The sequence below is a fragment of the Deinococcus deserti VCD115 genome, from assembly GCF_000020685.1.
Lineage (GTDB): Bacteria > Deinococcota > Deinococci > Deinococcales > Deinococcaceae > Deinococcus > Deinococcus deserti.
In genome coordinates, this window is the sequence record NC_012526.1 from 394915 (window position 1) to 451992 (window position 57078).

General features: G+C 63.9%; 48 protein-coding genes (1 of these 48 only partly in view). 21 read left to right on the plus strand and 27 right to left on the minus strand.

The genetic code is table 11. The features are described 5' to 3' along the window. Positions 1-235 precede the first annotated feature (235 nt). The 3 genes from DEIDE_RS02005 to DEIDE_RS02015 all read left to right on the plus strand — a co-directional run bounded on the left by DEIDE_RS02005 (position 236) and on the right by DEIDE_RS02015 (position 1361). The gene (locus DEIDE_RS02005) at positions 236-430 is read left to right on the plus strand and encodes a hypothetical protein (RefSeq protein ID WP_041226992.1); all 195 of its coding nucleotides are present in this window, start codon (positions 236-238) and stop codon (positions 428-430) included. Positions 431-533: 103 nt separating this feature from the next. Further along, positions 534-857 (plus strand): hypothetical protein, encoded by a 324-nt coding sequence (locus tag DEIDE_RS02010; RefSeq protein WP_242402939.1) that lies wholly within the window; start codon positions 534-536, stop codon positions 855-857. Positions 858-980: 123 nt separating this feature from the next. Beyond that, positions 981-1361, plus strand: coding sequence for a hypothetical protein (locus DEIDE_RS02015; protein ID WP_162485375.1), 381 nt, complete (start codon positions 981-983; stop codon positions 1359-1361). A gap of 375 nt (positions 1362-1736) precedes the next feature. On the opposite strand, the gene DEIDE_RS02020 is transcribed toward DEIDE_RS02015, so the two are convergent. Continuing rightward, entirely contained in the window at positions 1737-2459 is a 723-nt protein-coding gene (locus tag DEIDE_RS02020) for a phosphatase PAP2 family protein (protein WP_041227337.1), read from the minus strand. 148 nt (positions 2460-2607) lie between these two features. Here DEIDE_RS02020 and DEIDE_RS02025 point away from each other — a divergent pair, with 148 nt between their 5' ends. Genes DEIDE_RS02025 through DEIDE_RS02035 form a run of 3 tightly spaced genes read left to right on the plus strand, consistent with a single transcriptional unit; the run spans position 2608 to position 5004 of the window. Then, complete coding sequence (locus DEIDE_RS02025) at positions 2608-3633, plus strand: ATP-grasp domain-containing protein (RefSeq protein WP_012692299.1); 1026 nt, start codon at positions 2608-2610, stop codon at positions 3631-3633. A gap of 22 nt (positions 3634-3655) precedes the next feature. Further along, positions 3656-3916, plus strand: coding sequence for a hypothetical protein (locus tag DEIDE_RS02030; protein ID WP_162485376.1), 261 nt, complete (start codon positions 3656-3658; stop codon positions 3914-3916). 44 nt (positions 3917-3960) lie between these two features. Beyond that, positions 3961-5004, plus strand: coding sequence for a zinc-dependent alcohol dehydrogenase family protein (locus tag DEIDE_RS02035; RefSeq protein ID WP_012692300.1), 1044 nt, complete (start codon positions 3961-3963; stop codon positions 5002-5004). A 106-nt stretch (positions 5005-5110) separates the two neighbouring features. On the opposite strand, the gene DEIDE_RS02040 is transcribed toward DEIDE_RS02035, so the two are convergent. From DEIDE_RS02040 to DEIDE_RS02060, 5 genes are all read right to left on the minus strand, one after another. After that, positions 5111-6286 carry an acetyl-CoA C-acyltransferase gene (locus DEIDE_RS02040; protein WP_012692301.1) on the minus strand — a complete coding sequence of 392 codons (1176 nt, stop codon included), beginning with the start codon at positions 6284-6286 and terminating at the stop codon, positions 5111-5113. 145 nt (positions 6287-6431) lie between these two features. Then, positions 6432-6731, minus strand: a complete 300-nt coding sequence (locus tag DEIDE_RS02045; protein WP_012692302.1) for a hypothetical protein — start codon at positions 6729-6731, stop codon at positions 6432-6434. Between the two features lie 756 nt (positions 6732-7487). Then, positions 7488-8288, minus strand: a complete 801-nt coding sequence (locus tag DEIDE_RS02050) for a hypothetical protein (RefSeq protein ID WP_012692303.1) — start codon at positions 8286-8288, stop codon at positions 7488-7490. Continuing rightward, positions 8285-9184: an ABC transporter ATP-binding protein gene (locus tag DEIDE_RS02055; RefSeq protein WP_012692304.1), complete on the minus strand. Its 900-nt coding sequence runs from the start codon at positions 9182-9184 to the stop codon at positions 8285-8287. The genes DEIDE_RS02050 and DEIDE_RS02055 overlap by 4 nt, the downstream gene beginning before the upstream one ends. After that, positions 9181-9588: a GntR family transcriptional regulator gene (locus tag DEIDE_RS02060; protein WP_012692305.1), complete on the minus strand. Its 408-nt coding sequence runs from the start codon at positions 9586-9588 to the stop codon at positions 9181-9183. Before DEIDE_RS02060 ends, DEIDE_RS02055 begins: the two co-directional genes overlap by 4 nt. Before the next feature lie 555 nt (positions 9589-10143). Between DEIDE_RS02060 and rsgA the strand changes: the two genes are divergently transcribed. Beyond that, complete coding sequence (gene rsgA, locus DEIDE_RS02065; protein WP_012692306.1) at positions 10144-11136, plus strand: ribosome small subunit-dependent GTPase A; 993 nt, start codon at positions 10144-10146, stop codon at positions 11134-11136. Positions 11137-11265: 129 nt separating this feature from the next. On the opposite strand, the gene DEIDE_RS02070 is transcribed toward rsgA, so the two are convergent. Together DEIDE_RS02070 and DEIDE_RS02075 are read right to left on the minus strand one after the other, a co-directional pair. Next, a complete protein-coding gene (locus DEIDE_RS02070; protein ID WP_012692307.1) occupies positions 11266-12285 on the minus strand; it encodes an aldo/keto reductase in 1020 nt (339 codons plus the stop codon). 177 nt (positions 12286-12462) lie between these two features. Next, complete coding sequence (locus DEIDE_RS02075; protein ID WP_162485377.1) at positions 12463-13590, minus strand: M42 family metallopeptidase; 1128 nt, start codon at positions 13588-13590, stop codon at positions 12463-12465. 393 nt (positions 13591-13983) lie between these two features. Between DEIDE_RS02075 and DEIDE_RS02080 the strand changes: the two genes are divergently transcribed. Further along, positions 13984-15864, plus strand: coding sequence for a tetratricopeptide repeat protein (locus tag DEIDE_RS02080; RefSeq protein WP_012692309.1), 1881 nt, complete (start codon positions 13984-13986; stop codon positions 15862-15864). Positions 15865-15899: 35 nt separating this feature from the next. On the opposite strand, the gene DEIDE_RS02085 is transcribed toward DEIDE_RS02080, so the two are convergent. The 7 genes from DEIDE_RS02085 to DEIDE_RS02115 all read right to left on the minus strand — a co-directional run bounded on the left by DEIDE_RS02085 (position 15900) and on the right by DEIDE_RS02115 (position 27188). Continuing rightward, complete coding sequence (locus DEIDE_RS02085) at positions 15900-17039, minus strand: MFS transporter (protein WP_012692310.1); 1140 nt, start codon at positions 17037-17039, stop codon at positions 15900-15902. A gap of 208 nt (positions 17040-17247) precedes the next feature. Continuing rightward, positions 17248-18000 carry a S1 family peptidase gene (locus DEIDE_RS02090; RefSeq protein ID WP_012692311.1) on the minus strand — a complete coding sequence of 251 codons (753 nt, stop codon included), beginning with the start codon at positions 17998-18000 and terminating at the stop codon, positions 17248-17250. Positions 18001-18346: 346 nt separating this feature from the next. After that, positions 18347-19120, minus strand: coding sequence for a cupin domain-containing protein (locus tag DEIDE_RS02095; protein WP_012692312.1), 774 nt, complete (start codon positions 19118-19120; stop codon positions 18347-18349). A gap of 326 nt (positions 19121-19446) precedes the next feature. After that, positions 19447-20091, minus strand: coding sequence for an SGNH/GDSL hydrolase family protein (locus tag DEIDE_RS02100; protein WP_012692313.1), 645 nt, complete (start codon positions 20089-20091; stop codon positions 19447-19449). Positions 20092-20269: 178 nt separating this feature from the next. Next, positions 20270-21781, minus strand: coding sequence for a xylulokinase (xylB, locus tag DEIDE_RS02105; protein WP_012692314.1), 1512 nt, complete (start codon positions 21779-21781; stop codon positions 20270-20272). A 486-nt stretch (positions 21782-22267) separates the two neighbouring features. Further along, positions 22268-25825, minus strand: a complete 3558-nt coding sequence (locus tag DEIDE_RS17875; RefSeq protein WP_012692315.1) for an HD domain-containing phosphohydrolase — start codon at positions 25823-25825, stop codon at positions 22268-22270. 778 nt (positions 25826-26603) lie between these two features. Next, complete coding sequence (locus tag DEIDE_RS02115; protein WP_012692316.1) at positions 26604-27188, minus strand: hypothetical protein; 585 nt, start codon at positions 27186-27188, stop codon at positions 26604-26606. Positions 27189-27482: 294 nt separating this feature from the next. On the opposite strand from DEIDE_RS02115, the gene DEIDE_RS02120 reads away from it, so the two are divergent. Then, positions 27483-28949, plus strand: a complete 1467-nt coding sequence (locus DEIDE_RS02120) for a DEAD/DEAH box helicase (protein WP_012692317.1) — start codon at positions 27483-27485, stop codon at positions 28947-28949. 270 nt (positions 28950-29219) lie between these two features. Here the strand turns inward: DEIDE_RS02120 and DEIDE_RS02125 are convergent, their stop codons facing one another. The 4 genes from DEIDE_RS02125 to DEIDE_RS02140 all read right to left on the minus strand — a co-directional run bounded on the left by DEIDE_RS02125 (position 29220) and on the right by DEIDE_RS02140 (position 33011). Next, on the minus strand, positions 29220-29777 hold the full coding sequence (locus DEIDE_RS02125; RefSeq protein WP_012692318.1) for an antibiotic biosynthesis monooxygenase: 558 nt from the start codon (positions 29775-29777) through the stop codon (positions 29220-29222). After that, positions 29778-31085, minus strand: coding sequence for a histidinol dehydrogenase (gene hisD / locus DEIDE_RS02130; protein ID WP_012692319.1), 1308 nt, complete (start codon positions 31083-31085; stop codon positions 29778-29780). A 91-nt stretch (positions 31086-31176) separates the two neighbouring features. Further along, positions 31177-31797, minus strand: a complete 621-nt coding sequence (locus DEIDE_RS02135) for a hypothetical protein (protein WP_012692320.1) — start codon at positions 31795-31797, stop codon at positions 31177-31179. Positions 31798-31835: 38 nt separating this feature from the next. Next, positions 31836-33011 (minus strand): phosphopentomutase, encoded by a 1176-nt coding sequence (locus DEIDE_RS02140; protein WP_012692321.1) that lies wholly within the window; start codon positions 33009-33011, stop codon positions 31836-31838. An 89-nt stretch (positions 33012-33100) separates the two neighbouring features. Between DEIDE_RS02140 and lptB the strand changes: the two genes are divergently transcribed. The 5 genes from lptB (at position 33101) to DEIDE_RS17885 (ending at position 41415) form a co-directional block, all read left to right on the plus strand. Continuing rightward, positions 33101-33895 carry an LPS export ABC transporter ATP-binding protein gene (gene lptB, locus DEIDE_RS02145; RefSeq protein ID WP_415543178.1) on the plus strand — a complete coding sequence of 265 codons (795 nt, stop codon included), beginning with the start codon at positions 33101-33103 and terminating at the stop codon, positions 33893-33895. A 13-nt stretch (positions 33896-33908) separates the two neighbouring features. Next, positions 33909-35723 (plus strand): DUF3084 domain-containing protein, encoded by a 1815-nt coding sequence (locus tag DEIDE_RS02150; protein ID WP_012692323.1) that lies wholly within the window; start codon positions 33909-33911, stop codon positions 35721-35723. 197 nt (positions 35724-35920) lie between these two features. Then, positions 35921-37138 carry an ABC transporter substrate-binding protein gene (locus tag DEIDE_RS02155; protein ID WP_012692324.1) on the plus strand — a complete coding sequence of 406 codons (1218 nt, stop codon included), beginning with the start codon at positions 35921-35923 and terminating at the stop codon, positions 37136-37138. A gap of 422 nt (positions 37139-37560) precedes the next feature. Further along, complete coding sequence (locus DEIDE_RS17880) at positions 37561-38862, plus strand: S8 family serine peptidase (RefSeq protein ID WP_012692325.1); 1302 nt, start codon at positions 37561-37563, stop codon at positions 38860-38862. Positions 38863-38910: 48 nt separating this feature from the next. Continuing rightward, complete coding sequence (locus DEIDE_RS17885; protein WP_162485378.1) at positions 38911-41415, plus strand: EAL domain-containing protein; 2505 nt, start codon at positions 38911-38913, stop codon at positions 41413-41415. A 29-nt stretch (positions 41416-41444) separates the two neighbouring features. On the opposite strand, the gene DEIDE_RS02170 is transcribed toward DEIDE_RS17885, so the two are convergent. Next, on the minus strand, positions 41445-42104 hold the full coding sequence (locus tag DEIDE_RS02170) for a potassium channel family protein (RefSeq protein ID WP_012692327.1): 660 nt from the start codon (positions 42102-42104) through the stop codon (positions 41445-41447). Positions 42105-42228: 124 nt separating this feature from the next. Beyond that, positions 42229-43605 (minus strand): TrkH family potassium uptake protein, encoded by a 1377-nt coding sequence (locus DEIDE_RS02175; RefSeq protein WP_012692328.1) that lies wholly within the window; start codon positions 43603-43605, stop codon positions 42229-42231. A gap of 379 nt (positions 43606-43984) precedes the next feature. Between DEIDE_RS02175 and DEIDE_RS02185 the strand changes: the two genes are divergently transcribed. After that, positions 43985-45079, plus strand: a complete 1095-nt coding sequence (locus DEIDE_RS02185) for a methyltransferase domain-containing protein (RefSeq protein WP_012692330.1) — start codon at positions 43985-43987, stop codon at positions 45077-45079. Positions 45080-45219: 140 nt separating this feature from the next. Next, on the plus strand, positions 45220-46227 hold the full coding sequence (locus tag DEIDE_RS02190; RefSeq protein WP_012692331.1) for a Gfo/Idh/MocA family protein: 1008 nt from the start codon (positions 45220-45222) through the stop codon (positions 46225-46227). On the opposite strand, the gene DEIDE_RS02195 is transcribed toward DEIDE_RS02190, so the two are convergent. Further along, entirely contained in the window at positions 46208-48391 is a 2184-nt protein-coding gene (locus DEIDE_RS02195) for a DNA internalization-related competence protein ComEC/Rec2 (RefSeq protein ID WP_162485379.1), read from the minus strand. The genes DEIDE_RS02190 and DEIDE_RS02195 overlap by 20 nt on opposite strands. Before the next feature lie 131 nt (positions 48392-48522). Further along, positions 48523-48903: a ComEA family DNA-binding protein gene (locus DEIDE_RS02200; RefSeq protein ID WP_012692333.1), complete on the minus strand. Its 381-nt coding sequence runs from the start codon at positions 48901-48903 to the stop codon at positions 48523-48525. A 241-nt stretch (positions 48904-49144) separates the two neighbouring features. Between DEIDE_RS02200 and rpmH the strand changes: the two genes are divergently transcribed. The 4 genes from rpmH to yidC all read left to right on the plus strand — a co-directional run bounded on the left by rpmH (position 49145) and on the right by yidC (position 51684). Then, positions 49145-49288 (plus strand): 50S ribosomal protein L34, encoded by a 144-nt coding sequence (rpmH, locus tag DEIDE_RS02205; protein ID WP_012692334.1) that lies wholly within the window; start codon positions 49145-49147, stop codon positions 49286-49288. A gap of 88 nt (positions 49289-49376) precedes the next feature. Further along, entirely contained in the window at positions 49377-49808 is a 432-nt protein-coding gene (rnpA, locus tag DEIDE_RS02210) for a ribonuclease P protein component (protein ID WP_041227349.1), read from the plus strand. Then, a complete protein-coding gene (gene yidD, locus DEIDE_RS02215; protein ID WP_012692336.1) occupies positions 49805-50059 on the plus strand; it encodes a membrane protein insertion efficiency factor YidD in 255 nt (84 codons plus the stop codon). Before rnpA ends, yidD begins: the two co-directional genes overlap by 4 nt. Further along, positions 50056-51684, plus strand: coding sequence for a membrane protein insertase YidC (yidC, locus tag DEIDE_RS02220; RefSeq protein WP_012692337.1), 1629 nt, complete (start codon positions 50056-50058; stop codon positions 51682-51684). The genes yidD and yidC overlap by 4 nt, the downstream gene beginning before the upstream one ends. 154 nt (positions 51685-51838) lie before the next feature. Here the strand turns inward: yidC and DEIDE_RS02225 are convergent, their stop codons facing one another. The 4 genes from DEIDE_RS02225 to DEIDE_RS02240 form a co-directional block, all read right to left on the minus strand. Continuing rightward, complete coding sequence (locus DEIDE_RS02225; RefSeq protein WP_162485380.1) at positions 51839-53065, minus strand: C39 family peptidase; 1227 nt, start codon at positions 53063-53065, stop codon at positions 51839-51841. Between the two features lie 80 nt (positions 53066-53145). Next, complete coding sequence (locus DEIDE_RS02230; RefSeq protein WP_012692339.1) at positions 53146-54147, minus strand: alpha-ketoacid dehydrogenase subunit beta; 1002 nt, start codon at positions 54145-54147, stop codon at positions 53146-53148. Continuing rightward, a complete protein-coding gene (gene pdhA / locus DEIDE_RS02235; RefSeq protein WP_012692340.1) occupies positions 54144-55271 on the minus strand; it encodes a pyruvate dehydrogenase (acetyl-transferring) E1 component subunit alpha in 1128 nt (375 codons plus the stop codon). Before pdhA ends, DEIDE_RS02230 begins: the two co-directional genes overlap by 4 nt. 348 nt (positions 55272-55619) lie before the next feature. Next, positions 55620-56594, minus strand: coding sequence for a DUF4384 domain-containing protein (locus DEIDE_RS02240; protein ID WP_012692341.1), 975 nt, complete (start codon positions 56592-56594; stop codon positions 55620-55622). Positions 56595-56720: 126 nt separating this feature from the next. Between DEIDE_RS02240 and DEIDE_RS02245 the strand changes: the two genes are divergently transcribed. Beyond that, positions 56721-57078, plus strand: the 5' portion of a protein-coding gene (locus tag DEIDE_RS02245) for a putative pterin-binding protein (RefSeq protein ID WP_242402940.1). Its footprint extends 287 nt past the window's final position; the window shows 358 of its 645 coding nt (coding positions 1-358); the start codon lies at positions 56721-56723; the stop codon falls past the right edge of the window.

The following is a 57078-nucleotide window of genomic DNA, read 5'->3' on the forward strand; positions in this document are numbered from 1 at the left end:
GGGAGCTCGGGCATATTGGCACGTCATTCGACGTGTTTTCTGGCGTTCTGGAGCGCTTCGGAAGTGACCCCCCTAATTTTCACCAGGGTCACTGGCGGCCACCCCCCAAGTTTTCCCGATGCTGAGAAGCCTGAACGACTTTTAACGTAAGGCATCAAGCCACGTCGGAGTTCCCGGCCGGCCTGATGTCAGCTCTCACCGCATCCCGCCGTCTCGCCTGCACAAGGAGTGTTGTATGCGCCCCGAGTTCGACCCGACCCTGAATGGTGGCCTGGATAAACTGCACCGCTATCACCGTGAGGCTGCTGCAGACGCTGTGCTCCAGCTGAACAAGGACCGGAACGGGGTGCGCCAGGGATGGTGGAGCGCTGTGATGCAGCGTGTATGGCAGCGGCTCCACCGGCCGTCAGTTCCGACTGTCCGTCACTGACAGGACGTCTGCCGCCCGAACACGAGATGCAGGCGATGCCTGCACAGGAGGAAGTGCTATGCCTATGACGACACAGGGATCACGCTCCGCTCGCCTGCTGCTGATGGTCACCTTTCTGCTGGGAAGTGTGCTGGCCAGGCAGGACGTCCCGATAAGTGCGCAGATGGCGGAAATGGCCGGGACGCAGTTGACATTCGCAGAATGCCAGGAGCGCTTGCAGAAGCTCAACACGATGTTGGGCGGGGTGGGATACGGGGCCGTACGGACTCAGCAGCTGAATGATGGGACGCTCGCCGCCCGTTGGTACAACTCGACGGCGAAGCGGACAGCTCTGGCTTTCTCAGGTCAGAACGCCGTGGGCAACGCGTTCCACGTGAGTGAGCAAGACGGCCTGATTTCGTTGAATGAACTGATCGCCACGCCCTGACCTGTCCATGCTCGGCATCCGGAGGTGCCCCTGATTCAAATGGTTTTGATGACACCCGATATTCAAAAATTGTTTGCCCTTATTCCTTCTGGTCTCGGGCCACCACACATGAGGATCATGGCCATGCAAAACCGCAAATCTCTGAAAGCTACGCTGATCGCCACCCTGTTCGTCGCCTCCCTCTCTCCTCAGGGGTCAGCAACGTCGCACTTGTTCTTCCATAATGATTCCGGCGCCAGCGGCATGGTGGACGTGTACGTCAACGGTAACCTGCTGTATTCGGAAATTTCCCCAGACAACCACATGGTGTTCCCCAAGACCGTCGAGGCAGGAACACATGAGTTCGTGGTGACGCGCCACAAGGTAGCCCCTGGCGTCAAAGACCTGGCCCGGAAGATGCTGGAAGTGCAGTACGCCGATCAGTACACCCTGAAGCTGGGAATGAAGGACGACACGCTTGATCCTACAGAGGTCACGGTCAGCCTGGATATTCGCCCCCGCTGAGGGGGCCATGGAGGGAGCCCGCGGTACCGCGGGCTCCCTCCGTAGTTCTCCAGCATCGGGTGGCTGGGCAAAGGGTAGTGAATGACATGCTGCTAAAGGCCGTTGGATCAACAAGTATGCCCGCCAGTGTCAGTGGTGCGGCTCGGGAGCAAGGCCAGCAGCGTCCGCCCGGCGGACACGGAGCACGGGAAACCCCGATTCGAATGGTGTGCTATGCCAATGGCGGGGAGCGGGAAATGGCCATGCCAGCCTGGAAAACGTCGATTTTAGGGAAATGAGTTCGTGTATGGCGCAACCACAAATCGGAGGGTCAGGAATCTGGATTCCTTCGGCTAGACCATTGAGAAAATCCGCTTTGCTGCGGATTTTCTGCTTTTAAGCCTGTTCAGGCTGCTTCTCTCCGTCCATCCGGGCTGGATCATCCAGCATGACCAGCTGCGGGCGCTTTAACAGGCGGTGACCCTGAAGAAGGCGGTCCAGCATGCCCACCCAGACCAATGCCACCAGCGTTCCTGCCAGGACATCGGTCGGATAATGCACCCCGCTGTACACCCGCGACCACATCATGACCAGGACATATGTGACGCCCAGGCCCATCATTAGCGGACGCCAGCGGGTTGGCCAGCTCAGCAGAATCAGCGCCAGAACAAGTGAGGTGGCAAACATCGCATGGCCACTGGGAAATGAAAAGTCGGCCTCTGGCGCGATCGGTGTCCAGTAGGTCGGTCGGGGACGGTCAAAAGCCTTTTTGAGGACCGCATGAAATACCACCGAGCCTGCCAGGGAAAGGAGGAGAAAGTACGTTGCCCTGGGCTGCAGGACATACAGACATCCGGCCAGCAAGACCGTAAGGGGTAACATTCCGGGTGTATTTCCAAACGCGGAAAGTGCGGCGGCCAGACGGTCAAGGGGCTCAGAGCTGAAGGCATGAATGCTCAGCATGAGGGGCTCCTCGAACGTGAACGGATCCTTCTCATAGACATCAACGGCAATAGCGACAAAAACAACGAGGGGAAAAAGCAGCCCGAAGAAGAGCTTCAGCAGGGACCGTCCGTATCCCTTCAGGAACAGTCGCAGGCGCCGCAGATGAACCAACATGTTCAGGAGCGTACATGGCGCAGCAGGCTGATTGCAGGCACCCGTCGTTCCCGCCACCCTGGGACTGTGGGCCTCGGTGGCCTGATGCTGGCCGAACAGCTGGCATTCCGGCGTGTGCAACGCCCGGCAGTCCCGTAAGGTCTGCAGTGTGACCAATCAGCACATCCTTCTGCTTACCCTGCACAACCCCGCCGAATTCCCGTTCCTGGAGTGGGCCGGTCCGGATGTCGTGGCAGGGTCGTTCAGTCTGGTGGTGGACCGGGAGAGCGTGAGTGATGACGTTCTGGCTGAGCTGCACGCCCACCCGGCTTTCGGTTTCGTGAGGGCGTACTCCAACTACCTGAACAATGGCAACGTTTACGCCGACCTGGAGCGTCTGCACCAGCAGCGGCCCTTCACGCACATCGTGGTATTCGGCGAGGATGACATCCTGCGCGCCGCGCACCTGCGTGAGCGTTGGGGCCTCCCGGGACAAGGTGTGGACAATGCGGCCGGGTTCCGCGACAAGTCGCTGACGCGCGCCCGCTTCACTGACCTGGGCATTCCGGTGCACGCCGGTGCACCGCTGGAGCATCCGCTGGTCCTGCTGGACTTTGTCGCGCAGCACGGCCTGCCGGTGTATGTCAAACCACGCACCAGTTCCGGGTCGGTCTTCGGGCGTAAGATCTCCGACCCAGCGGCCCTGACTGCGTTCCTTGAAACAGGATTCGCACCCCGAGTTCCTTTCGCGGAGTATGTCCCGGACCTCTGTGTGGAAACCTTCCACCCCGGCGAGCTGTATCACGTGGACGGTCTGTGCGTGGAAGGTGAGATCCTCTGGAGCTGGCCCAGCAAGTACCTGACGTCCGGGCTGGAGATCGGTGTTTTCGCACACGGTGAGGTGGTTGGGCCGCATGCTCAGCCCAGGAAACCCCCTGTTTGCCTCCCTGAACGCCTACGCCCGCTCGGTGTGTCACGCTCTGGAACTGCCACACGGCCACACTTTCCATGCCGAAGTATTTGTTGCCCCGGACAGAGAACTGTCCCTGTGCGAGATCGCCTGCCGCACCGGAGGCGGACGGATCAACGAGACCCTCCGCAGCTCGGGTGGCCCGGACCTCAACCAGCTGCAATTCCTGATTCAGACCGGCGCCCAGAACGCCGCGCAGGTGCGGGACCTTCTTCAGGCCAGTGAACCGGAGGCGCTGTGTGGCTGGATGCTGATTGCGCCGCAGCCGGGACTGTGCGTGGCCGTGCCGGACTTCGGCGACCTGGAGGGCGTCCGGGCGGCGGAACTTCGCGTGACGGCCGGTGAGGAAGGCTGGGAACGTGCCTACAGTGGGGATTCGATGGGGCACCTGATCATCGCAGGTGACACCGAGGAGGCGTTGCGAGCCCGGATGGGAGGCGCCGTAGGCCGCCTCCAGCATCAGCTGAGGTTCGAACACCAGGAGGCTCTGGACGCTGCTTTCGCATAAACCTGTGTGACGGGTGATTCCCGGACGCCCGCTACAGTTGCTGCATGAAGGCTGTCATGGTTCATGCGTTCAATGTTCGCCCTGAGCTCGTCACGGTTTCTGATCCCACGCCTCCTGAAGATGGCGTGGTGGTCCAGGTGGGCGCCACAGGCGTGTGCCGCAGCGACTGGCATGGATGGGTGGGGCACGACCCGGACATCACCCTTCCGCATGTTCCGGGACACGAGCTGGCCGGAACGGTCGTGGCTGTCGGCAAAAACATCCGCAGATGGAAGGTCGGCGACCGGGTCACCGTCCCGTTCGTTTCCGGCTGCGGGCGTTGCCACGAATGTCAGTCTGGGAACCAGCAGGTGTGTGACCGCCAGTTTCAGCCTGGTTTTACCCACTGGGGCTCGTTCGCCGAGTATGTGGCGCTCCACCAGGCCGAGCAGAACCTCGTGGCCCTGCCGGATGATCTGGATTTCGTGACGGCTGCGAGTCTGGGATGCCGCTTTGCTACGTCCTTCCGGGCTGTGGTTCATCAGGGGCGCGTCCGGGCTGGTGAATGGGTGGCGGTCCACGGCTGCGGCGGGGTCGGCCTGTCGGCCATCATGATTGCCAAGGCCCTGGGTGCCGGGGTGGTGGCGGTGGATATCGATGAGGAAAAACTCCGGTTTGCCGGGCAGCTGGGAGCAGACCTTCTGATCAACAGCCGCGCGACCCCGGATGTCGCCGGAGCGGTCCGGGACCTGACAGGTGGTGGTGTGCACGTGTCCCTGGACGCCCTGGGGCACCCGGAGACCTGCGCGAACTCTGTTGCGAACCTCAGGACACGTGGACGTCACGTGCAGGTGGGTCTGCTGCTGGCCGAGCAGAGCCGCCCCGCCATTCCGATGGACCGGGTGATCGCGCGCGAACTGGAACTGTACGGCAGTCATGGTATGGCTGCCCATGCCTATCCGGAGATGCTTGCCATGATCAGCCGAGGCGCCCTCAGGCCGGATCAGCTGCTTGGGCAGCGGGTCACGCTGGAGCAGTCTATCGACGTGCTGGTAAATATGGACCGTTTCGTGGAACGCGGCGTGACCGTAATCGACCGGTTCGTGTAAGGAAGGCTGTCCGGCGGGCCTGGAAGGACTTTCGCCGTTCTGACGCCCTGACAAATCCAGCTGGCGATTGATCGCCAGCCGGACCCTTTTTTCCTCCGTACCCGGATTACAGCACTTCGAACAGTCCTGCGGCGCCCATACCGCCGCCGACACACATGGTCGCCACGACGTACTTCACGCCCCGGCGCCTGCCCTCCAGCAACGCGTGTCCCACCAGACGGGCTCCGCTCATGCCGTACGGATGACCGATGGAAATGGCGCCGCCGTTTACGTTGAGCCGGTCATCCGGAATTTCCAGCCGGTCCTGGCAGTACAGCACCTGCACGGCAAAAGCTTCGTTGAGCTCCCACAGGCCGATGTCCTCGACGGTAAGCCCGAAACGGCCAAGCAGCTTGGGCACCGCGAAGACCGGACCGATGCCCATCTCATCGGGCTCGGTTCCGGCCACAGCCATGCCCATGTACCGGCCCAGCGGCTTCAGCCCGCGGCTCTGGGCCATCTCCGCCTCCATGACCACGCAGGCCGCGGCACCATCGGACAGCTGACTGGCATTGCCGGCGGTGATCTGGTTGTCCTCGCCTCGAACAGGCTTGAGGGACTGCAGCCCTTCAAGCGTGGTGTCCGGACGGTTGCCCTCGTCACGGCTGATCGTGACGTCCTTCATCGTCACTTCGCCGGTTTCCTTGTTCTGCACGGCCATGCGGGTCGTCACCGGAATGATCTCGTCGTCAAACCGGCCCTCGGCCTGCGCCTGGGCGGTACGCTGCTGCGAACGAAGGGCGTATTCGTCGCAGCGTTGCCGGCTGATGCCGTAACGCTGGCCGACCACCTCGGCCGTGTCGATCATGGGCATGTACACCCCGTTATGCATGGACAGCAGTTCCGGGTCCGGGCCGACCCGCATTTCCGGAGTCTGCACCAGCGAGATGGACTCGACGCCGCCAGCAACACAGACGTCCATCCGGTCCACGATGACCTGCTTGGCGGCGGTAGCAATCGACATCAATCCGCTAGCGCACTGCCGGTCAATCGACATGCCGGCCACGCCGACACCCAGACCGGCACGCAGCGCCGCATTGCGGCCGATCGTGGTCTGCACGCCCTGCTGAAGCGCCGCACCGATCACGCAATCGTCGATCTCGGCGGGCTGCACGCCGGCTCGTTCAACCGCCGCCCGGATGGCGTGGGCAGCGAGTGTAGGGGAAGGTGTGGCATTGAAGGCCCCTCGGTAGGCCTTGCCAATGGGGGTGCGGGCGGTAGACACAATGACTGCTTCACGCATGAGGGAACTCCTTTATGTCTGGAATAAGTCCGGGAATAAGCGCTCAGACCGGTACCCCAGCCTCCCGGCATGGAACGGCGCGAGATAGCTCCGGTCTGAGCTTCTTACTTCTGGAGGTGCACAGCTCTCAGGATAAAGGCGGGAGTTACGGTGTGTCCGGTGCGTTGATCACCGCGTCGTCGGCAGTGCCGTCACCGTCAGCATCGACCAGTCGGGCCGCCAGTTCGCCGTCACCATCGGCGTCAAGGGCAGGTGTGGGGTGGTCAGCCTGTTCATCAGCCACGTCATGCAGGCTTGCGTGACTGGCCGTCCCGCCCAGGACACCGCCACCGCTGCTGGCTCCGCTTTCGTCTACCGCTTCCACGACCTCCGGTGTGCTTCCCCGGGTGTCTGATGACATTGGGTCGGGCTGGTCAACGCGGGGGCCGGTCTGTTCATCCGTCATGTTTTCCTCCGTTCCGGCTCAGGGTAATCAGAGTGCAGCTGAATTGAACGCGAGCGTCATTAAGCCGGGTTATTTCCTCTCCGGACCGTGGCCCGAGAAAAGAAATGGCCCTCACTCGCGGAGGGAGGAGAGGAAGCGGAAAAACGTCAGGTAAAGCGCGCTGGGCACCCCAGGTGGTTAAGAGGACCACGGAGGCATTAGCTGGACACAATCACCGCGCAGTCCTATAGAGGAGGCTCCCCAGTCCTGCCCAACCCCTGTTCGGCCTGCCGGAGCACCCTACCTGTACGGTGTGCGCGGCATACGGAGGCAGGCCGGAGCCCTCTGTTGATGGCACGAACTGATCCTTACGCTTCCCTGAATTCCGCACGCCTCTGCCGACTGGAGTGGGGTCTTTGCTGGCCAGCCGCATGCTGGCGGTGGCCCCATCGGGTATCAGGCCTACCAGCTCACACGTGACCCGCTGGCCCTGGGGTGGCTGGGTGGGATCGTCACACTGCTGGTGGTTGGAGCAGTGGCGCTGCGTGTGCCCAGCCTGCGGAAACTGCACCTAGACGACCCGGCAGTTGCGGTTCATGTCCATGTGGAACTGGCGTAGCGCATAGACCCGGAGTCGAAGGGTTCAATCTTCTCTCTGCCTGTTTCCGGCCTTGACCTGTGGCACGGATTTGATGGGCAGGCCTCAGGCGGTCTTGATGGGATCAAACAGGACCGCGCCTCCACCAGAAAGGCGCGGTCTTATTGACAGCCTGAAGCTCAGGTTTGGCTGGTCCAGCCCGGAGCGTTCCGCCGTTTCCAGGCCCACAGAGCACCCATCAGAACCAGACCGACGGCAGCCGCTGACATCAGGACCAGGAAGGGAGTCTCACCGGTCAGGGACGTCTGCTGCGGTTTTACGGTCTGAATGAACGACGGCCACGGCGTTGCTCCCTTGGCTACCAGGTCTGAAGCGGAATAGATGTAAAAGCTGCTGGCAGTCCAGAGCCCACCCCCACCTTCGCTGGAGGACCGCAGCAGAACATCGGCGAGCACGGGGGTCAGTGCTCCAAGGCTTGCCACCGCGACCGGCACGAAGGCCGACAGCAGGGTGGCCAGGCCGAACACCAGCGCCGCTTCCAGATAGATCAGGAGGCTGTCGGTGGCCAGGTGTGACCAGAGCAGTTCGCGGTCCATCCAGGTGGCGGGCAGCGGCATGAGCAGCCCCTGAAGGAGCAGGGAAAGCAGCACCAGTCCAGCCAGGATCTGCAGACCGAACAGCAGCCGTCCCCCAACGATCTGCACTCTCGACAGGGGTTGCAGGTTCAGAAAGGCGGCATTCTCGCGCGCTGTGGCACCGAACCACGCGGCGAACATCATCAGGGCGAACTCAAGCACATTCCAGTGCAGCGCTGAGTAGAACGGCACGCGCACGCCGTTCAGGTCACGGTTGCGGTCGGCCAGACCATACATGTTGTCAAAGGGAGTGGCAGTCAAGGCGTAGGCCAGGCTCACGGCGACAGTCACCAGAAACAGCGTGATCCATGTGTGGCGCCGCGCGGTCCATTCAAACCAGATCATGCCTGTCCTCCGATCACTGAGGCGTAAAGCCGATCGAGCGGCCGGGGCCGCACCTGCAGGTCCAGCGGCTGGGCGCTCATCAGCACCCGGATCATTTCGTCGACATTGCCGCTGGCGTGAATCTGCACGACCGGCCCGTCGACCTGAACGTGCTCAGGGGTGTGGTGGGCCTGAAGCCACCCGGCCACTGACGCTGGTACGTCCTCCTGGTAGATGGCCTGCACTGTCTTGTACTGGTCGCGCAGTGCGTCCATCTCACCTTCCAGAACCACCCGGCCCGAGTGCATGAACCCCACGTGATCCGCAATGCCTTCCACCTCGGCCAGGACGTGGGAGGTCAGGATGACTGTGCCGCCGTCCGCCGCGTATTCCGCGAGCCGGGACAGCAAAGCCTGACGGTGAACCGGGTCCAGGCCGTTGGTGGGTTCGTCCAGAACGAGCAGTCTGGGCTGGCTGGCAAACGCGTAGGCCAGCGCCAGACCGATGCGCTGGCCGGTGGACAGGTGCCGGGCAGCGCATCGCAGCGGCACCCCGAACAGGGCAGCGGTTTCCAGGGCAAGTGCAGCGTTCCATTCCGGGTGCAGGCGGGCCCCCACCTGAAAGTGCATCTGCGCGTCGTGCGTGGGCAGCAGGGTCCCGCCGGTCGGTACCAGCGCCACCTGCTCTTTGACCCGCCCGGGGCTGACACTGGGATCAATACCCAGAACAGTCATTCGTCCGGTCTCCACGGGTTCCAGGCCCAGGAAGGCGCGTAGCAGAGTACTTTTGCCGGTACCGTTAGGACCCAGCAGCGCATAGATGCTTCCCTGAACCACCTGCATGGAGCAGTCGTTGAGGATGGTGTGTTTCCCGCGCCGGGTGCGCAGGTCCTGGGCCTGTAGGACGACGGGCATCATGAGGTGACCTCCGTGGACGTGGTGAGCTCCTGCAGCAGCGTGTGCAGAGTGGCAGGGGTAATCCCGGCATGAAGCAGGCGGGTGGTGATCAGCTGGAACTCGCGTATCAGCGCTTCCTGCTGGGCTGGAGGCGCGTGCGAACGGGCGGTGATGGTGGTGCCTGCTCCCGCGCGGCTCTCGATCATGCCGGCGTCCTGCAGGGAGGCGTAGGCCCGCACGATGGTGTTGGGCGCAATTCGCAGCCGGGAAGCCAGCGCACGAACCGGCGGAAGCGTATCCCCCGGCTTAAGCTGACCCAGGTCGATGGCCCGCTTCAGGCTCTCGGAAAGCTGCAGATACAGCGGGACACCACTGTGCAGGTCCAGCTTGATCAGAAGCTCCAGACTTTCGGCCTCTTGTCGCATATCAATAAGACAATACAAGAATGGAGCGATGGACTTGGCCCATCTGTTGAGCCCGTGTGCTTCAGTCAGGGCACAGAGGTGACCGGAAGAGAGGATTTCCCCGAATCAAAAACAAAAAACGCGAACCGGGATATTCCGATTCGCGTTCTGTTCACGTGCCGTCGCCTGGCGAGGCCGTGGGAAGACACTTTTGGTTAGAGCTGAACCCCGGTGGTCAGGGGGTTGGAACTGTGATCAGGTTTACTCAAGCGATGACCTCCTTCGACTGAGATGCCGAAAGATACAGGGTTGATGCCAAGCATTCTGTTCAAGTTTTACTTTTCGATTTTACTGTGCTGGACGGTTTTTTATCGCTATTTATCAGGATTTTTGCATGTAGCGGTCTGCCCGCCCGATTTGTCCTGTGATCGTCAGTCCTGGTGATGCGACCACCGAATCTCGCAAGGAAAGGCTGGCCCACAACCTGAGAGGAAGGGTCTACCCTGGGCGTATGACTGATGACGTGTACCACACCCTTGCCGTGACTGACCGGTCCCAGAGGCGGGCGAAGCTCAGATGACGGGCGCTCTCCAGGACCTGGGCTGGTCCGATTTCTTTGCTGAGGCCGCCGAGCCGTTTTTGCAGGATGAGTCTGTGCAGGCTGAGCCCGGACGGATTGCCAGCGTCGGGCGGGCGTCCTATCAGATCTGGACAGCGCAGGGCCTGGAGGACGCCCTGCTGGCCGGAACGCTGCGTCAGGAAGCACCGGGGCAGCAGGTGCCGGTGATCGGCGATTGGGTCATTGCGCAGCGTCTGGCAGAGGCGCAGGCTTTACGCATTCAGCAGGTGCTTCCCCGGCGCACCACGTTCGCCCGCGCGGTGCATGGCGGCACAGCCGAGCAGATCATTGCAGCCAACGTGGACGTCGTGTTTATCGTCACGACGCCGGATCAGGATTTTGACCTGCCGCGCCTGGGCCGATATGTAGCCGCAGTGCAGGTCAGCGGCGCCGAGCCGGTCGTGCTGCTCAACAAATCAGACCTTGTGCAGGACGCCGCCTGGTATCTGGAACAGGTCAGACGCCTTGGGCCCGATCTACCGGCGCATCAGATCTCGGCAGCTCAGCATGGCGGGCTCGACAGTATCCAGCCTTACTTCACACCCGGCCGGACCGTGGCCCTGATCGGTTCGTCCGGCGTGGGCAAATCCACCCTGACCAACCGGCTCCTGGGCCAGGAGGTCGCGGCCACCGGCAGCGTGCGTGAGACCGATCAGCAGGGCCGGCACACCACGACGGGCCGGACCCTTTACCGGGTGCCCGGCGGGGGACTGCTGATCGACAACCCTGGCCTGCGGGATATCGCAGTCTGGGACGCCGACTCCCGCAGCGTGAACTTTGAGGTGATCGAGGAACTGGCGACCAAGTGCCGCTTCCGCAAATGCACCCACATGACCGAACCCGGGTGTGCCGTTCAGCGCGCCGTCCAGAAAGGGCAACTGGACGCACAGGTTCTGGCGGCCTACCACGAGGCCCAGGGTCAGCCGGTACGCCGCCCGAAAAAGCGCTGAGGCAAAACAAAAACGCAGCGACAATGACCACAGAGGTGTTCATGGGCGTGCCGCGTCACCGTAAGCCGGTTTGAGTAGAAAGAAAAGCGGGCGGTGGAGCATAAGCCACCGCCCGCTTTCTCTGCTGCGTTAAATTTCCCGCTCGGTCCTTGCCCGCTCCCAGTCGCTGACCCGGGAGATTTCGTTCAGGTCATCCTCGGTCAGCTGCAGGTCCACTGTGCCCAGCAGTTCCTGAAGCTGCTTGACGCTGTTGGCCCCGATAATCGGCGCGGTCACCGCCGGCTGCGTGAGCAGCCACGCCAGCGAGACCTGCGCCGGGTGAGCCTGGTGCCGCTCGGCAACCGAAACCAGCGTCTCGACGGTGTCGAAGTTCTGGTCGCTGAATCGCCGCGCGGCATTCTCGCTGGCACGTACGCTGTCGGGCAGCGGTTGGCCGCGCCGGTACTTGCCGGTCAGCATTCCCCCGCCCAGCGGGCTCCAGGGCACCACACCCAGGCCGTACTCCGCGGCCACGCGCTGCTGCTCGCGCTCGAAGTTCGCGCGGGTGGGGGAGAGCAGGCTGTACTCCGGCTGGATGCTGACATAGCTTTCCAGACCGCGGCGGTCACTGGTCCACAGGGCCTGCATCAGGCGCCACGCGCTGTAGTTCGAGCAGCCGATGTAGCGAACATAACCGCGCTTCACCAACTCGGTGAAGGCTTCGAGCGTTTCCTCGATGGGCGTCTGGTTGTCCACCCAGTGCGCCTGATACAGGTCAATGTGATCGACCTGCATGCGGCGCAGGCTGTCCTCGCAGGCCTTCAGAATCCAGCGCCGGGACAGCCCTTCGCGCTGGTGAATGGTGCCGCGCCCTTCGCTACCGCGCGGGCCCATCGGTCCCCGGACCTTGGTCGCCACGACCATCTGGTCGCGGTTGCCGCGGGCTTTCATCCAGCGGCCCATGATCTCCTCGGACACGCCTCCAGGGTTGTCCGGGGTCCAGTTGCTGTAGATGTCGGCGGTGTCCAGGAAGTTGCCGCCGGCCTCGGCGTAGGCGTCCATGATGTCAAAGGACGTCTGTTCGTCGGCACTCCAGCCGAACTGCATGGTGCCCAGGCCAATGGGGAAAAGGTGCAGGCCGCTGCGGCCAAGTCTGCGGTAGGGGGTCATGTCTGGTGCCTCCAGGTGGGGGTTTGGTCGGTATCAGGGTGCCGGAGACGGCGCCTCAGGACGGATACGGGTTCCAGCGGGTCGGCTCGTTAAGCTATGAAAAGTCGTCAGAAACGGTGGGGCCCTGGATGTGACGCCTGCGCGCCAGGACCCCTTTCAGGGCAAACGATACTGACCTCAGGTGTCACTCAGCGCCACGAAGCGCAGATCCAGGTCCGGCAGACGCTGGATAAAGTGGTCCAGCAACTCCAGGGCGCCGCTGAGGTCGCGTTCGTCCACCACCTCTACGGGGCTGTGGGTATAGCGGTTGGCCACCGATACCGCGCCGGTCGGTATGCCCTGGCTTCCGTACTGCAGGGCCCCGGCGTCGGTGCCAATGCCGCGCAGCAGTTCGTGCTGTACAGCGATCCCGCCCGCGTCCGCAGCAGCGATGAGGCCGCGCCGCACTGCCGGATGCGCCATGGTCGAGAAGTCCATCACCTTCACGGCCGGCCCGGCTCCCAGCTGAAGGTGGCAGGTCCCCAGCTCAGGCGTATCGTCGGCGGCCGTCATGTCCAGAGCCAGGGCCACGTCGGCCTTGTAGGCGCTGGCCACCGCCTGAGCGCCGCGCAGCCCGACCTCCTCCTGCACCGTGAAGGCAAAGATGACCGTGACCGGCGGAGGGCTGTCCTGGTACCGTTCCAGCAGGGCCAGCATCACGGCGCAGCCGGCCCGGTCATCTACCGCGTGGGCTGTGTAACGGCCGGTGTTCTGACCCAGTTCGGTCAACACCCCCACGAATCCGACCGGATCTCCCAGATGAACCCCCATGCCGATGGCTTCGTCCGCATTGCGCGCGCCAATATCCACATACAGTTCGGGTGCGGGCACGATCCGTTGCCGGTCGGTGTCAGTCAGCAGGTGGGCACTTTTTGTGCCGATCACGCCCATCAGCCGGCCCTGCTGCGTGCGCACCCAGACGCGCTGTGCAGGCAGGATGCGGTCATCGGTGCCGCCTACTTTTTCCAGCCGCAGAAACCCGGTGGGGGTGATCTGCCTGACCCGGAAGCCGACCTCGTCCATGTGTGCCGCGACAATCACCCGGCGTGCTCCCTCGCTGGCGGCGCGCCGGATGGCAATGACATTCCCGAAGGCGTCCACCTCCGTGTGATCGGCCAGCGCGGCAGCGGCATGGTGGACGGCCCGGATAACGTCCTCCTCACTGCCGCTGGGTCCGGTGAGCCGGACAAGGTGACGCAGATGCGCAAGGGCGGGCGAATCACCGTGGCCTGCTTCTGCGCCCGGGTGGTTGTGGTTTTCTGGCATAACGACAGGATAGAAGTCCTGACGGTCCGTTTGCTCGGTGCCGTGCGCCCGGTAATGTTTATCAATGGCCTGGACGTACAGAAGGGTCGCACGCAGGGCGGGTGTCGGGAAAGTGCCTTTATGCCACATCAGACTGCGGAGCCTTCCGGGCAGCCGATTGTCCGCAGGCACCAAAAGGAACGTGCTGTGAAGCTGAAGCCGCAGGCAGAAGATTCAGTGGATATGCCCCGCGCTTCATGCAGCGTGTTTCGACCGGAGAGCCTTCGCGGGGCGGCTCGGATTCGCTGGACCGGCGCTCAGAGGCCGGGAAACTGTTTATGCAGTCCAGTACTACCTTAAGTAAGAATTGCGAAGCAGAGGCTGTGTTAGCTTCGAATTCAGGCCACACTCGACATGACCAATTTTCCCTCCAGCCCCCAGGATGATCAGGCCCCCAGCTCTGGGGCCGGTCAGGTTGAGGCTCTGCTGGCGCGGGCATCGCAGCTTGAGCAGCAGGACTGGGCCAGTGCGCTGCTGGTGTTGTGCGAGGCCCTGACCCTGGCGCGGCAGCAGGAGGATCAGAGCAGCCCCGCGCGTGTTCTGCTGCAACTGGCGACGTTGGAATGGCGACTGTCGAAGTTTGACAGTGCCCAGGCTCACGCGAGTGAAGCCCTGCAGGATTTTCGCAGGCGTGCCGACCAGCACCACGAGGCCTGGTGCCTGCGGCTGCTGGGCAATATCCACGGGGTGCAGGGGCAGTACGTTGCGGCGTCTGAGCTCCTGCAGGCGTCGGCCGCGCTCAGCCGTGAAACGGGCAACCGCACCTGTCTGGCCTCGTGTCTCAATAACCTGGGCATTATTGCCAACGAGCTGGGCGATTATGCGTCCGGACTGGAATATCTGCTCGAAGCGTTAAAGACCTACGACGAGCACGATCTTCACGTTCCATCGACCCTGAACAACATCGCGACCCACTACCGGCAGCTGGGACAGCACGCCAGCGCACTGGAGCATCATGAGCAGGCGTTGGAACGCGCCCGGTCGCTCGGAGCGCATGGATTAACGGCGGCGTATATCCACAACATGGCCGAGACGCTGAGACAGTCTGACCGTCATGAACAGGCCATGCCGCTCCTGGAAGAGTCCCTGACACTGGCCCGCCAGATCGGAGACCGTCAGACCGAACTGCTGGCCCTGGACAGTCTGGGGCAGACCCATCAGGCGCTGGGAGCTCCGGAACTGGCCCGGCAGTGCTATGAGGAAGGGCTGCGCCTGGCTCCTTCTGCGCGGCACCCGCTGGCCGAGGTGAAGCTGCTGATGCATCACGCGTCGTTGCAGCCAGAGGGCCGCCGCGAGATGCTTGAGCAGTCCCTGAGGCTGTCCCAGGACAAGAATCTGCGCGCAGAACTGCTGGAGGCCCATGATCTGCTGGCCCGGTTTCACCGGGAGGCGGGGGAGTTCAGGCTTGCACTGGAGCACCTTGAGCAGGCGCGTGCCGTGGAAAGGGAGCTGTTCAATGAAGCTCAGGACCACCGGACCCAGGCGCTGCAGATTCAATACGATCTGGCCAGAACACGGGCATCGAACGAAGCCCAGCGTCAGCTCAACGAGCAGCTGCGGCGAGCAAATGAGGAACTCGATGCGTTCAGCTATACCATCTCGCACGATCTGCGCGCGCCAGTCCGGCATATCAAGGGTTTTGTCGGGCTGCTGCGCAGCGTGATGGACACGGACGCGCACCCCAAGTCCGGGCGGTATCTGAATGTCATTGAGGACTCCACCGACCGCTTGAACAATCTGATTGACGCCATGCTGAACTTTGCTCGTCAGTCACAGGAGCCACTGCAGCTGACCCAGGTAGATCTGGGGCAACTGGTCGGGTCGCTTCAGGCTGAACTGGCTGCGCAGGTGCAGGATCAGCGCGTGTGCTGGCAGATCGGAAGCCTGCCGGTGGTGCAGGGCGACTTCGCACTGCTGAGGCAGGTGATGATCAACCTGCTCTCCAACGCGCTGAAGTATTCGAGGCCCCGGGACGAGAGCGTGGTCGAGGTCTGGGCGGAACGTCAGGGTGCGGTCTGGGCGGTTCACGTTCGCGATAACGGGGTCGGATTCGATCCCCAGTACGCCGACAAACTGTTCGGGGTATTTCAGCGCCTGCACCGCCAGGACGAATTTGAAGGTACCGGGGTCGGGCTGGCCACGGTGCAGCGAATAGTGATCCGGCACGGAGGTGAGGTGTCGGCCACGTCACAGGGCAACGAAGGCGCCACTTTTACCTTCACGCTGCCGGCCTGAAGGCTGCCTGTCTGTTCGGTGCGCAGTGACCAGAGCTACCGGGCGCCGGCTTGAGGCGCGCCCCGAGCACCCTGAAACATCCTGATCCAGATCGACACCGCCAGCACACAGCCTGCCAGGACCAGCAGAACCACAGGAATTGCCGATACGCTGGAGGAACTGACAGCCAGCCCCATCAGTGGCTGGATCGCCACTGCGCCCATCGTTCCGCCCGTCATGGCAATCGGGAGCCGCCGGGGGGTGAGATGCTGGCCGTACCAGGCGACAGTGGTGGGGAAAACCGGTGCCAGAACGAGGCCCAGAAGCATGTAGGCGGCCACGCGCAGGTCGGGCAGGGAGGTGAGTGCAGCGGCGCCGATGGCCAGTACAGCGGCGGCCGGAACCAGCACCTGTGGGGGAAACTTCGCAGTCAGCGGCGCGCCGGCAAAGCGGCCCAGCATAAAGGCCAGCCAGAATCCGCTGACCAGGGCGGCAGCGTTCCGGGCGCCCAGCTGCGGCGCCAGGTGAGTGGTCATCCAGCTTGCTGCACCGACCTCAGTCATCACGTACAGGAACAGCAGCAGCGTAAACAGCGTAATGCCGCGTTTTGCCCGTGGAACTGTATCCCGGGGCGCCGTGGTTGGTGCCGTCCGGGGTAACCCACGGGCACAGACCAGCACCACAAAGGCCAGCAGGCCGACCACGACGAAAGGCCAGCGGGTGGTGCCGCTGGACAGTGCCGCCACCAGGAGTGGCCCAAGGACACATCCCAGCCCGAACATGGCATTGACCATATTCAGCACGGGAGCAGAGCGCTCGGGAAGACTGGCCAGCGAAACGTTGATGGCGCTGCTGACGCCGCCGATGCCCAGGCCAGCGACCAGGGCAGACAGAAGCGCCAGAGTCCAGCCAGGAGAGAAGCCGACGCCGACCGCACCTATCCCCACATGCAGCAGTGAGATGGACAGCATCCGGCGTACGCCGAAGTACCCCATCAGCCAGGTGGCGCCCAGCATGGCACTGCTGGAACCCAGGAAACTGACCCCGGCAATCCAGCCGACCTGCGCCTGGGTCAGGTCGAAGTGTTCCAGAAGTCGCGGATATATCGGGCCATACAGGGAGATATACATCCCCTGAACAGCAAAGGCGACAGCGCCAACAACGTGAAGAGGAATTTCCCTGCCGGAGAATGCCATGCGGCTTCAAGCTACGCGCCGTGTCGGCGTGAAGTGTGCAGCAGGCTAGAACGGGCGATCATCTGAGCTTTATCCAGGGCCTGGGGCGTCTCAGGACGGTGGCCTGCTCTCCGGTAAAGAGGCGCCCACCTGACCGATGTCAGGAAAGCCGGCACATGGGAACTCCATGTGCCGGCTGGTGAGTCGGTGGTTATGCGAAGAAGGGCCTTCAGGGCAGGGCCACGAATCGCTCCAGGAAGTTCCGGGCCGAGTCCGTATCCAGCCGGTAAGTCACATTGGTGCTTTTGCACAGCGCGTCCCCGGTGATGGTCGTCCCGGCGACCAGATTCGTCTCACTCGCCCCGGCGCCCAGGAAGTTCGGCCCACCAGAGTCACCGTAGCAGGTGCCGCCGTTGCCCGTCGCCGGATTCTGCGAGATGCGCAGCCACGCCGGGTTGACCGCATTCAGGGTGCCGAATGAATATTCACGGGTGTCGAGATATCCGTTGACCGGTCCGCCGGGTTGATTGACCGCTTCCTGGCCTCCGTAGCCCACGCTGGTGAACTGCTGATCCGGTGACAGGCGGTCAAACTGGCCCCGGGTGGGCAGGCGGGCGGGGGTCAGGCCAGTGACGGGCTTGTCGAAGACCACTACCGCAATGTCGTGAGGGTCATTCTGGGCCGCGCCATATTGCGGGTGGGCGTGGAGGGTCCCGGTATGCAGTTTCGTCTGCCTGCTGTATTTACTGTCAAACATGACCGTGACCCGCGCCTGGCCCAGGTCGCAGTGAGCCGCCGTAAGAAATACAGTTGTAGAAATCAGCGTGCCTGAGCAGTAAGGATAGGTCTGAGCGCCGAACTCGCCGACAAGGGCGCCCACAAAAGGGTGCCTGTTGCCGTCGGGCTGACCGTAGGTGATGGCCAGGGCAGACGCAAACAGCATGGAACTCAGGGCGGCGGCAGTCTTGAGGGGGAAATGCATCAGAGAGTCCTCCGGGGACAGGCCTGTGACCACTTGCGGGCAGGCAGCTTGACTGGCGAGAGGGCCCAAGTGTAACTCAAGCTCTCCGGGACGCAGTCTGTAAGCCTGGGCCGCAGGGGCAGTATCCAGAGGCAGGCGTTTGCTCGCGGCAAGTGCTCAGGAGGTCCCCAATCAGTTCTGCCGTGAGTGTCATGACGGAACTGACTGGGGCTCCAAATCATGGAGCTGGAGGCATGATGTCCGGAAGGATGATGGTCCACGGGGGCGCCACTGGAAGAACGCCAGGTGATTGCTCTGTTCTTCCTGTTTTCCTGTTTCCGGCGCCAGGCCCCTTCAGCCGCGCGGCTTACTGGTTGGTGGTCAGCGTTGCTCCTTTGGGAAGCAGGTAGGTCACCACCACCGATGCGGGAACCTGACCAACATTTCTGGCCTGCACAACCTCGTTGACCCGTTCAGTGAAGGTTTCGCCAGCCTTGTAGGTTCGTTCTGTGCCTCCTGCTCTGAAGGTGATTTCACCTTCCAGTACAGTCACGTAGCCCTCGCCCCCGTGGGTATGTACTGGTGTGGCGGCGCCCGGAGCAAAATTCATCATGAACTGCACCACGCTGAATGCACCTGTGGGACGGGTTGGCGTAAAGGTGTTGCGGGCAATGGTCTTCTGTCCAGCTGGAGTCGGCGCGTTCGGATCCTGCTGGGTGGTCAGGGCCGCGCCCTTGGGCAACAGGAACGTGATGACATAGCGCGCCGGAGTTGTTCCGCTATTGCCTGCCTGACCCATCTCCCCTGGATTTTCCAGAATCGTTTCTCCCGCTTTGGCCTTGCGCTCCTGTCCACCTGCGAGGCGGAATGTAATTTCTCCACTCAGCACCGTCATATAGCCGTGTCCGCCATGGGTATGTACGGTGGAAAAAGCCCCAGGCGCAAACTCCGTGACTGTCTGCACGACGTCAAACTCCGCTGGAACATTGACCGCGTCCACGGAGGTCTGATGGCTGACTACGGGGCGGAGCGTCATGGCGGTGCTATGCATGTCGGGGGCGTGGGTCGTGGAGACAGCTGGCATACAGGCCACCAGGGAAACGCTGACCACGACTCCAAGAATCACAGGGACGCTTTTCATAGCTTCCTCCGGACACGGCACCTTGGCCGCGTCGCGCAGATCAATCAGGGCGAGCCACAAGCCGCCGTCCGGAGCCCCGCCATCAGAAACGCACCCTTCTCAGGCTGGGGCGATACCCATGTGCTTTACCTCTTATGGACCCTGGAGGTCAGGGAAGAAGGTCCGCACGGGCCGGTCTCACTATTGGCTCCAACATCCCCTGCCAGTGACCGTGCCGTCAGGATGTCTTCTCTGCTCCCGTGATGAGTTATGGTCCCATTTTGATGAGGGCGGCAAATAAATGTTTTGTAAACAGGGATTAAGAAATGGAAAAAATTTAAGGCGCACTAGTCGGCTGAACCACTCAGAATCGGAGCTCCGACTTTACGCAGAAACTGTAGGGCAATCAGGCCATGTCCGGCGTCTGAGGGGTGAACCCGGTCGGGTGCCCACATACCGGGATGAGTAACCTCGGCCGCCGCATCGAACGCGGGCTGCAACTCCACCACCGGAATCTGCCGCTCACGTCCCAGGGCCGTCATCAACCCTGCGTAGTGCTCGACCCTCTGGCGCATGGACTCGGCACGGTTGGGTTCAACCAGAAACGGCGTCATCAGCAGCGGCTGCCCCCCTGCCTGAATGGTGCGGTCCAGCAGCCCGGAGAGCCGCTCCTGATATTCCTCTGGCGGCACCGCCAGGTCAGGCTGACCAGCAAAGGCCCGCCAGACATCGTTGACGCCAATCTTGATGCTGACCCAGTCAGGCTGGTGGGCCGTCACGTCCTGCTCCCAGCGGGCGCTGAGGTCGCGTACAGAGTCCCCACTGACACCACGGTTGATCACCTTCAGATTGAGCTCCGGACAGCTGGCCAGAAGCAGGGCACGGACCATCCTCACGTAGCCCTGCCCCCATTCCCCTGTGCCCTGGGTGCGCCCGGCATCGGTAATGCTGTCCCCGATCATCAACACAGTCTGATGTGCTTTAAACAACATGTGGCCTCCAGATGATGCCGAACAGGGGAGCCACGCGCCCAGACGGTTCAGCTTTGCCCCACGGGTTGACCCCGCAGCGTAGGTGCCGGGGCCAGTCCGGATGCAGAGGGTTGTTCTGCACCCCCAGGCGACGTTGACGCGCTGCTGCTGACGTCAGACTGGGTCTGTGGGGGAAGACCTAACCATACAGACGCTGAAAAGCAGCACTGTAGGCCGTACGTGGGGCATGTGACGGTACGCGTGGGACCGGAAGCCCGGCCAGCGACGCCGTGCCCATAGCCTCCTGCAAACTGGCGTACAGGCCGGCTTCCGGCATGGCCAGCAGGGCTGCACCCTCGGCGGCGCCGGCTGTGGAGGCAGTGCGGTAAATGTCGAGGTCCAGACCCTGGGCCATCAGACCCAGCCACAGGTCACTGCGGGCGCCGCCGCCCGTGGCCAGCAGAGACTGCAGTTGCGTGTGCTGCCGCATCACATCGTGAGTCTCGGCCAGGGCAAAGGCTGTGCCTTCCAGCACGGCCCGCACCAGGTGGCCGCGGCTGTGGGCCAGGCTCAGGTTCAGCCAGGCCGCGCGCAGATCGCTGCGCATATGCGGGCTGCGCTCTCCGGCCAGGAACGGCAGGAACAGGACGTTTTCCTCGCTGGGAACGGCTTTTTCCGCTTCGCGCAGCAGGGTTTCGAAACTCACCTCCGGGCACAGTCGGTCGCGCAGCCACTGCAGCGCTCCGGCGCAGGCCAGGGTGACACCCAGCAGGTGATAGCCACCGTCGGCGTGGGCAAACAGGTGCACGCGACCTCTCGGATCAGGCGTGGGGCTGCTCAGGGGAGCAAACAGCACTCCGCTGGTTCCCAGGCTGACGCTGCCGATTTCCGGCTGTGCCGAGCCCAGTCCAAGGGCCACCGCTGCCGCGGCGTTGTCTCCGCCGCCAGCCACGACCGGCAGCCCCGCAGGAAGTCCGGTCACGGCTGCCAGCGAGGAATGCAGGGTGCCCACCCGGGCCGTCGAAGGCCTGACTTCAGGAAACAGCGTGGCGGCAAGCCCCAGGGCGGACAGGATGTCGGCGTCCCATTCCAGCCGGGCAAGGTTCAGTGCTCCGACCCCGCTGGCATCCGACGGTTCGGATGCCAGCACCCCGGTCAGGGCGTATCCCAGGTAATCCTTGGGCAGCAGGACGTGGGCCAGCCGGGCAAAGACCTCCGGCTCGGCGCTTTTCAGCCACAGCACCTTGGGGAGCTGGAAGCCGGTCACTGCGCGGTTGCCGGTGCGGGCGATTAGGTCTGTTAAAGGAACGCGCGCCTCAATGTCCTGAACCTGCCGGGCTGTGCGCTGGTCATTCCACAGCGGCGCGGGGCGCAGGACCTCACCGTGGGCATCCAGAAACACCGCTCCATGCATTTGCCCACTCAGGCCTAATGCCAGGGGAGTATGGCCAGTCTCCGACAGCTGCCCGGCGACTTCCCCCAGGGCGCTCAGCGTGGCGGCCACCCAATCTTCAGGGCGCTGCTCGGTCCAGCCGGGCTGTGGAGTCAGCAGCGGGTATTCCCGTGTCACCGATACAACCGTACGCCGTGTGGCATCCAGTGCCACCACCTTGACACCACTGGTGCCCAGGTCTATTCCCAGGGTTACGGGCTCCCCGGGACCGGCTGGACCTCCGGAACTGACTGACCTGACCTCGGCAGACTCGCTCATAAGCCGACCTTCACGCTGAGCTGGGCGACAGGTAGGGAGCCCTCTAGGTCCGCAGGCAGGGCGCAGCGTGCCGGGGTGATGTTACGTTCTGAAAGTACGATTCTGCTGTCCATTGGGGCTCCTGGTGGTCTTCCCGGGCACCGCGCCCGTTTCTTCTGACTGGGTTTTCGAGTATATCTTCCGGGGGCCTGCCGGAGGGCCTGGGGAGACTTGGAAATGCACCGCAGCGGCCTTGTCAGAGCGTGCGCAGATAAGTTGTTCCGGACAGAAACCCGCATGTCCCGGACCAGCCATGCCAGAAATACGCAAAAAGGCGGCGGGACCGCTCCCGGAAAGTGACGCTCAGATGCCTGGTCACTTCCCGGAAACTGCCTCGTCGGGACGGTGTTGTCTGTTTCGTCGGCCAGGGGGTATGGGCCTATGGCTGACTGTGCCCGCTGCTGCCTCTCAAAAGCCTGACCGTTCCGCAGGACCGGCCTTGTCTGACTATTCTTCCATAGACTCGACCAGCTCCAGAAATATTTTTGCCAGTGCCGGATCGAACTGTGCCCCAGCCTGACGCCGGATTTCCTCGCGGGCTTCAGCAGGTGTCCATGGGCGTTTATAGGGACGCTCACTGGTCAGCGCGTCGTAGACATCCACCAGGCTGAACACACGTGCGGCCAGCGGGATGTCCTCGCCAGCAAGACCGTCCGGATAGCCGCGGCCGTCCCAGCGCTCATGGTGATGTCGGATCAGGCTGCGGGCAATGGGATGAATGGTTGGAATGCGCTGGATCATGTCGGCCCCGGTGGCGGCGTGAGTCTGCATCAGGCGCCACTCCTCAGCGTCAAGCTTGCCCGGCTTAAGCAGCACCGAGTCCGGAATGGCCAGCTTGCCGACATCGTGCAGGTAGGCGCCCTGACGCAGGCCCTCGCGCTCCTCGTCTTTCAGGCCCAGATGACAGGCAAAGCGGGTGGAAAGGGTCACCACCCGTTCGGTGTGGCCGTGGGTCTCGAAATCCCGCAGTTCCAGTGACATGCCCAGGGCCAGCAGGGCGCCTTCGCGGGTATTTTTCAGGTCCTCGATATAGGCATGCCGTTCAATCACCCGTCCAATCAGCTCCGCTACGCGGGTTGCCAGGGTTTCCGCCGCGCTGGGCAGGGTCCGCCGCGGCTGGAACCAGATAAAGCAGACCAGACCGACCCGGCGGCCACGGTCCACCACCGGAATCACGACCAGGCCCTGCACCCCGGCTCTGACCAGGGCAGGCACAGCGTCGGGGCTCTGGGGGTAAGACCCGGCGACGATCCTGGGAGCCTCGGGGTCCAGCAGCTGGTCCAGCTCCTGAGAATCTTCGATCAGGGGGGCTACGGCAGCATGAAACGAGGACGGCGCAGACCCGTCACTGACCGCAGTTCGGGGGTCCAGATGCAGGTAGCCCGCGTAATCAGCCCCCAGAAAAGTCCGCGCCGCCGCGACGCAACGCTGCGCGACCTGTGCAGGGGGATCCAGAGCGCCCTTCAGACGCGCCAGATCGGCCAGCAGATGCAGTTCGGCCACCCGCTCGGCCTGCCCCTGCTCGGCACGCACCCGCTGCAGGGCACTGACGCCGGAGGAGGCGACTGCCGCAATCAGTTTTGCCTCCAGGTCGGTAAACGGGGCCTGTGCTCTGTGCGCCGCCACCAGCACCCCCAGAGCCTGTTCACCGGCCCAGAGCGGCGTGACCAGCAGCGTGGCTTCAGGCAGGTGGAACAGTTCAGCACTGGCGGCATCAGCCCTGACCTGCTGCTGGCGGCGGGAGTGCAGCGCAGCCCACAGCGGCCCATCGTCACACGGCACGCTGCGTGGGGTGGTCTCGGACGGCCAGCCTCGTACCGTCAGTTGCAGGGTCTCCTCATCGGGCAGGTGGCGCAGATACACCACCTGTTCGGTTTCCAGCAGTTTGACCGCCTCCATGCACAGGGGCGTTTCCACATCGTCGGGCGTACGGGCGTCCCGCAGGGTGGCGCTGACCCGGACCAGAACCTCCAGTTCGCGTTGCCGGGCCAGCTCACGTGCGCGGCGCCGGTAGTCGGACAGCAGGGCCGCGGCAAGGGCTGCGAACTCTTCGGCCGTCTGCAGGGCCGACTGATCGAAGGCGGCCTCGTGACTCAGGTTGTCCAGGTTGATTACGGCCAAGACCTCACCGTTCAGCACCACCGGAACGCTGACGTTGGCCTTGAGCTGCCGCAGGGCTCCGTAACGCTCGTAGACCTCCCGCTGTTCGAGGCTGTCTACGGCCACCCGCGAATGCTCGCGGACTGCATCTGCGCCTTCGATCAGGCGGGCCCGGCCAGTCTGCCAGTCCCCGGCTCCATACCAGGCATGGGCATCGGCAACACTATGCCGCATGCCCAGCAGGGCATCTGAAAATCCCACCTGAGCGCGATATACGAAGCCACGCTCCTCAAACAGGGTCAGCGATCCGGCCTCGGCGCCCGGGACACTGACCACCGCCGCTTCCAGCAGACCTTTCCAGGCGACGTCATCAAGTTCTCCTTCCTGGGCCAGGAGATGCAGGGTGGCCCGGATGGCCTCCAGCACAGACGCCGGAGTATGAGGTGTGGTTGTCGAATAACCGGTTGGCTGAGGCGCCTGCATGTGGCGGGCCGCGCGCTTGGCGATCTTGTCACGCAGCATGCGCTGATCGGCCAGCCGTAACAGGTCGCTGGCGCTTACCGCGTCAGCCGGCGAGGAAGCAATGCCGAACGATGCATTGACCAGCAGGAATCCGCTCTCACGGGTCAGCAGCACGGTCTGCGCTGCCATGTCCAGCAAAGAATCGGGCGGCTCACCTTCGAAAATCACAGCAAATTCATCGCCTCCGAAGCGGAAGACCGATCCCTGGTGAAACACCCGCCCCAGCGCCGAGGAAAAAGTTTTCAGAAACTCATCGCCACGGGTGTGCCCAAAGCGGTCGTTCATGGCTTTGAGCTCATCCAGATCAAAAATCACCAGATGTACTGCAGTGCCGGTGTGTTCGGCCTGGGTCAGGGCTGTATCCAGGATCAGATCGAAAGCCCGGCGGTTGCTCAGCCGGGTCAGAGGATCGCGGTAGGCCAGGTTTTCCAGTGCATTGGTACGTTCCTGGACCCGGCTTTCAAGTTCAGTGTTGGCTGCTTGGAGGGCCTGCTGCAGTTCATGGCGCTCGGTCAGGTCACGGGCAACCACGATCACGCCGTCCACCTCACCAGATGACAGCTGCAGCGGAAAGGTGTCGGCTTCAAACACGCGCTCACGGCCACTGAGGTGAATCCGTCGCTCGTGGCGCAGATGTTCTCCGGTACGCATGACGTGTTCCTCGGAAGCCCGGGTGCGGATGTATTCCTCTTCGCCAAACAGTTCCAGGTCAATCTGGCCGGGCGCGCCCCGGCGGTATCCCAGCACCCGCTCGGCTGCCGGATTAAGGTCGAGAATCATTCCCGCACTGTCCCTGAAGATCACCAGGTCAGTGGTGTGGGCCATCATGGCCTGAAGCCGCGCCTCATGCGCCTGCTGCTGCTGAAACGAAGCTTGCAGTGCCTGGGTCGCCCGCTCACGTTCCAGTTCTATGACCGCCAGTTCTGCCAGCTGGGTCAGAATCAGTTGCTGCTCTGAGGTCAGGGGGGCCTGAGGGCGCGTGTCCAGCACACAAAGGCTCCCGATGGCGTATCCGTCGGGGGTGTACAGGGGAGTTCCGGCGTAGTACCGCAGATGCGGCTCATCCACGACCAGAGGATGCTGCTTGAAGTGCGCGTCGAGGGCAGTATCCGGAATTTCCAGCAACAGCTCGCCCGGTGGCAGGCTGATGGTATGCGTGCAGAAGCACAGCTCCCGGGGCATGTTGGATCCCTCCCAGTTGAAATGCGCCCGGGTGTGCTGCTGGTGTTCGCTGATCAGGTTGAGCTGAGCTCCCTGGCGGCCAAGAAACCTCGCCGCAAGCTGCGTAATGTTTTCCAGCGCATGACTCGAAGAGGAGTTGGAGAGGACGTAACGAGCAAGCGCGAGCAGCCGGTCATGGTCAGGCGACGAAGCATCCTTCACGAAGGCCTCCGGAGTGTGGGGGACCACTTCAATGTAACCAGTTCTTCTGTCTGTTCCCAGTCGCTGAGGAGTTTATGAAAACCTTATGGCAGCTTTGAGTCGGAATTCTGCCTCAGATGACTGGCGTACTCCAGCCTTAATCTCAGGAAGCATCACGGCGTACAGTCGTCACAACGATGACCCTGAATGAGATCGGCAGATGCCATTTCCCTGAACGTTGTCCACCTGGGAAGGCGCGCAGAACAGGTCTAAAGGAAAAAGAGTCGTGTTCCGTACTCAGGTCCCTGACCAGAATCAGGCGACACAAACCAGTGGACCTGATTCCGATAGGACCTTACGGTCCGAAGAAATTGATCCACCAGCAGGTGCACGGCCAGGAGCTTCAAAAATGCAGACAGAATTGTGCCGCTACTGGTCGAGAACAGAATGGTGTGCTGCCTTCCCCTATAGCCAAAGCCTGGTTACCGGCAACTTCCTGCGCTTGATCCTGGGAATGGCAAGACAGCCTCAGGGGTATATCTTCCCTGGCCGGGTGTGGTGCTTACTGCCCTTACCTTCTCTGGGGAGCGCGGTAATGGGTCAGCATGCGTCTGCCCTTGGCCGGATTGAGACTCGGAAAACCTGGAAAAATGTTCGACGACAAAGCCCCCGTTTTCATGGGGGCTTTGTCGTCATGTTTGGTTGTCGCAATCTCTGTACAACAGACCGGAACTACATACCTGCGAGCTGCACCGCTTGAGGTTGCCTTACAGGTCTGGATTTCAGCTCGACAGATCTCTTACAGCCTGGAGGTCGTGCTGTCGCTGCCACCAACAAACTCGCCGTTGTGACGACGCATGACTTCTTCCAGCACGTCGTTGGGCACAGTGTCCTCTACAGCCACTGCACGGCCGCCACGGCTCATGGTGCTGTCGATGCTGTCGTAGTGGGTATCGTCCACTTCGTATTCGGCTGTCCTGCCGTCGTGATTTTCATCCACACCCATGGCACCACCGGTGGCGCCCACTGCAGCGCCTACGCCCGCGCCCAGGGCCGTCATGCCCAGAATCACCGGGAGCGCCAGTCCGCCGGTGGCAGCCGTGGCAGCGGCCGTGCCGATGACGCCAGCTGCACTCAGCACACCAGCGCCGGCACCTACCGCAGCGCCCACACCGGTGCCCTTGACTGCTCCAGCACCAGCATCCTCGGCACCGGCGCTGGCACCGTCACCGCCATCGCTATAGCTCTGGGTCGTCGTGGTGGAGGCCGAACCGCGGCGGTTCAGGGTAGTGCTTCCCATTTCCTCGCGGACCACGCCACGCTGCCTCAGGTCGGAAACAAAGGCGTCAGCGTCAGCAGCAGTTGGAAAAATAATATGTTTCATGCCTCAATTGTTGTCAGAGGCAGATTCGGGCATATGAGATTCCGCGAAAGACGGACTGTAAAACACAGAAGGTTGTCCTGACCTTTCTTAAGGCTGAGGGTGGCTTATACTGATGTGCTTGCTGCCCGTGCTGTGTTCTGCACCCAGGGTGGCGATCCCTCCGGGACCTCAACAGTTCCGACCGTTTCTTTCTCCGCTGCGTGTGTCACTGGCCGCGCATTTCCAGATCCCCTCCCGGCAGGGCCCACCGCCGGAGGCAGCCCGCATTTCAAGCGGTGCTGCGGAAGGACTGCCATGCCCCGAACCTCTGCTCCCCATCGCCCCCGCCCCGAAACCGCCCAACCCAGCGTGACGCCTGACCGCTGGCCCGAGCTGCTCGGTGGCCGCACTCCCACTCCCGTCCAGGCAGGTGCCATTCCTGCTCTGCTGGCCGGACGCGACGTGATTACGACCGCGCGCACCGGCAGCGGAAAAACACTGGCGTTTCTGATTCCGGCGGCAGCACGCGGCATCGGGATGAGTGCCGCGCGCGGCATGCGCCCCGAGGTGCTGGTCATTACGCCCACCCGGGAACTGGCGGTGCAGATCCGTGATGTGGCGCGTGAACTCGGCATGCCCGCCGGACGCATTACCGGCGGCATCACGCCGGCCCAGACGCGCAGCGAGGCCAGTGGCAAGGGCCTGATTGCCGGCACTCCGGGGCGCCTCAAGGATCTGGTCAACAAGGGTGAACTGGACCTGCGCGGCCTGCGGTACGTGGTGCTCGACGAGGCCGACGAACTGCTCTCGCTGGGCTTCCTGAAGGATGTGGGTGACATCCTGCGCGCCGCCCAGCGGGCTGCCGCGCCCACCCACCTGCAGATGGCCATGGCCTCGGCGACTTTCCCGGCAGCTATCCGCAGTGTGGCTGAGCAGTTCATGAAGTCGCCCGAGCGCATCGACATCATGCCTGACCCCACAGTGGCCGCCCGCGCCGACGAGGACATCCTGGGCGGGGCCACTGGAGCGACACACCTGCTGGTCAACACCAGCCGGGCCGACGTGCTGGACGTCACCGCCGAGCATGTCCGTGACGCCCTGAAAGCACCGGGCGGCTGCGTGGTGATTTTCTGCCGCACCAAGCATCTGGTCAAGCGGCGCGCCGAGCAGCTGCAGGCCATGCTGCCGGGCGAACTCGTCAGCCCGCTGCAGGGCAACATGGACCAGAAAAAGCGCGAGCGCACCATGCAGCAGCTGCGTGACGGCCAGTCCCGCGTGCTGATTGCCACGGACATCGCCGGTCGCGGCATCGACCTGCCTGAAGTGCGCATCGTGATTCATATGGATGTGGCCGCCACTGCTGAGGACCACGTCCACCGTTCCGGCCGTACGGCACGCGCCGGCCGTCCCGGAGTCAACCTCGTGCTGCTGATTCCTGAGCAGCGGGCGCTGTGGCAGAGCATCCGCCGGAGCCTGCCGGCGCCGCTGCACCCTCCTGTGACCCGCGAGGAATCCCAGATCGACAAGGAGATCCAGGAGAAGCAGGGTGGCGGCGGCAACCGGGGCGGCGCAAGCTCCGGGCGCAGCCAGGGCGGCAGGAGCCAGGAGGGAAGCCGGCAGGGCCCGGGCCGCAGCAGTGAGACCCGTGGGCAGTCCAGGCCCCAGGGCCAGCCCCGTGATCAGGGTCAGGCCCGCGGCAGCCGTGACGGTGGCCGCAGCGAGTCCCGGAGCGGAACCGGGGCAGGACGGGTAGGTCCGCAGCCCGCCCGCCGCCGCCGCTGACACTGAGTCACATGCCCCTCTCTGAATATCAGGGAGGGGTTTTTCCTTGGCCCTCAGAAAAGACGGCTGAATCCCGGTATTGTTCTGGGGCCTGGTGAAATAACGTCTCCCCGGAGTGCCGCCAGGAAGCGACCAGGCCGTAGGCCTAGTGCCGACTACTTCAGCAGGACGGGCGCTTTTCGTCTGAGAGGTCAGAGCACCAGAGGTCAGCCTCCTGGCCGCTTCATGTTGCCAGGCAACGGACGCAGCCGCCGCGCTGTCACGTAAGGCTCAGCGCCTCAGCCAGGGAGCCGCCCAGCGCGTGACCGTCGGCATCACCAGATAGGTCATCACCGCCACCACCAGCACCATCTGCGGCAGTGCGCGCAGCAGGGGCGGCCAGTGTCCCACGGCGGGGGCCAGCAGCAGACCGCTGCCCACGCTCACCGGATACAGGGCCGCCAGCGTGACCAGCGCCATTTTCCATCGGGGAGGCTGACGCAGGGTGGGCGCTGCAGGCGGCGTGAACCAGAACTCCAGCCCGGGCTGTTTCTCGAAGCTGACCTGACCATCAATCAGGGGCTCGACTTTGGAAAGCCATTCGGCACGCTCGGCCGAGAGTTCCCAGTCGGCGGCAGCGCGCAGCGAATCGAACCGTGTGACCAGCGTGTACTCCCGGTCTCCGGCCACCGGACGGATGATGCCGGTGCCGCGGTGCCCAGGCACGCGGCTCAGCAGCGCTGCACCCTCGGTCAGCAGGGCTTCGTATTCGGCTTCACGGCCAGGACGCACCCGGCGGCGCACCACCAGACTGACCGGGTCGGTCTCGGCGCGTTCCGGCAGGCTCATTTACAGCCGGCTCTCGATGGCGCGGGCGTGCGCTTCCAGGCCCTCGGCGCGCGCCAGGACAGCGCCGGCCGGTCCAATGTGCTGCACTGCACTGGCGTTGAGCCCCACCACACTGATGATGTTCTGAAAGTCCCTCACGTTGACCGGGCTCATGAAGCGCGCAGTGCCGCCGGTAGGCATCACGTGGCTGGGGCCGGCCACGTAGTCGCCCAGCGCTTCCATGCTGTACTCCCCAAGAAACACGCCTCCGGCGCGTGTGACCTGCCCCAGCAGACTCCAGGGATCACGGGTCAGCAGGCACAGGTGCTCAGGGGCGTACAGGTTGGCCAGGGCCAGGGCTTCGTTCAGGTCGGCGGCCAGCACCACTTTCATGCGGGAAAGCACGCTGTCACGGGCCCAGCTGCGGTTGGGCTCAGGCAGGGCTTCAAGCTGACCGCTGAGCTCCGCCTGCACGGCCACAAGCAGCGCGCGGCTGGTCGAGACCAGCACCGGCTCGGCACCGTTGTGCTCGGCCTGGGCCAGCAGATCGGCCGCCACGTGACGGGGGTCGGCGCTGTCGTCGGCCACCACCAGCGTCTCGGTGGGCCCCGGCAGGCTTTCGATCCCGGTCTGGCCGTAGACCAGCCGCTTGGCAATCACCACGAACAGGTTGCCGGGGCCGGCAATCTTGTCCACGGCGGCAATACTGGCGGTGCCGTAGGCCAGCGCGGCAATCGCCTGGGCACCGCCAGCCCGGTAGATCTGGGTAATCCCCAGTTCACGTGCGGCCACCAGAATCGCCGGGTGAACCGTGCCGTCACGGGCCGGCGGCGTGGTCACCACGATGTCCTGCACTCCGGCCACCTGCGCCGGCACGGCTGTGTGAATCAGGGTGCTGATCAGAGGCGCCAGGCCTCCAGGGACATACACGCCTACGCGTGACAGCGGGCGCACCAGTTGCCCCAGGGCACCTTCGGGGGTGTGGTTCAGGAACCCGTGCGCCGGCTGCTGTTCATAAAAGGCGCGGACGCGGGCCACCGCCAGCCGGATGGCCGCGTGCAGTTCCTCGTCTACCTGTGCGGCGGCAATCTCGGCGCCGCTGACGGCCAGCACCTCCGGGCGCGTGCCGTCAAGTTTCTCGGTCCAGTCACGCAGGGCGTCGTCCCCACGGGCGCGGACGTCGGCCAGGATGCGCTCGACGACCTGCTCAGGGCTCAAAGCCTCACCGAAAGTCGCCTCGATGCGAGCCAGAACAGCGTCCGGTACAGGAATCTCATCGAAACTGCGGGTCAGGGCGGCGCGCGCCGCGGCACCTTCTAGAACTTGCATAGCTTGGACCTCTGAAGTGGGAATGAAAGCGAAGACTGGCACGAAGGAGCCTGTCGGTACAAAGGGCACAGGGCACTCAGGGCACAGGAGTTCACGACCGCTCGCCGGAACCGCCCGCGCGGCGCCTTCGCCGCTCACGCTCAGGCGTGGCCGGCTTGTGGGCTTCACCCTGAACGTTGGCCTCGATCGGACCAAAATCGGTGGGCTGGATCAGGCGCATCAGGGGGTAGTGGCCCCCGCGTCCGATATACACGTAGGCATTGCCGGGCCGCAGGAAATATCCGCAGGTCTGCACCCCGCCGATCTCGGTGTCCGGCAGGCGCTGAATCAAGACCCGCCCGCCGGTCAGCTGCGCGTGCAGACGGTCGTCCGCACCTGAGGCGCAGCGCAGCCTGAGCCACAGCAGCAGACTGACAGGATCGTGGTAGTCGGTGGTCAGCGGCTGAGAGACCTCCTCCTTGCCCTGGCGCAGGGTGATCAGTCCCGACCGCCGGTCGAACACGGTTTCGAAACTGGCCCGGCCACGGCCGTCGCCCTCGGCGTAGCCCTGACTGGTCAGCGCGCGTGGGTGCATACGGCTGGTTTGCACCCGCCGCACTTCCGGCAGCACCCCCCCGAAATCGGTCTGGACCCGGGCCACCAGCGAACTACGTTCGGTGTGCAGAGTCCACAGCTGTTCTCCAGCGTAACGGCCTCCCAGCGTGAGGGTCATGGTGAAGCTCTCGGAGCCCAGCTGCAGAGGAGCGGCGCTCAGTTCAGATCGTTCCAGAAACTCTCACCCGGCCCGGTCCACTCGGCGCCCAGCGCCTCGGCGGTGGTGGCGCCCACATCAGCGAAAGTCGCGCGGTCCCCCAGGGCCACCGGTTGCATCCCGGGACGCCAGGCCAGCAGCAGCCCGTGCTCACGGGTGTGATCGGTGCCGTGCCAGGTCGGATCGTTGCCGTGGTCGCTCAGGATCATCAGGGCACCATCCTGGGGAACAGCCGCCAGCAGTTCGGGAAGCGCAGCGTCAAACGCAGCCAGCGTGGCGCTGTAGCCCTGCGGGTCACGGCGGTGGCCGTACTTGCTGTCAAAGTCCACCAGATTGGTGAAGATCAGACCCCGCTCGGCTGTCTGTGCCGCCTGACGCATCCTGGCCAGGGTCTTGCGGATGCCGTCGGCATTGTCGTCGGTATGAATTTCCTCAGTAAAGCCCTGGTGGGCGTAGATGTCGGGAATCTTGCCGATGCCCACCACCGCCTGCCCGGTGGCCTTCACGGCGTCCAGCACGGTGGGGGGTGGGGTCAGGCTGTAGTCCTTGCGGTGCTCACTGGCGCGTTCGAAGGGGAACGCCCCCCGGAACGGCCGGGCGATTACCCGTGCCACCGCAAACTCTCCCTGCAGGATGTCGCGCGCCGCCTGACACCAGGCGTACAGCGTCTCCAGCGGCACCACATCCTCATGCGCGGCAATCTGAAACACGCTGTCGGCACTGGTGTACACGATGGGTGCGCCGGTCTTCAGATGCTCAGGACCGAAATCACGGATGACGTCGGTGCCGCTGTAGGGTTTGTTGCACAGGTGTCCGCGCCCGGTGGCTGCGTCAAAGCGGTCCATAACTGCGGGCGGAAAGCCGTCAGGAAATACCTGGAAGGGGTGTTGCAGCTGCACGCCCATAAATTCCCAGTGGCCGGTGCTGGTGTCCTTGCCGGGGCTGACCTCGCGCAGACGACCGTACCCACCCTCGGCGGGCACGGCAGGAATGGTCGCCTCGCTGGTCTGGACGCCCGTCACACTGGCCAGCCCCAGCCGCGCAAGATTCGGTAGTTTGACGGGTGCGGCCTCCAGCGTGTGATTGAGGGTATGTGAGCCGGCGTCCCCGAACTGCTCGGCATCGGGCAGCTCACCCACGCCCACGGAATCCAGCACGATGATGGTCAACAGCATGGCCCCAGTGTAAGCCCGGCCCCGGTCCTCTTCAGTCAACCGTGCAGGTGCTCACGGCCGCCTGCTGCACACATGCTACGCTGCCAGATGTGACCGTGCCCGCCGCTTCCAGCCCGCCCCAGACTGCCTTTTCCGCTGGCGTGGCCCCTCTGGACGGGCGGCCACATCTGGTCGCAGAGCACCTTGGCAAGACCTATGGGCGCCGGGCCGTGGTGCGGGACGCCAGCTTTATGGTGCGGCCCGGTGAGATCGTGGCCCTGTTCGGGCCGAACGGAGCCGGCAAGACCACCACTTTCTACATGCTGGTGGGTTTTATCCGGCCTGGGGCGGGACGTATTCATATCGGTGATCGGGACGTGACCCGCCTGCCCATGCATGAGCGCGCGCGGCTGGGGGTCGGCTACCTGCCCCAGGAGCCCAGCGCCTTTCGCAAGCTCACGGCCCGCGACAACCTGCTGGCCATCCTCGAATACCAGAAGCTGTCCAGAGCCGAGCAGGAAGCGCGCGCAGACTCGCTGCTGGCCGAGTTCGGATTGACCCATCTGGCCGGCAGCTACGCCTATCAGCTGTCCGGTGGCGAGCGGCGGCGCCTGGAACTTGCCCGTGCACTGACCACCGACCCGGACTACCTGCTGCTCGACGAGCCGTTTACCGGCGTGGACCCCAAGAGCATCCGTGAGATCCAGCGGTTGATCCGTGACTTGCGCGACCGGCGGGGCCTGGGTGTCTTTATTACCGATCACAACGTCCGCGAGACCATCGCCCTGACTGACCGCGTCTATCTGATGTATGACGGCGAGGTCAAGTTTGAGGGCACACCGCAGGAGTTCTCGCAGGATGAGGACGCCCGACGCCACTATCTGGGCGACGACTTCGAGCTGTAAGGAGAGGTAAGGCATGCTCTGGCTGTTCCTGCCCTTTGTGGTGATCCTGTCCGGCGTAGTGGCCTACGCCGCCGATACCATTGCCAAAAAGGTGGGCCGCCGTCATCTGCGCTGGTTCGGGCTGCGGCCCAAGCAGACTGCCCTGATCGTGGCGGTGCTTTCAGGCATGGGCATCAGCGCCGCCAGCCTGGCGGCATTTCTGGCCCTGAACAGCAGTGCGATCAATACCATCGCGCAGGCCGATCAGCTGAGGCCGAAGATCGAGGCCCTGAACAAGGACCTCAGGGCCGTGCAGGGCGAACTGGGTGCCGCCCAGAAGGAACGGGACCGGGCCCAGCAGGAAGCCGCACAGCTGCGTGAGCAGCAGCAGGCAGCCCTGCGTGATCTGGACTCCGCACGCCGTGATCTGAAAGCGGCCCGCGCCGCCGAGCAGACTCTTAAAACCGAAGCTCAGCGTCTGCAAAGGACCGTGCAGGCCATCGAGCAGCGGGCGCAGGAAAGCCGTACCCGGCTGGAAAAGTCCGAGGCTGCCCTGCAAGCCAGCCGCGCGCGCGCAGAGACGCTGGACGCACAGGTCCTGGATCTCGGGGCCCGGGCCGCACTCGCCGAACAGGAAGCCAGCAGCGCCCAGGACCGGGCGCGGGCTGCCCAGGTTCAGGCCGAGGAGGTGCTGGCCCGGGCCCGCTCAGCACAGGAGCGCGCTGAGCGGGCCGAGCAGCGTGCCCAGCAGGCCCAGGCGCGTGCGGTTCAGGTGGAAGCACGTGCAGTGCGGGCTGAAGCGCGGGCGGTTGAATCCGAAGCCCGCGTAGCTCAGTCGGTGGCCAGGGCATCTCAGGCTCAGCAGCAGGCAGAGGAGGCCCGGCAGAGCCTGAGCCGCCTGAGTGTTCAGGCACGTGCCCTGGAAGTTTCCAGACAGCAGGCAGAGACGGCCCTGGCTGCCGCGCAGCAGGCACGCGTGCAGGCGGAGAAGGAACGCCAGGTGGCTCAGAGCTCTCTGGATGCCCTGGCCACCGAGCGGGCCAAACTCACCTCGGACCGTGACCGCGTGGCCAGTGAGCGCAACCGGGCTGTCCAGGAGCGCGCCCAGGCCACCCGCGAACGGGACCAGGTTCGCCGGGATCTCGCTGCGCTGCGCACGCAACAGAGCCAGCTGCATGCAAGCAACGAGGCGCTGGCCCGTGATCTGGCCAGTACCCGGGCCTCGCTGGGCAAGCTCCAGGACGAGTACAGCAGCGCCCGCACCGAACTGAACGTCAGCCGCAATACTGAGCTGGCCTATCCCAAAAACGAGCTGGTGTACGCCGCAGTGGTGCCCAGCGTGCGCAGCCTGGATGCCTTTCTGTCCACGGCAGGCCGCGCCGCACAGGCCCGGGGTGCGCGGGGTACGCCGCCGGTGCGCCTGAGTGGCCCGGCCCGTACGGCGCTGGAGACCAAGCTGCGAGGCCTCAATGCCAGCACCTTCGTGCAGTGCCGCTCGGCGCAGAACAGTGCTGTAGGTTTTGCCGTCGACCTGAGCTGTGAAGCGCGCCCCAATGCCGTGCTGTACCGGGGCGGGGAAGTGATTCGCCGGACCACGGTCACACTGGGAGGCGGAACCTACGCCATGCAGCAGCAGATCAGCGATCTGGTCACGGACGCTGTGCTTGACCTGACCACGCGCGGGGTGCCCAACGAGTACATCACCAACCAGGGACTTGATGTCAATGAGTTCGTCACCCTGATCACCCGCCTGAGCAGCCGCGAGGGAAGCAGCGCCGTCGTGGGTATCGCCGCGCGCGAGGACGTCAAGCCTGGTGGGCGTGTCGATCTGTATCCCGTGCTGCCCTGAGCGGTCAGGGAGTGCTCAGGGTGCCCACAGGAGAGAGGAATGCCACTGGCTTCTCAGGCGTAGCGAACTCCGGCCCTGAAAACCAGCAAGTCCCGCTTTGAAGCGGGTCCTGCAGCGTGGTGCTCAAAATCAATACTAAAAATGCAGATCGTGTCAGCGGTCAAACTCTGGTCATCCCTGGCCGCTACACTCCCGGCATGCGCCGCGCCCTGTCTTTCCGCATTGCGTCCATGCTGAGCATTTCAGTTCTGCTGCATGCTCAGGCGTCTGCAGCACCGGTCCGGGTGGAGTTCTGGCATGCCATGACCGGGGTCAAGGACACGGTTGCTGGCTATGCCCGTGACTTCAACAAGAGCCAGAGCAGGTACGAGGTGGTTCCGGTCGCCCAGGGCAATTACCGCGAACTGCTGCCCAAGCTGCAGGCGGCCCTCAAGACTGGCAATGCCCCGGCGCTGGTGCAGCTGGAATTGACGCAGTTCCCGGCCCTGGCGGCCGCAGGTCAGCTGGCGGACCTGAGCCCTGCGGTCGACACGCTGCCGGCCGCAACCCGCAGCGACTTTTATCCGGCAGTCTGGCGGGCCGGGGAACTGGGCGGGAAGACCTATGGCCTGCCCTGGAATGTCAGCGTGCCGGTGCTGATGTACAACGCCGGACTGCTGAAAAAATCAGGTGTGTCCTTCGCCAACACCTGGGCCGGTCTGGAGGAGGCCAGCCGCAAACTGGCGACCGGTGGCCGGCGCCCGCTGGTTGCGGCAGCCGATGCCTGGACCTTTGAAGCAAACGTGCTGTCGCGGGGCGGACAGCTGGTGAACGGTACCCAGCCGGCCTTGAATGGACCAGACGCCGTGGAAGCCCTGACCCAGCTCGCGCGCATGGCGCAGGCTGGTCACGCGCAGCCACGCAGCCTCAACGAGGCCACGCGCGCGGCCTTCGACTTTGCCCGTGGTCAGAACGTTTTTGTGCTGGCCAGTGTGGCCAACTGGACGGACGCACGGCGTCTGCCATTTTTCAGCCTTGGTGTGGCTCCCTTTCCCTGTGAGAAACCCGGAGCCTGCACGGTTCCCCTGGGGGGTGGAACGCTGGCAGTGCCAAAGGTTAGCAGTGACCAGGAACAGGCTGGGGCAGTAGCCTTCTGGGCCTATCTGAATGAGCCTGCCCGTCTGGCCGACTGGGTCAGCACCACCGCCTATGCTCCTCCCCGGCGCAGTGTGACGCCCCTGCTCGACAGCTGGTATGCCAAAAACCCGCAGCTCAGGGCCGCCCATGGACAGATGAGCCGTGCGGTACCTCGTCCCACCACGCCAGCCTACGCCGAGTGGGTAAAGCTGCTGGAAGACGCCATTCTGGACGCCATAACAGGCAAGCAGAGTGCCCGCGCTGCTCTGGATGAGGCTCAGCGCCAGGCAAGTCGTTAGAACCCCCTACACTGCGGCACAGATGTCGGGACTGTCCTTGGTTTATCTGCTGCTGACTCTGTGCAGCGCGGCCGTATTGGTCTTGTGGTTACGTCGGCCTGGCTCAGTGCGGGCTGAGGTGATCTGGGGGCTGGCAACCATCTTGCCGTTGTTCGCTGCTCTGGTTGTGGCGCTGAGCCGGTAGGAGTGGTGCCTTCATGTCTCGGGGTGAAGAAGGACGTCATACGCTTGAGGCTAAGCTGAGATAAGCCGTTTAGAGTGGCTCGTTTTCCTGGACGAAATGACCTGCCGTTCATTATGAAGGGCAGGAGTCCGGGCGAGCATCTATACTCAGTTACCGATACCTCAGGCTGTTCATTTGCTGCAACTCAGTCGAGTGACTTGTGGCCCCCCTACGTGGTTACGTTTCTTAAGGAGACCCCATGCGCGTTCCCGTATTTTCCTTTCTTCTTCCTGCGCTGCTCCTCGCGTCCTGCGGGTCTTCTCCTCGTGACGCTGCTTCCGTTACGCCCAGTTCTCCTGCGCGGCTGCTGACGGTCAACGTCACGTCGGCACAGAGCGATGCTGAACTTGTCGCCCGGTATGGCGGTCAGGTGGTGCTGCGGACAACCACCTTCGCCGTGATAGGAGATCCTCAAGCGACCCTGAGTCCTCAGACGGCGCTGGTGAGCGGGGTTGAGCCTAACCGGGGGGTCCTGCAGGCTGCCGGTGCTGTTGGCCTATGGGGCAATGGAGCCGTCGGGCTCTGGGGCAACGGCGCTGTTGGCTTGTGGGGCAATGGTGCGGTGGGTTTATGGGCAAATGGCGCAGTTGGCTTGTGGGGCAACGGGGCCGAGAACTTCTGGACCGACGGGCAATACACAGCGCTGCCTGCCAATACCGAGGCCTGGAAAAGCATTGAACTTGAAGGCGCTTACCGTAATGTGCAGCGCTTGGGCAAGGACATCACCATAGCTGTGATCGATACTGGTGTGGACGTGGACCACCCTATGTTTCAGGGCCGCCTGAGTGACTCTTCTACCTGGAAGGATTTTGTCGATGGCGATGATCTGCCCCAGGAAGTCGGCACCGCAGGGGAGGGCGAATTCGGCCATGGCACGGTGATCGCCGGGATCGCTGCTCAGATTGCCCCCAATGCCCGGCTCATGCCCCTGCGGGTGCTGAACCCCGAGGGCGGCGGTGACGTATTGAATGTTGCCGCAGCCATTGTCTGGGCGGCTGATCGTGGTGCGGATGTCATCAACCTCAGCCTGGGAACCTCAGAGTCCGTGCACGCAATCCAGGCTGCTATCGAGTACGCCAATGTCAAGGGTATCGTCGTGGCGGCGGCAGCCGGGAACTCGGGACAGAGCTCGCTGGACTATCCTGCCTCGAGCTTTGGAGATTCCTCTCTGAACATCTCTGTGGGCAGCGTGAATAACAGCTGGAATCACAGCACTTTCTCGTCCTACGGTAAGAGACTGCAGCTGAATGCCCCTGGCGAGATCATTGTCGGGCCCTTCCCGGGACAACGCGCTGCCCAGTGGACCGGCACCTCCATGAGCACCCCAGTCGTGGCCGGCGCCCTGGCCCTGGGCCTGGGTGAAGGCCGCACACCCCGGGAAGCTGTCGGTGCCCTGAGGGCTACGGCCGTGTCTATTGATTCGGTGGACGGGAACAAGGCCTACGCCGGGCAGTTGGGGCGTGGACGGCTTGACCTGGATGCTTATACCAGTTCCCAATAATTGAAAAACATCTGAGAGGGCCAGCGGCGTATGCTGATGCCCACTGTTATGTCGATGCGTCCAGACCAGGATCCCTCACCCTCGGAAGAACGCGGCGACGCCACCGAACCCCCATCATTGTCTGCCCTGGAGGCGCAACTGGTGCAGGCAGAAGCGGCGGTTCGCACGGGCGAGTTTGCAGTTGCCTATCAGGCGCTGCAGGCCAGCGAAGCGCATGAGCAGCTCGGCGCCCGTCGGCAGTTGGTTGCGGGCCTGATCTGCCGCAGCGAGGGCAGGAGCAGAGAGGCCCTGCGCTGTTTCCAGCAGGCCATCGCGACCGCGCAGCACTTCGGGCAGCCTGGCCTTCAGGCGGACGCCCTGATGCAGCTTGCACAGGAGCAGCACCGGCAACTGCATAGTCGGGAAGCCCTGCGGACCCTCAGGGACGCGCTGAGCATCCGGGAGGAGCTTGGTGATGTTGCCGGGATGGTCTACGCCCAAAGTAATGTCGCCCTGATCCTGATTGCCCTCGGAGAGCAGGAGAAGGCACTCTCTGTCCTTCAGGAGGCCCTGGGTTCCCTGAAGGAGTCCGGACTTCCTGCACCGGAAATTCATGTTCGTGCGAACCTTGGCATGCTGCTGCTTGAGCGCAATGATGTTGAGGAAGCCAGGGCACAGTTTCTGAAGGCACTGGCGCTGGCTGACCACAATGGAGACCCTGCTTCCCGGATCACCCTTGCCTTGAACGCAGGTGAAGCTTCCCGGCAGCTGGGAGATCTGGAGACCGCACGCGGTTACCTGCAAGAAGCCCTGACCGGCGCCCGGCACCTCAGTGACCTGCGTCTGCAGGCGGCGGCGCTGCACAGCCTGGCCCTGATGCATGCTGCCGCCAACGAGCATAAGGTGGCCGAGGACTACCTGCATGACGCCTACCGGCTGGCGGAGCAGCAGGGCGATCTGGATGCCCAGATCGATGCTCTGCTGGGTCTGGGCGGGTCGCTGCTGGGACGCCATGAGACGCTGCAGGCTGCCGATTCCCTGTCGCGGGCCTTAACCCTGAGCGAACTTGGGTCCCGGAGACTGAAACAGGTCCAGGCCCATCTTCTGCTGGCGAGCGCGCACGAGCCACGCGAACCGTATGAGACGATCTGGCACCTGCGGCGGGTCATGGAATTGCAGGGTGAACTGAGCAACGAAAGCAGAGAGCAGCAGCTGCGTGACGTCACTGCGCAGCTGGAGGTCGAAAGTGCCAAGCGCACTGCGGAGTACGAGCGTGAGCTGCGCGAGCAGGCCGAGCACACGGTGCAGGCCCAGCTCATTGAGCTGGAACGTGGCCGGCTGACTGACCACCTGACTGGTCTGCCCAATCGCCTGATGCTCAGCGCCCACCTGGATCAGGTCAGCCGGCAGGCCCAGCCGTTCACACTGGTGATGCTGGACATCGACCAGTTCAGATTCCTCAATGACTCGCACGGGTATGACGTTGCAGACAGCCTGCTGCGCCTTGTGGCGACCCGATTACAGGAGGCGGTGCATCCCGGAGAGACCCTGGCACGCACCGGTCCTGATGAATTCACCCTGCTCAGTCCATCGGGGATGGTCGAAGAACTCAGAAACCGCGTCTCCGGTGCCTTGCAGGGCCTGACCCTGGGTACAGGAACATCCAGTGTGCCTGTCACGGTCAGTGCCGGGGCAGCCTGCTGGCCTGACCATGGCCTCCGGGCAGATGAGGTGCGGCGTGTGACGACAGTGGCGCTGCAGGAGGCCCAGCGCGAAGGCCATGCCTGGCGGGTCTATGATCCGGCCCAGCACACCGGCCCAGGTCTGGAGCAGGCCCTGGCGACAGCCCTTTCAAATGGTGAGTTTGAACTGCACTATCAGCCGGTGGTGGATGACCCGTCCGGACAGGTCGTGAGTGCTGAGGCGCTGCTGCGCTGGAACAGCGCGGTGCACGGTCCACAGAGTCCGGCCGTCTTTATTCCGCTGCTGGAGCGCAGCGGCCAGATCGTGCGGGTTGGCGAGTGGGTGCTGCACGAAGCGTGCCGCGCCGCGGCCGGATGGGGTGGGGTACGGGTGGCGGTCAATCTTTCTGCGCTGCAGTTCGCAAGCGGTGACCTGATCGGTACGGTGCGCAGCGCCCTGGACAGCAGTGGGTTACCTCCGGAGCAGCTGGAGCTGGAAATTACCGAGAGCCTGATGATGCAGAATCCGACCCGCACTGCTGACCTGCTCGACCGGCTGCGGTCACTGGGTGTAGGCGTCATGCTCGACGATTTTGGTACGGGCTACAGCAGCCTGAGCTACATCCACCACTTTGCTCTGAGCGGAGTCAAGATCGACCGTGAGTTTGTGCGGCAGCTGGACACCGAAACCAGGGCGCGCGGTCAGGTAATTATCCGCGCAGTCGTGCAGATCTGCGGCGATTTAGGTCTGAAGGTCGTGGCCGAAGGCATCGAGACGCAGGCACAGCGTGAAGTGCTGCGCGAAATGAGCGTTTCGCAGATGCAGGGCTTTCTGTTCGCGCGTCCTGCTCTCAACTGGACGCCAGCCTCCTGGCTGCCACTGGAACACTGAGCTGTACTGGCGTCTTGTTCTGTTCCCTGTTATTCGCCAAGGTAGCGGCGCAGGTCATCGATGCTGTGACTGTTGCCAATGACAACCAGACGGTCATGGTGACGCACCTCATGCTCGGCGCGGGGAGTCACCTCCACCTTGCCGGCGCGGCTCACGGCAATCACCTGCACGCTGAAGCGCCCGGTGAGGTTCAGGTCCCGCAGGGTGCCACGTAAGCGCTCGTTGGCCTCGATTTCCACAATCGCGTAATCGCCGCCCAGGTCCAGGGTGTCCACGATATTGGGGGTAGCAATCTGCCGGGCCAGCCGCACGCCCATGTCATGTTCCGGGCGAATGACCAGGTCGGCCCCAATGCGCTCCAGCACCCGGCGGGCCATCTCGTCAACAGCCTTGCACACCACGTAGGGGGCTCCCAGGCTCTTGGCGTTCATGGTGGCCAGAATGTTGGCCTGCACATCGGTACCGATGGCCACCACCACGACGTCGAAGTCCTGCGCCCCGATGGACCGCAGCGCCCGCTCATCGGTGGCGTCCACGATGGCCGCGTGGGTCACGAGGTTCATGACGCGCTCCACGTTCTCCTCGTTCTGATCAATGGCGACCACCTCGTGGCCCATCTCGTAGAGCGTGGTGGCGACGGCGGTTCCGAACCGCCCCAGGCCGATAACAAGGCATTGCTTGATCTTCATTCAGTCCTCTCTGAGATGCAGCGTAGCAGGGCTGAGATACGGGCCGGGGGTCAGGAGACAAGCGTAGTCCGGGTGGTCTGCCGGTTGATCGTTATACCGGGCCCGCGCTTGTCAGCCTAGGGATTTACCCCACCAGGATGTCCTGTTCAGCCGGGTACTTGATGGCGTTGCGCCGTTGCTGGCGCTGATTGAGGGCCAGCGCGAAGGTCACGGGTCCGATACGGCCCAGGTACATCAGCACGGTCAGAATCAGCAGACCTGGGTCATTGACGAGATGGGTGGTGTTCATGGTGAGGCCCACGGTGGCGGCGGCACTGACGGTCTCGAACAGCAGATGGGTAAAGCCCAGCTCCGGATTGGTGACCAGCATGGCAAAAAATGCCGTGAACACCAGCAGGGTGTAAATGGTGGTGATGGTCCCGGCCCGCACGACGTTCTCCGGCAGGATGCGCCGCTTGAAGGTGATCAGCTCGGTCCGGCCGCTGACCAGATTCCAGGCACTGCCCAGAAGAATGGCAAAGGTGCTCGTCTTGATGCCTCCGCCGGTTGAACCGCTGTTGGCACCGATAAACATCAGGGCGATCATCAGAAAGAGACTGGCGTTGGTCAGGCTTTCTATATCCACCGTAGCGAAGCCGCCGGAGCGCGGAGTGACACTCTGAAAAAAGGCCGTCAGCAGCCGTCCCCCCATGCCCAGGTCTCCAAGCGTCCGGGTGTTGTGCCATTCCAGCAGCAGCAGCGCCAACGTGCCCAGCACCAGCAGCGCAGCCGTCGTGCTCAGCGTAAGCTTGCTGTACACCAGCAGGCGGTTACGCCGGGGGCTGCGCCAGTGGGCCAGCACGTTGAGCTGCACCAGGAAACCCAGGCCACCGAGAATAATCTGCAGGGCAATCACACCGGACACCAGTGGATCCTGGGCGTACTGGGCCATGCCACCGGGCATCACCACAAAGCCCGCGTTGTTGTAAGCACTGATGGAGTGAAAGACCGCGTGGTACAGGCCCTCACCCCAGCCGAACTGAGGCACGAAGCGCAGCGCCAGCAGAGCCGCCCCAGCGGCCTCCGCCACCATGGTGTACAGGAAAATGGTCCGCACGAGAGACAGCACGCTGCCTACGTTCAGTGCATTGATCTGCTGCACCAGATGCTGGCGCTCGGTGAAGTTCACGCGCCGTCCTGCCAACAGGGCGAACAGCGTTCCGAACGCGATGATGCCCAGGCCGCCAATCTGCGAAAGCAGAATAATGATGACCTGTCCCGTGCGGGTAAAGACCTCCGCAGTGTCGGCGACAACCAGACCGGTAATACAGATGGCGCTGGTGGCCGTAAACAGCAGATCGATGCTGTTGAGCTTCGCCCCTGGGGTCGTCACGCCGGGCAGATGCAGCAGCAGGGTCCCCACCACGATTCCCACGATGTAGACCAGGGCAATGAGTTGCGGAGGTTGAAGCCGCGAAATCAGGGTCCGCTGAGGCCGGGGAGACAAAGGAGTCAAGGTCATGAAGTCTGGGAAAGCTGCCTGTTTTCTGAGGAGCGACGTTGGTCCGGCGAGCAGCCGGGCTGAAAGGCCGCAGGAAACAGCAGGCCCAGGCGCCCCAGGAACAGAGCAAGACCAGGCACAGGCTGATGAACAGGGCGGGGTCGGCTTCCTTTGTTCAGAACCTCCGCCGTGGCTACAGCACCGGTACCGCCCGGGCAGCGCCGTGCTGGAACAACCTGCAGTGGAAGCGGCAGACTGAAAAGAGTCAGCCACGGCCGGCCGCTCGGCCCACCACAGGCAGAAATTTCTGAAACACGCGGCAGGGCAGGGGTGCGTGTCATAAACCGCGCCGAGTCTACCACTGCCCTTCGTGCCTCGTCTGACGCTATACTGCCCTGCTATGCCCCGCTCCCCCGCACGTTCCGACCGCCCCGCTCAACGGGGACAGGCCCCGTCCGGGCGCAAGGCCAGTCGTCCTAAAACCGACCACCGCACGCGTCAGCCTGCCAATGAATATGAACTGGAGGTCCTGAGTGGCCTTGAGCGTGTGGCTGCCACCGAACTTGAGGCGGTGCCGCTGGCCCGCGATATCCGTGGTCTGCGTTTCTGGTTTCCTGGAGACCCACAGCGACTGACGCGGCTGCGCTCCGCAGTCGCGACCTACCGGGTGCGCAACTGGGACGTGCCGCGTCCGCGCGGGCTGCTGGGGCACCAGCAGTTAGGGGAGTTGACCGAGTTCCTCCACAGTGTGGTGGCTTTCGGGGGGCACGCCTCCTTCCGTCTGGGCGCTGCAGGCAAGGAATCCACGGTGATGCAACGCCTGGCCGAAGAACTTGAGGAGCGCCTGAACCTGCCCCACAAGCCTGAAGACGGCGAACTGCTGATCCGCCTGCGCCCCCAGGAGCAGGGAGGCTGGGACGTGCTGGCCCGCATTACTCCCCGCCCCCTGACAGCGCGCCCCTGGCGGGTATGCAACATGACCGGCGGCCTGAATGCCAGCATTGCCTACGCGACTCACAAGCTGGCCGGACAGCGCGACATTGACCGCATTTTCAACCCTATGAGCGGCAGTGGCACGCTGCTGGTCGAGCGCGCCCTGATGGGCCCGTACGACGCGCTGGTGGGGGTAGATATCGATCCCAAGGCGGTCGAATGTTCCCGCAGTAACCTGAAAGCCGCTGGCCGCGAAGTGGAAGTGGCCATGGTGGACGCGCTGCATACCGGGTTGCCGGCACGCAGCTTCGATCTGGTCGTCGCGGACCTGCCCTGGGGCGACGCCATTGGCACCCACGGCGGAAACGAGGTTCTGTACCCGGCCTTCCTGACCGAGATGCATCGCCTGACCAGCCGTCAGGGACGCGTGGCGGTCATTACCCACGAGATTCGTCTGTTCGAGCGCCTGTTGCGCGATCAGAGCAAATGGCACGCCCACGAGCTGCTGCAGGTGTACAGCGGTGGTCACTGGCCCAAGGTTTATCTGCTGACCAAGCGCTGAGCAAAGGGTTCGCCAGGCCCTCTGTCGTCTGGCAGCAGCCCACCGGGCCGTGCAGACTGCTGGTGCCCGGGGCGCCGCCGTCAAATTCTCCGGCAGCGCCGGCCAGCACTGCCCAGGCCCGGCAGGCGGTACCTTTGGGCATGACTGCATCTCAGGCGCCGTTTCGTTGGGGCATCCTGGGGGCCGCGCGTATTGCGCAGGCCCTGATTCCGGCCATCCGCGCTGCTGGGGGAGAGGTGACGGCGCTGGGAGTGCGTGACCCGCACAACGAGCGGTCCCGCGCCTTTTCACGGGAATGGAATGTTCCGCTGGTGGGTGGGTATCAGGACGTGATCAATGCCGACGTGGACGCGGTGTACAATCCGCTTCCCAACGACGTGCATCTGCCCTGGACGCTGGCGGCCCTGCGGGCGGGCAAGCACGCCCTGACCGAAAAGCCGCTGTCCCTGAACGCTGATCAGGCACAGGAGCTGGCAGCCGCAGCTGAAGACAGCGGCAAGGTGCTTCTGGAAGCTTTCGCGTACCGCTTTCAGCCGCATGTGGCCCGGGTGCGTGAGCTGGTGCAGTCCGGAGTGCTGGGCGACGTCCGGGTGGTCCGGGGCGCATTCGGATTTCCACTGAACAATCCTGACGACTTCCGCTGGAATGCCTCTCAGGGCGGCGGGGCGCTGTATGACGTGGGCTGTTATGTGGTGAACCTGACCCGGCTTCTGCTGGGCGAGCCCCAGTCGGTCAGTGCGCAGGCCCGCTGGACATCTGGAGGGGTGGACCTGGGCCTCAGTGGGGTGCTGCGTTACTCCGGCGCGCTGGCCAGTGTGGACTGCGCCTTTGACTGGGGTCCTGCGCCCACACAGCGCCTGAGCGTGGTTGGAACAGCGGGCGTACTGGAAGTGGATGGGGTCTTCGGCAGCCATGCAGGCGAACCGGTGGTTCTGAGGCTCACGACTGCGGATGGCTTGCAGCACGAGGAAGTTGCCCTGGTGAATGCCTACGCGGCCATGGTGGAACATTTTCAGCAGGTGGCGCGCGGTGAGACCCCAGCGCTTTACCCTCCGGCAGACGCCGTGGCGCAGGCCCGGGTGCTCGACGCACTGTTTGCCTCGGCGCGCAGTGGTCAACAGGTGGACTTCACGGCACCGGCCACCTGATGGTTCCGGTCTGATCGGTGCGCCAGATCCGGCTGCCTGCCTGACGCAGCTTCTCCAGAACATCCGGATGGGGGTGGCCGTAGGTATTGCGTCCCACGCTGATCACCGTATGGGCTGGGGCGGCCTGCTGTAACAGCGCTGCTCCGGTGCTGTGCCGGCTCCCGTGATGCGCCGCTTTCAGCACGTCCAGATGGCCAGTCCCCAACGCCGCCTCAGTGTCGCTGGGCAAATCACCCAGCAGCGCTGTGCGCCATCCCCCCGACTCCAGGCTCAGGGCGACACTGTTCTCATTGTCCTCGGTGGACCAGACGTGTCCTGGGGGCCACAGGACGGTAAGCGTCGCGCCGTCAGCCTGCACACGGTCGCCTCGCCTGACCTCACGCACCGCCACGCCCCGCTGGGCAGCGACGGCCAGCAGGTCATCCACCAGGGGGTCGCCCGCCTTGCGGTGGCCGATCCACAGCTCTCCGACGGGCAGGTTACGCAGAACGCTGCTTAAACCTTCGATGTGATCCGTATCGGCGTGGGTGGCCACTGCTACGTCCAGCTTGTGCACGCCCATGGCCCGCAGGGCAGGAATTACCGTCCGTTCGCCCACATCGTAGTCACTGCCGACAGACCCTCCAGCGTCCACCAGCATGGTCAGCTGCGGCACTCGGATCAGGGTCGCGTCGCCCTGACCCACGTCCAGAAAGACGACCTCCCGGGCAGGCCGCAACTGGCCGGGCAGCAGCGTCAGCGCGGTGCAGGCCAGCACGGTCCCCAGAACCACCTGGGCGCGCACCTGCCCCCGCAGCCACAGCACGCCAGCCAGCGCACACAGCGCGTAGGAAGCTACACCCACAGGTGCGATCTGGCCCCAGGAAAGCACCGGAGCCCGCCCGAAGACCTCCACGATGCCCAGCAGCAGGCCCGCCAGTGGCTCGACTGCCAGATTCACGACCCCGCCCAGGGGACCCAGCAGCCCCGCAACGAAGCCCAGCGGGACCAGCACAGCCATCACTCCTCCGGCCAGCAGATTGGCTGGCAGCCCCACCAGCGGCAGTTCTCCAAACGTGGAGGCAATAACCGGGAGTGTGCCCAGTTCCGCCAGTACGGTGGCAGACAGGGCCAGCCGCAAGGCACGTGGCCAGCGTTCTGGGAGCCGGTCCGCCAGCCGCGCCGACTGCGTCAGGGCCAGCACAGCCAGGAACGACAGCTGAAAGCCCACGTCGGTCAGCCACAGTGGAAAAGCCAGCAGACAGGCTGTGGCCGCCAGCGCAATCAGACCCAGCGGGTCGGGTCGGCCGCGGCCCACTGCCAGTGCCACCAGGACAGTGAAGCCCATGATGACCGCCCGCGTGATGCTGGGTGACACTCCGACCAGTGCGAACAGATACACCAGCAGCAGGCCGGCTCCCAGCCCGTAACGCACAGCCACGTTCAAGGGGGACCGGGCAAGCAGCCACAACAGCAGGGCTGTGATCAGCGCAACATTCTGCCCCGACAGGGCCATCAGGTGTGCCAGCCCGGCGCGGGCAAAAGCGTCGCGTATACCAGAGCCGTCCTGGAATTCCTGACGGCTGATCTCACTTCGGTCGCCCAGTTCGATGGCCTGCATCAGGGCGGCTTCCCGGGGAGGCAGACCAGCCACCAGCCCACGGCGGAACCACCCGCGCAGACCATCCTCAGGGGCCTGCTGCCGGAGCCTGGCGCCGGCGAGAACCCCGGTGGGCGCCGGAGTCAACAGCCCTCCCTGAGCCCGCAACCACGCGGCCTGGTCAAAGCCACCCGGGGTGCGCTGACCTTCAGGACGGACCAGCCGGCCGCTGACCACCAGCGGTCCGGGACGGGCCTCCGGTTTGGGCGACAGGACCACCCGGCCCCGGGGGTCAGCCAGGGTCAGCAGCTGACCGTCCCAGTCGCCGCGCAAGGTGACCTGTGCGCCTGTCCAGGGCGCCAGCCGGTCAGGTTGCGCCTGCTGGGTGCGCAGCGCCGCGTAGCCCGCCATGGCGCCAATGAGCGTGAGTCCAGCCAGCAGCGGCCGCGCGTCCCATACCGCCAGAGCCACGCCTGCCACCAGAACCAGCGCGCTCCACTGAGTTCCCAGCCCCAGCTGAATCCCGCCAATGACGCCCAGAGCCAGCAGAATCGTCCAGGCCACCCGGCTGCCCGAACGTTCCATCGCTGCGGTGGACGGAACGGAGGGCGACTGTTTGGCGTCATTCTTTAGCCCCGTGTCTGGCTTTATGCCCGTCTCTGGGCGTCCCACGGCCCGGACAGTCCGATCGCTGGACGCTTTCAGGTCCCTGGGCATCAGAAGGACACCAGTGGCTCCAGGACCTTCAGCGTTCCTGGGCCTACACCCTTGACCCGGTCAAGGTCGGCCAGCGAGTGGTAGGGCCGGCCTTCCACAATTCGCTGGGCCAGAGCTGGGCCGACTTTGGGCAGAGCTTCAAGCTGCTCCATAGAAGCTATGTTCAGGTTCAGCCGGCCGGAAATCAGGGGGGTGATGTTGGAAGTTGTCGGGTATTCGGGGGCTCTGCCGGGCTGCGCCCCGGAGACAGGCGGCAGGGTGACCCGGGTCACCGCCGGCAGACGCGGGGCGGGAAACAGCACCGGCCAAAGGCTCAGCACCCCGACCAGCAGCACGCCGGCGCCGAGTACAGCGGTCCATCCCTGTTCCTTGAGAAGCATCCGGGCATGCTAGGAGACCTTCTTCGGACCTGCTGCCAGATTTGTGCGTTTTACCTGCTTTGCAGCGAATATGGCCCTGCCCACTTCTCTCAATGGCAGGCACTGTGATACACTCCCCGAGTTTGCCCTCCTGCAACGGGGGGCGAGTTCTATCGCGTGAAGTCGGCTGTGGCCGCGCCCCGGCTGAGTAAGATCCAGTACGGGGCACGCACCGAGCCACGCCACGAGCAAGGAGAGCAGCATGAAGCGTACCTATCAGCCCAACGTCCGCAAGCGGGCCAAGACCCACGGCTTCCGCGCCCGCATGAAGACCAAGTCCGGCCGGAATATCCTCGCGCGCCGCCGCGCGAAGGGCCGTCACCAGCTCACCGTCGCCGACGAGTAATCCCCCTTCTCCCCAGGAGGGTGTGATCGTCAGCACGGACCAACCCAGCGCCACTCAGGACTCCGCCGATACCCGTCGGTCACGTCCGGTGGCGCTGGCTTCTTTACGGGGCGACCGTGAGTTCCGCAAGGTCCGGCAGCACGGTGTAGTGGTCCGCGATCCGCTGTTCACCCTGCGCCTGACGGAATACCGGCCGCGCTACGGGGAAACCTGGAAGCCAAGAGCCATCTTTGGCATCGTGGTGCCCAAGAAGTCGCTGAAGCGCGCAGTGGACCGCAACCGGGCCCGCCGCCGCGTCCGTGAGGCGCTGCGGACCCTGCCGGGTGGCCTGCCGCCCTGCCGTGCCATCCTGATGCCCAATCCGTCAATTCTGCGCGCCTCTTTTGGTGACATACAGGCAGCCTTGGGGAAAGCTCTTGCCAAGGCTCCTGGCCGGGTCAAAGGGCGGAAGGGTGGCGGGAACCCACGCGCGCCAGGCACCGTATCCCCAGGTGTGACTTCCGAAGGATTCACCTCATGAGCCTGGCCTCACGTGGGCTGGTCCGCGTGATCCGGGCCTATCAGCGCGAGCTGTCGCCGCGTAAGCCCTCACCCACTTGCCGGTTTATCCCTACCTGCTCTCAGTATGCTGTGGAGGCCATCGAACGCCACGGCGCCCTGAAGGGCGGCTGGCTGGCCACCTGGCGAATCATGCGCTGTAATCCTCTCGTCCCGGGCGGGGTAGACCCCGTGCCGGAACGTTTTCCTCAAGGCAGAAAAACACATCCATGAAGACACAACACCTGCTTCCCCTGGCCGCCCTTGGCGCCCTGCTGCTGACCGGCTGCGGGCAGACCGGGCCGCTGCCGACGTTCGGCAAGGCCATCAATCCCGAGTGGATCCGCGCTGATTTCGACGGTATCCGTGGCGACGAGTACATCGCCACCAGCAACCTGCAGGACGTGGTGTTCAACGCCCGTGGCGAAGTGATTGGCTGGTACGTCAAGAACTACGCCGGCACGCCGTTTATCAAGCGGCGCAGCGACGGCACCTACGACTTCAGCGCTCTGAAAAACGGCAAGAGCATCATCAACATGGTGGGGACGCGCAAGTCACTGGTCGTCCAGGCCGACGGGCTTGATCCCGCTCAGCCGGCCACAGTCACCACACCGAAGGTCACCTCCGACCTGCCCAAAAACCGTCAGGACGCCGTGTTCCGCTATACACAGGGCGGCATCACAGTCACCAAGACCGTGACGCTGCATCCGCGGAATTACAAGATGGATGTCAGGACCTCTGTCGAGGGCGGACCAGAGCAGTACACCCTGCTGTTCCCCGGGCTTGGGAATGCTGAGAACCCGCGTGTGCAGGCGCTTCCAGCCAGCGGGGAGCCGGCTGCCGCGCAGGGCAGCGGGACGCTGGAAGTCGAGAACATTCAGTACGCAGCGCTGCAGGAAGTGCCGAGTGGCATGAACAGCCAGGTGGCGCTGGCAACCATCGTGCGTCCACAGCAGGGGACCAGGGCCGACGTTGCCCTCACGGGCGGCCGTCAGGGTCTGATTCAGGTGAGGTTGGAGGGCGACAGCAGCCTGGAAGTGTATGGCGGCCGTAACGAGCTGATCCATCTGTACCAAAGCGGGTATACCGAACTGCCGGGCCTGTTCGAGCCCAACTTCTTCGGGAAGATCAGCTTGATGATCGTGAAGCTGATGGAGTCCCTGTACAAGTTCATCGGCAACTGGGGGCTGGTGCTGGTCGCGCTCACGCTGTTACTGAGACTCATCATGTGGCCATTGATGCAGGCGCAGGGCCGTACCACCGCCCGCATGCAGATCATGCAGCCCAAGATCAAAGAGATTCAGGAGAAGTACAAGGACAAGCGCGATATGGAGTCGCAGCGCGCCATGCAGTCCGAAATGCAGCAGCTTTACCGCGACTACAACTTCAACCCTGCCGGCTGCTTTTCTACCCTGCTGCCGTTCCCGGTCCTGATCGCGCTGTGGTCCACCATCCGTAACTTCGAGTTCGACAGCGGCTTCCTGTGGCTGCCGGACCTGGCTATTCCGGACCCCTTCTACATCCTGGCGCTCATCTACCTGGTCGTGAACATCGGGCAGCTGTACGTGATGACGCGCAAGACGCCTGACATGTTCAAGCAGCAGGCGTTTATCTACTTGATCTTCCTGTACTTCGCCCTGACCTTCCCGGCGGGTGTGACGATCTACATCATTCTGTCCACACTGATCGGCATCATTCAGCAGGTCATCATCAACAAGCAGGTCGAGCGCGAGACGGCCAATCTGGGTCAGACCGTGCAGAAAGCTTCGGCTGGAGGCAAGGGCCAGACCATCGTGGCCAGCGCCGGCAAGAGCAACAAGAAGGCCGCCAAGGTCATTGACGCACCCAAGAACGACTGAGGCTTCGTTGCCAGATCAATCGCCCGGCTGTGATGGCCGGGCGGTTTTCCGTTTTAGGATCTGTTGTGGTCGCGGGGTTCCGCAAAGGAACGGGCCGGACTTCCCGTGGGTAGGCTTTGGCTGCTTTTAGCCTCTGGCTTCCGGGAAAAGGGGATTAGTTCAGGGCTGTCAAGGCCACGCGAGCAGCCGCGAAGCCTGGGCGTAACCGGAGAGACTCGCGGAAGGCCACGCGCGCCTCGGCTTCGCGGCCCAGTGCACTCAGGGCCCGGCCACGCCAGTAATGGGCCTCCTCGTGTGTTGGCACGCTGCGCAGCACTGCTCCAGCAAGCCTCAGGACATCTGCCGGGCGTCCGGTGCGCATGTAGGCTTCCAGCGGCCCAAATGAATACCACAGCGTGCGCCAGGGCAGCCCGCCCTGAACCCAGCTGGGCCGGGTCGGGTCCAGGCTGCGGTCCGCAGGTGCCGCAAACGCCTGATCGAAGGCGCGCACTGCACCCCGCGCGTCCCCCAGCTCCAGCCGCGCCTGTCCCAGGTTCAGGAACGATATGGCGTCGCCCAGACGGTTGGCCTCGGCCTGCGCCACCCGCAGGTTTTCCTGTTTGGCCGCCAGCGGGTCAGCCCGGAAGCCCAGCAGTTCGCGCACCTGCGCCGTCTTCTCCGGAGCACTGACCACCAGATAGGTACGCCCGAATGACCTCCAGAGCCGGTCAAACCCCACGTAGTCCATCCTGAGAGGTCCCAGGTACGAGTCCAGGGCACTGAATCGCATGGCCGCGTCGTCGTAGCCGGTCAGCAGGCGGTAGTGCCCCATACCTCCCGAATCCGGGGTCACAAACCAGGTCTCCACGATCACCGGGAAGCCGGCCGCCAGCAGCCGCCGCAGCAGCGTGCGGTCGCCGCCACGGGCAAGGTGGACGTCCATTCCCTGGGAACGGGCGTAGTCCGCCAGCTCTTCGGGGGAGACGTTGACGTCGCCACTGGAGGGTTTAAGACGCGGCGCGATGTCGTACTGGTTCACCGCGCTGCCCCAGCGGCTCAGGGCCATGCCGATGGTCACCGGGCCGCAGTTGTTCAGCCGCTGGTACTCGTGGCGGATACCAGGAATGCTGGCCCGCGCTGGCAGCGCAGCCGGAGCAGGCACCGGAGTGACAACTGGCGACGCTTCGACCGGTGAAGCTGTGGGTTCTGGCGTTGCAGGGGCTGGCGTTTCCGGCTCAGCATGCTCTTTGGCCGGTGCCGTTTCGGGCACAGGAGACACTGGAGCGGCCGCCGGTGCTGTGGCATGAGCCGAGGCCGCTCGCGGAGCTTGCAGTTGTCCTACGCCAAATGCCGCCGCACCTACGAGCAGGCCGGCAGACAGCAGAAGGACAGGGAGACGCATCTCTTCCATCGTCCCTGTCCTTCATGATGTTCCACTGAGGTGGAAACGTGCTTCCAGCGACGTTATTCAGTGGTGCTGGCTCAGTAGGCCATGACCTTCCTGATGGCTTTGGCCACCCGCAGGGGGTTGGGGCGGTACACATCTTCGATGGCCGTAAAAGGTGGATACGGTGCGTCGAAGCCGGTCACGCGCACGATGGGCGCCCGCAGGAATTCGATGGCCTCTTCTGCGATGGTGGCACTGATTTCGCTATGGAACCCTGCGGTGCGCGGCGCCTCGGTTACGATAACGACCCGGCCGGTCTTCTCGACGCTCTGGAGCACGGTCTCGGTGTCCATCGGGACCAGGGTGCGCAGGTCGATAACCTCCACGCCAATCCCCGCAGTGCGGGCGGCTTCAGCAGCCTTCTGCGCAACTTCGACCATTCCGCCGTAGCAGACCACGGTGACATCGTCCCCCTGGGTGACCACGCGGGCTTTCCCCAATGGCACACGGTAGTCGCCTTCCGGCACTTCCTCCTTGACGCTGCGGTAGAGCTTGATGGCCTCGAAAAAGAACACCGGGTCCGGATCGTTGATGGCCGACAGCAGCAGGCCCTTGGCATCTGACGGGGTGCTGGGAATCACGACCTTCACGCCGGGCGTGTGGGCCAGGATGGCCTCGGGGCTGTCGGCATGCTGTTCGGGGGTGTGAACTCCACCGCCGTACGGCGCGCGAATGACCATCGGCAGGTGATAGCGGCTGCGGGTGCGGTGCCGGAAACGGCCCAGATGCGACAGGATCTGGTCGAGCGCCGGATACAGGAAGCCAGCGAACTGAATTTCGGCCACCGGCTTGAGTCCGGCCAGTCCCATGCCGATGCCCATGCCCACGATGCCGGCTTCAGCCAGCGGCGTATCGAAGACCCGGTCCACCCCGTACTTGGCCTGCAGGCCGTCAGTGGCGCGGAAGACGCCGCCCATCACGCCGACATCCTCGCCGAAGATATGCACGGCGGGGTCGTTGGCCAGGGCAAGGTCAAGGGCCTCGTTGATGGCGGCGACCATGGTCATGGTTTTTGTCTTGCTGGCTGTGGCGGTCATGCGTCCACCTCGGCGAGCAGCTCGGCCCGCTGTTTGCGGAGTTGGGGCGTGGGCTCGGCGAACACGTGGTCCAGGATTTCGGCCGGGGTGGGGTCGGGGTAGCTGTCGGCCTCCTGCAGGGCGGCCTCGAACTCCGCGGCAACTTCCGAGAGCAGTTCGGCTTCACTCTGCTCGGTCAACAGTCCGCTGTTCATGAGGTGGCGGCGCATACGTTCCACCGGATCTTTCTCCGCCCAGCCCGCGTTGTCTTCCTCGGTCCGGTAGCGGCTGGGATCATCGGCGACCGTGTGGGGCTTGATACGGTAGGTCACGGTTTCGATCAGGGTGGGGCCTTCGCCGGCGCGGGCGCGCTGCACCGCTTCGTTGGTCACATGCCAGGTGGCCAGGACGTCGTTGCCGTCCACACGCACACCGGGGATCCCGTAGCCCTCGGCGCGGCGGCTGAGGTTGGTGGCCTTGGTCTGTTTGCGGGTGGGCACGCTGATGGCCCAGCCGTTGTTCTGCAGAATGAACACGCACGGGGCGTTCAGGGCGCCGGCGAAGTTCAGTGCCTCGTGAAAGTCGCCTTCGCTGCTGCCGCCGTCGCCGATGAAAGCCATCGCCACGTTGCGGGTACCCTGACGCTGCTCAGCCAGTGCGGCACCAACCGCCTGCGGGTACTGGGTGGCAATCGGGATGTAAAACGGCAGCACTTTGAGGTTCTCGGGCATGGCCCACCCGTGCGGGCTGGTGCGCCAGTACGCTAGCGTGCGCGCAATCGGGAGTCCCAGGGTCAGGGCCGCGCCGGTGTCACGGTAGGTGGGAAACAGCCAGTCGTCGCTGGTCAGTGCGGCGGCGGTGCCGCACTGGCTGGCCTCCATGCCTCCAAAAGGAGGGAAGACCCCCAGGCGGCCCTGGCGGTAGAGCACCCAGCCGCGCTCGTCGAAGTGCCTCGCACGGCGCATTTCACGGTACAGGCGCAACTGCACGTCGGCAGGTGGGAGCAGGTCCGGGCGGGTGAGGGTACCGTCAGGGGCAAGAATCTGAAACATGCTGCCTGAGGCGTCGTCATAAGCGGCGACAGAAGCCTCAAAGGCGTCTGGCTCGGCCCTGGGCGGAGCTTTGGGGGTCTTTTTGCGGGTCATAGAACCTCCGGGAACAAGAGGAAGCGATTTTCCGGGCTGCAGCGTCGACACCTCACAGCCACAAGCAGGCGGGAGGTCCAGAGCAGAGAAGTTCAGGGTGCGCGGCGCTGGTTAAGAAGCCGCGAGAGCCGGAGGCTGCCTGGCCTGGGGTGCCACATGACGACATGCCTCACACAGGGGAGGCTGGGCAGAGTGGCAGGGCAGGCGGGCATAGGCATACGCAGCTAAACAGGATGTTGGAGCTTCAGCGTAGCAGAAACCTAACGCTCGTTTGGCAGTTGCTGCGGGCCTCTGTTATGGGAACAAGAAAAGGGGACCATATGGTCCCCTTTCAAGCAGAGGGTGGAGTTATTTGCGCTCTACCTTGACTTCAATACGCTTGCCCTTCTTCTTGACGCTCAGTTCCGCCTTGCCTCCGCGGGCGTTGCGGTATTCGCTGCGGACTTCGGTGTTCTTGGTCCTGGTGTCGACGGTTGAATAGCCCTCGGCTTTCAGCAGGCTGGCGTACTCGGCATGAACCTGGGCCACGCTGCGGCTGGTGTCCAGGGTGGTTTTCCACTCACGGGCGGTACCCCAGGGACTGGCCGGGTTCGGAATGATCGAGAGCGCCTGGGCAGTCTGAGGCGGTTTTGCAGCCGGCGCAGGCGCACTGGCCTGCGGAAGCGGCTGGATAGCGCCTGGACGTGCTGGAGCCGTGGTCAGCGGTGCGGCCACTGGAGGCGCGGGAGCGACCGCGACTGGCGCGCGGTTAACCACGGTGTAGAAGGCTGTAGCGCTGTCCCAGGTGTTCTGCTCGACTGGCCGCACCACGATACTCAGCGCCTGAGCCAGCTGATTTTGCCCCTGCACATTCACGCTGGCAAAACCGCTCTGCTGACCTTTGAATGTAGCGATCTGGTCGATGTTCAGAGGCGTGCGGCTGGCCAGTGCCAGCACCTTGTTCACGCCGTAGGGCGCAGCAATATCAAACGTAAACGGGTCGCCCGACTCCGGGAAGGCCTTCACCGTGTTTGCTTTCAGGAAGTTCCCGCCGCCCTGATAGCGGTTGGGCAGAATCAGATCGACCGTGCCATTGGGATCCACGTTGAACAGGTAGACATAGCTGTCCTGGCTCACGGTGGTATACAGCCGGATCTTTTCCCCTGGAGCGTACTCCGGGATGCGGCTGCCGCTGGGGTCGCGGTCGGTCCACACCCGCACGTTCACCGGGTTGGCTACCGGGTTGACGATAATGCTTTGCGCACTCAGGGTTGGCGTTGCCGCAGTCACACCCAGCGCTGCCAGAACCCCGAGCATTCCCGTAACCATCATCAGGTTCTTCATGGGCTTAGCCTGGTCCGCACGGGTGACTCGAGGCTGACTCCGCTCCTCAGATCCCCCCCAAAGCCTTTAGCTGACCTTCATGCCTGGGGCTTGAGCTTGGTGATGGTGCCGCATAGAGTGAGGTCTGTGTTCGCACCAGGCGCAGGTTTTGCTCCAGCAGCCCTGATGGTCGCGCTGCTGGTCGGCTCGGGCTGGTCTGATGCCAGTGCCAGGTCAGACTTTATCCGGGTCGTGGCGTCTACAGGGGAGCCGGCAGTGACTCCGCGTGTTGCCAGGTCGGATCGACGCGCCCGAACTTTGCCTGCTCCGCTGGCTGGCTACCGCTATCTGCGGGCCGCCGGGCCTCGTCCAGCAGCAGCGGCGTCCCAGCGCGTCCTGCTCACTGTAGAAACCAAGACTGGCAAAAAGCAGACCTATACCCTGGCACAGCTCCGGGCGTTGCCCGCCATGCGCTACACCACTTTTCATCCGCAGCTGCGTCAGC

What these genes read in the sequence shown, in the direction of transcription:
- DEIDE_RS02060 (WP_012692305.1), bottom strand. Translation starts at nt 9,588, where the DNA reads ATGCGACAAGAGGCCGAAAGTCTGGAGCTTCTGATCAAGCTGGACCTG.
- DEIDE_RS02100 (WP_012692313.1), bottom strand. Translation starts at nt 20,091, where the DNA reads ATGTTGTTTAAAGCACATCAGACTGTGTTGATGATCGGGGACAGCATT.
- DEIDE_RS02070 (WP_012692307.1), bottom strand. Translation starts at nt 12,285, where the DNA reads ATGACCCCCTACCGCAGACTTGGCCGCAGCGGCCTGCACCTTTTCCCC.
- yidD (WP_012692336.1), top strand. Translation starts at nt 49,805, where the DNA reads ATGAGCCTGGCCTCACGTGGGCTGGTCCGCGTGATCCGGGCCTATCAG.
- DEIDE_RS02080 (WP_012692309.1), top strand. Translation starts at nt 13,984, where the DNA reads ATGACCAATTTTCCCTCCAGCCCCCAGGATGATCAGGCCCCCAGCTCT.
- DEIDE_RS02075 (WP_162485377.1), bottom strand. Translation starts at nt 13,590, where the DNA reads ATGCCAGAAAACCACAACCACCCGGGCGCAGAAGCAGGCCACGGTGAT.
- DEIDE_RS17880 (WP_012692325.1), top strand. Translation starts at nt 37,561, where the DNA reads ATGCGCGTTCCCGTATTTTCCTTTCTTCTTCCTGCGCTGCTCCTCGCG.
- DEIDE_RS02035 (WP_012692300.1), top strand. Translation starts at nt 3,961, where the DNA reads ATGAAGGCTGTCATGGTTCATGCGTTCAATGTTCGCCCTGAGCTCGTC.
- DEIDE_RS02090 (WP_012692311.1), bottom strand. Translation starts at nt 18,000, where the DNA reads ATGCATTTCCCCCTCAAGACTGCCGCCGCCCTGAGTTCCATGCTGTTT.
- DEIDE_RS02135 (WP_012692320.1), bottom strand. Translation starts at nt 31,797, where the DNA reads ATGACCCTCACGCTGGGAGGCCGTTACGCTGGAGAACAGCTGTGGACT.
- rsgA (WP_012692306.1), top strand. Translation starts at nt 10,144, where the DNA reads ATGACGGGCGCTCTCCAGGACCTGGGCTGGTCCGATTTCTTTGCTGAG.
- DEIDE_RS02040 (WP_012692301.1), bottom strand. Translation starts at nt 6,286, where the DNA reads ATGCGTGAAGCAGTCATTGTGTCTACCGCCCGCACCCCCATTGGCAAG.
- DEIDE_RS02185 (WP_012692330.1), top strand. Translation starts at nt 43,985, where the DNA reads ATGCCCCGCTCCCCCGCACGTTCCGACCGCCCCGCTCAACGGGGACAG.
- DEIDE_RS02095 (WP_012692312.1), bottom strand. Translation starts at nt 19,120, where the DNA reads ATGAAAAGCGTCCCTGTGATTCTTGGAGTCGTGGTCAGCGTTTCCCTG.
- DEIDE_RS02005 (WP_041226992.1), top strand. Translation starts at nt 236, where the DNA reads ATGCGCCCCGAGTTCGACCCGACCCTGAATGGTGGCCTGGATAAACTG.
- DEIDE_RS02140 (WP_012692321.1), bottom strand. Translation starts at nt 33,011, where the DNA reads ATGCTGTTGACCATCATCGTGCTGGATTCCGTGGGCGTGGGTGAGCTG.
- DEIDE_RS02030 (WP_162485376.1), top strand. Translation starts at nt 3,656, where the DNA reads ATGCTGATTGCGCCGCAGCCGGGACTGTGCGTGGCCGTGCCGGACTTC.
- DEIDE_RS02010 (WP_242402939.1), top strand. Translation starts at nt 534, where the DNA reads ATGGTCACCTTTCTGCTGGGAAGTGTGCTGGCCAGGCAGGACGTCCCG.
- DEIDE_RS02120 (WP_012692317.1), top strand. Translation starts at nt 27,483, where the DNA reads ATGCCCCGAACCTCTGCTCCCCATCGCCCCCGCCCCGAAACCGCCCAA.
- DEIDE_RS02085 (WP_012692310.1), bottom strand. Translation starts at nt 17,039, where the DNA reads ATGGCATTCTCCGGCAGGGAAATTCCTCTTCACGTTGTTGGCGCTGTC.
- DEIDE_RS02200 (WP_012692333.1), bottom strand. Translation starts at nt 48,903, where the DNA reads ATGCTTCTCAAGGAACAGGGATGGACCGCTGTACTCGGCGCCGGCGTG.
- DEIDE_RS02055 (WP_012692304.1), bottom strand. Translation starts at nt 9,184, where the DNA reads ATGATGCCCGTCGTCCTACAGGCCCAGGACCTGCGCACCCGGCGCGGG.
- DEIDE_RS02230 (WP_012692339.1), bottom strand. Translation starts at nt 54,147, where the DNA reads ATGACCGCCACAGCCAGCAAGACAAAAACCATGACCATGGTCGCCGCC.
- DEIDE_RS02150 (WP_012692323.1), top strand. Translation starts at nt 33,909, where the DNA reads ATGCTCTGGCTGTTCCTGCCCTTTGTGGTGATCCTGTCCGGCGTAGTG.
- xylB (WP_012692314.1), bottom strand. Translation starts at nt 21,781, where the DNA reads ATGAGCGAGTCTGCCGAGGTCAGGTCAGTCAGTTCCGGAGGTCCAGCC.
- DEIDE_RS02195 (WP_162485379.1), bottom strand. Translation starts at nt 48,391, where the DNA reads ATGGAACGTTCGGGCAGCCGGGTGGCCTGGACGATTCTGCTGGCTCTG.
- DEIDE_RS17885 (WP_162485378.1), top strand. Translation starts at nt 38,911, where the DNA reads ATGTCGATGCGTCCAGACCAGGATCCCTCACCCTCGGAAGAACGCGGC.
- DEIDE_RS02045 (WP_012692302.1), bottom strand. Translation starts at nt 6,731, where the DNA reads ATGACGGATGAACAGACCGGCCCCCGCGTTGACCAGCCCGACCCAATG.
- DEIDE_RS02125 (WP_012692318.1), bottom strand. Translation starts at nt 29,777, where the DNA reads ATGAGCCTGCCGGAACGCGCCGAGACCGACCCGGTCAGTCTGGTGGTG.
- hisD (WP_012692319.1), bottom strand. Translation starts at nt 31,085, where the DNA reads ATGCAAGTTCTAGAAGGTGCCGCGGCGCGCGCCGCCCTGACCCGCAGT.
- DEIDE_RS02225 (WP_162485380.1), bottom strand. Translation starts at nt 53,065, where the DNA reads ATGCGTCTCCCTGTCCTTCTGCTGTCTGCCGGCCTGCTCGTAGGTGCG.
- DEIDE_RS02240 (WP_012692341.1), bottom strand. Translation starts at nt 56,594, where the DNA reads ATGAAGAACCTGATGATGGTTACGGGAATGCTCGGGGTTCTGGCAGCG.
- DEIDE_RS02115 (WP_012692316.1), bottom strand. Translation starts at nt 27,188, where the DNA reads ATGAAACATATTATTTTTCCAACTGCTGCTGACGCTGACGCCTTTGTT.
- DEIDE_RS02190 (WP_012692331.1), top strand. Translation starts at nt 45,220, where the DNA reads ATGACTGCATCTCAGGCGCCGTTTCGTTGGGGCATCCTGGGGGCCGCG.
- DEIDE_RS02020 (WP_041227337.1), bottom strand. Translation starts at nt 2,459, where the DNA reads ATGTTGGTTCATCTGCGGCGCCTGCGACTGTTCCTGAAGGGATACGGA.
- DEIDE_RS02015 (WP_162485375.1), top strand. Translation starts at nt 981, where the DNA reads ATGCAAAACCGCAAATCTCTGAAAGCTACGCTGATCGCCACCCTGTTC.
- DEIDE_RS02050 (WP_012692303.1), bottom strand. Translation starts at nt 8,288, where the DNA reads ATGATCTGGTTTGAATGGACCGCGCGGCGCCACACATGGATCACGCTG.
- DEIDE_RS02175 (WP_012692328.1), bottom strand. Translation starts at nt 43,605, where the DNA reads ATGACCTTGACTCCTTTGTCTCCCCGGCCTCAGCGGACCCTGATTTCG.
- yidC (WP_012692337.1), top strand. Translation starts at nt 50,056, where the DNA reads ATGAAGACACAACACCTGCTTCCCCTGGCCGCCCTTGGCGCCCTGCTG.
- rpmH (WP_012692334.1), top strand. Translation starts at nt 49,145, where the DNA reads ATGAAGCGTACCTATCAGCCCAACGTCCGCAAGCGGGCCAAGACCCAC.
- pdhA (WP_012692340.1), bottom strand. Translation starts at nt 55,271, where the DNA reads ATGACCCGCAAAAAGACCCCCAAAGCTCCGCCCAGGGCCGAGCCAGAC.
- DEIDE_RS02170 (WP_012692327.1), bottom strand. Translation starts at nt 42,104, where the DNA reads ATGAAGATCAAGCAATGCCTTGTTATCGGCCTGGGGCGGTTCGGAACC.
- DEIDE_RS02155 (WP_012692324.1), top strand. Translation starts at nt 35,921, where the DNA reads ATGCGCCGCGCCCTGTCTTTCCGCATTGCGTCCATGCTGAGCATTTCA.